Here is a 57,671-nt window from a genome sequence, read left to right as displayed (position 1 = left end):
CATCTGTACGGTAATAGCTTTGGAAATAAATTGTCGGGCATTGACACCCGCTGGAAGCATCCGGATACTCTCGCACCGTTACCGGTAACAATGATCGGTTGACCAATGATAAAACCAAGACCGGGCGGCAACCCAGGCTATCACCTGTGGCAGCGCCCCCTTTGGAGAAGGCAAAGTGCCCCGAGGCAAAAACGCGGGACAGGGTTTGCGTCACCCTGGTTTTTTAAGGAGAAACCGCGTGTTTTTTTTGATTTAGCTTAATCTCTAAATCGGGGACTTTTCATTTTTGGTAAGGATAATACTATGCAAAATAAAGCGTCATTGTCGCCGCTCGTCATCATAACGGCACTGTTCGCCGTGTTGAGCGGGCTCTATCTGCTGGCCGGGGGCATCTGGTTGGCTAAGCTCGGCGGTTCGTTGTACTACATCATCGCCGGGGTAGTATTGCTGGTCACGGCCTGGCTGCTGTTCCGCCGCCGCGCCACCGCGTTGTTGTTGTACGCCCTCTTCCTGCTCGGTACCACGGTCTGGGCGCTGTGGGAAGTCGGCCCGGATTTCTGGGCACTGACGCCGCGTCTGGACGTCACCTTCTTCTTTGGCCTGTGGCTGGTGTTGCCCTTTATCTATCGTCGGCTTATCGCCAACGGCAAGCTGGCGTACGGTGCTTTGAGCATCGCGCTGGTGATCACCGTGGGCGTTCTGGCCTACGCGGTGTTTAACGATCCGCAAGAGATCCACGGCACCCTTGAACCGGCGCAGGTCAAAGCCGAAACGGATGCGTCTGCCGCCGACTGGCCGGCTTATGGCCGCACTCAGGAAGGCACGCGCTATTCCCCGCTGAGCCAGATCAACGATAAAAACGTGGGCCAACTCAAGGAAGCCTGGACCTTCCAGACCGGCGACCTGAAGACCGCCAACGATCCGGGTGAAATCACCAACGAAGTCACCCCGATTAAAATCCGCGACACGCTTTATCTGTGTACGCCTCACCAGAAGCTGTTCGCGCTGGATGCCGCCACCGGTAAAGAGAAGTGGAAGTTCGACCCTCAGTTGAAATTCAACCCGACCTTCCAGCACATCACCTGCCGCGGCGTGTCTTACCATGAAACCACCGCAGCGGCCGGCACAACGGCAGAAACCTCTCCGGCACAGTGCGCACGCCGCATTATCCTGCCGGTGAATGACGGCCGTCTGTTTGCTCTGGATGCGGAAACCGGCAAGCCTTGTGCCGATTTCGCCAATAACGGCGAGTTGAATCTGCAAAGCAATATGCCGTATGCGACTCCAGGCCACTATGAGCCGACGTCGCCGCCGGTGATCACCGATAAGGTGATTGTCGTTGCCGGTGCGGTTACCGATAACTACTCCAACCGCGAGCCTTCGGGCGTAATCCGCGGGTTTGACGTCAACAGCGGCAAGCTGCTGTGGGCCTTTGATCCGGGTGCCAAAGATCCGAACGCCATCCCGGCGGACGAGCACCATTTCACGCCGAACTCGCCGAACTCCTGGGCGCCTGCCGCCTATGACGCCAAACTGGACATTGTCTATCTGCCGATGGGCGTGACCACCCCGGATATCTGGGGCGGCGACCGCACGCCGGAAATGGAGCGTTATGCCAGCGGCCTGCTGGCGCTGAATGCCTCCACCGGCAAGCTGGCCTGGTTCTATCAGACCGTGCACCATGACCTGTGGGATATGGACGTGCCGGCTCAGCCTACTCTGGCGGATATCACCGACAAGAGCGGCAACAAGGTGCCGGTGATTTACGTACCGACCAAAACCGGCAATATCTTCGTGCTGAACCGCACCAACGGCGAGTTGGTGGTGCCGGCGCCAGAAAAACCGGTCCCGCAAGGCCCGGCCAAAGGCGACCGCTTGTCACCGACCCAGCCGTTCTCCGAGCTGACTTTCCGTCCGGAGAAAAAACTGACCGGCGCGGATATGTGGGGCGCGACCATCTATGACCAACTGGTCTGCCGGGTGATGTTCCACAGCCTGCGTTACGAAGGCACCTTCACTCCGCCTTCCGAGCAGGGCACGCTGGTGTTCCCTGGCAACCTCGGTATGTTCGAATGGGGCGGCCTGTCTGTCGATACCGACCGTCAAATCGCCATCGCCAACCCGATCGCGCTGCCGTTCGTTTCCAAACTGATCCCGCGCGGCCCAGGCAACCCGATTGAACCGCCAGCCGACGACAAAGGCGGCAGCGGCACTGAAGCCGGCGTGCAGCCACAGTATGGCGTGCCGTTCGGCGTGACCCTGAACCCGTTCCTGTCGCCGTTTGGTCTGCCATGCAAACAGCCGGCATGGGGTTATATTTCCGCCGTAGACCTGAAAACCAACGACATCGTGTGGAAAAAACGCATCGGTACCGTGCGCGACAGCTCTCCGTTGCCGCTGCCGTTCAAGATGGGCATGCCGATGTTGGGCGGACCGGTCTCTACCGCCGGTAATGTGTTCTTCATTGGCGCAACCGCAGACAACTACCTGCGCGCCTTCAGCGTCACCAACGGTGACAAGCTGTGGGAAGCACGTCTGCCGGCCGGTGGCCAGGCAACGCCAATGACCTATGAGGTTAACGGTAAGCAGTACGTGGTGATTTCCGCAGGCGGACATGGCTCCTTCGGCACCAAGCTGGGCGACTACATCGTCGCTTACGCTCTGCCGGACGAGAAATAATCGCCCAAGCCCTACCCTGGAGCACGCCATCCGGCGTGCTCTATCCCCCACCCGCAGCGCCCCCGAACCTCAATACGCAATAAACTCACCCCGCAGACAGCAAACGGATGAACATCCGGTGCGCCAGGCCGTGCAAACCGCTGCCGACACATCGGCACTGTGCCATAATGCGCCGCCGAAGGGAGGGCGATAAATGGACATCATTCTACTGCGTCACGGTCAGCCGAACATCGATACCGACAAGCTTCAGCGCACCCACGAGATGCGCGCCTGGATCGATCACTACAATCTTGCGGGCATCGCCGATACGCCGCCCGAAAACGCCAGGTCGCTCGCTTCGCAACCCCGGTATGTCGTCGCCAGCACCCTGCCGAGAGCCTTGGCTTCACTTGCCTTGCTGGGCCTGCAGCCCCACGAGAGCGATGCCCTGTTCTGCGAAGCCGAGCTGCCGGTTTTCTCTGTACCGCTGTTACGTTTACGCCCCTTGCATTGGGTGGTGATTTTTCGCCTTCTGTGGCTATGCGGCTACGCGAAAAATGTCGAATCCTTGTCATCAGCCCAAAAACGCGCCGCGGCCGCCAGCGGCAAACTGGCCGATCTCGCGGCGGCTCAGGGGGCAGTACTGCTGTTGGGACATGGCGTAATGAACAGCCTGATTGCCAATAAATTGAAGAAGGCCGGCTGGAAGCTTCACAGCCAGTCAGGCAACAGCTACTGGAACGCCAGGGTGTATCGGCTTGCCGACCCCTTAACGACATCCGCCTGAATGACTGCCAACAAATACATAGCCCCTTCAGTCACAGCAGCTTTGGGGGACACAGGCACAACACCTGATGCAGTTTTCACTATCTCACCGCCAGCGGCAGCGTGCCTTCCCCCTTCAATACCCGCGCCTTGCCGGTCAAGGCAAAGGCCGAGATCAGGGTAAACAGCAACGCGATGCAGCCAAGGATCAGATAAGAGGTTTTGAAGCCGTAATTGACGTACATCATCCCCGCCGCATAGGACATGCCGATGGCCGACAGTTGTTTGAAGAAGCAAAAGCCCCACAGGTAGATCGACGCGGAAAGGTTAACGTTAAATTGGGTGGTGATGTATTTGAAGATGCCCACCAGCAGGAACGGCACCTCAAACATATGCAGGGTCTTGAGGACAATCACCGCCGTCACCGAGTCCGCCTGCGACGAACCTATGATCCGCACCGACATAATCACCCCGGCAATCAGCAGCGCATTCTTGCCGCCGATGCGGTTGATGATCAACGGCGCAAAGAACATGATAAAAGCGTTAAGAAACTCGCCCAGCGTGGTGACATAGCCAAATGCCTGGGTACCGGCATGCCGATCGCGGAAAAACGAGGTGAAGAAGTTGGCGAACTGCTGATCAAACACGTCGTACACGCAGGCCACCCCGACGATATACATCACCAGACACCAGAATTTGCGCATTTTCAACAGCCCCAGCGCCGCTTTGAGCTTGATGGGATTGTGGTTCAGCGCCAAGCCGTCCGCCACCGCCAGCGTGTTGTTCTCTTCCGGCTTGAACAGGTAAAGCAATCCCGCCAACACCAGCGCGAAGCTCGAGGCCAGCCAGAACGCGAATTGATTGTTAATGGTAAACATGTAGCCGACGATCGAGGCGCAGATCGCCCAGCCGATACAGCCAAACAGCCGGGCGCGACCATATTCGAACTGGCTGCGGCGGCTCACTTTTTCGATATAGGCTTCAATCGCCGGCGAACCGCCGCTACACACCAGGCCGAGATAAATGCCGCACAGCAATGCGCCCAGCAAAAAGTTGCTTTGCAGCAGCGGCGAGAACACATAGATAAACAGCGGCGCCAGAAACAGCAGCAGGAAGATGATCATCCACAGCAGGTGTTTCTTCAGGCCAAACTTGTCGGTGACGAAGCCAAAAATCGGCTGGAACACCAGGGCAAACAGCGCCATGCCGGCGAACACCAGCCCGGTTTGTTGCTGATCGAGATGATTGACGTCATGCAGCCAGATCGGAAAGAACGGCAGCACCGCGCCCATGATAAAGAAATAGAAAAAACAGAAGGCACCGAAGATCCAAAAGTTCTTGTTTTTCAAATAAAACATGGCTCACCATCCCATTTTTAACGGCGCGGGAAACCCCGCGCCTTGTGCGTTTTGAGGAGGTATCGGGGTAATGCGGCGATTAATGGTAGGCGGGAAGCCAGTTGCCGTGCGCTTCAATCAGTTCGTCGCACAGCTTGCGGATATCATCGATAGAAAGCTCGGCTGAGGTGTGCGGATCCAGCAGCGCCGCATGGTAGATCGCTTCGCGTTTGTGCGTGACCGCCGCTTCGATGGTCAACAGTTGGGTGTTGATATTGGTGCGGTTCAGCGCCGCCAGTTGCTGCGGCAAGTTGCCGACGTAGCAAGGCGTGATCCCCTGCCCATCCACCAGACAAGGCACTTCGACGCAGGCCTCCGCGGGCAGGTTGGTGATCAACCCGGTGTTGAGCACGTTGCCGCCAATCTTGTAGGGCCGATCGGTCTCCATCGCTTCGATGATGTAAGAAGCATATTCATGAGTGCGGCAATGAGTCAGGCTAGCGTCATGGGTCAGCGCCACTTTCTGTTGCTGCCATTGTTCAATTTGCTCAATACAGCGGCGTGGGTATTCATCCAGCGGAATATTGAAGCGCTCAATCAGTTCCGGATAATTGCGTTTGATCCAGTAAGGCATGTATTCGGCATTGTGTTCTGAAGATTCGGTCACGTAATAGCCGAAGGTTTTCATGATTTCATGACGCACCATGTCATCATGCTTGCCCTGCAAGGCATTGGCGCGGCGCTTGATTTCCGGGTACAGGTCTTCGCCGTGGCGGCGAACGTCCAGCAGCCAGGCCATATGGTTGATGCCCGCGATGTGGAATTGCACGTCGTCGGTCGGCATATCCACGCTTTTCAGCAGCGTCTCGGCGCAAACCTGAACGCTGTGGCACAACCCCACGGTTTTCACTTCGGTATGGCGCAGCATGGCGCCGGTTATTGCCGCCATCGGGTTGGTATAGTTCAGCAGCCAGGCGTCCGGGCAGACCGCTTCGATATCCCGGGCGAAATCAAACAACACCGGAATGGTGCGCAGCGCACGAAAGATACCGCCAATGCCCAGGGTATCGGCAATGGTCTGCTGCAGGCCGTATTTTCTGGCAATGGTGAAATCGGTAATGGTGCAAGGATCGTAGCCGCCGACCTGGATGGCATTCACCACGTAATTGGCGTTTTTCAATGCCGCGCGGCGGTTTTCTACGCCGAGGTAAGGGGTAATCTTCGCCCTGCCCGCATTGGTATTGCGGTTGATATTGCTCAGCATGGCGAAGGATTCGTTGAGACGGGCACTGTCGATGTCGTACAGCGCAATATCCACCTCTTTCAATGCCGGCGTCGCCATGATGTCGCCGAGTACGTTCTTGGCGAAGATGGTGCTGCCCGCGCCCATAAATGTCACTTTAATCATCGTATTTCTCCGCTGCTGCTGTTTTCGATAAGCTGAAATTACCCTGCAACCTCGGCATGAGATATGGATGAATGTGACCTTGTTATGGCGAAAAATGACGCACCGCAAAAAGTGTGAGCCAGGTCGGGATCTGGTCATATCCCGGCAGCTCCGCCGCAACTACGCTGATAGAGTGGAGGTAAAACGGAGGCCATGACGGATGCACAAGAGTTTCACCCTCAATCGCACCGACAATATTGAGCTGAACCTGTACCAGTATGGGGAGGAGAATTGTGATAAAGGCCACAGTTTTGGCCCTGCCGTGCGCCAGCACTATCTATTTCATTATGTGATAAGCGGGACCGGCGTGCTGCACAGCGAATACGGCTCTTTTCCCGTCGTGGCAGGCGAAGGTTTTCTGATCCACCCGCACGACGTAACCACCTACTGCGCCGACAAAAGGGATCCCTGGCATTATATGTGGCTGGAGGTCGACGGGCTTATCGCCGGCAAGATTTTCGAAGAATGCCACCTGAGCCGCCAATTCCCAATTTATCGGCCAAACCAACAGGACGATAACGCCGACGCCCTGGGCTACCTGCGACAGATCGTTGCCCAGGGCGATGAGCATCGGCTGAAGGTGCTCGGGCTGAGCTACCTGTTCTTTTCCGCGTTAATCGGCAATAGGCTGCAGGGCACGGCTGCACATCCCGATGACAAGGCGCAGCATCTGCGTAAAGCAGTCAAACAAATTGAAAACCGCTACCATGAACATTTGACGATTGAGAGCCTGGCCGCCTACTGCAATATCAACCGCAGCTACCTGTGCCGGCTGTTCAAAAACGCCTACGGCATCGGCCCCAAGGAGTATTTGCTTAATTTTCGCATGAGTATCGCCGTCAGCCTGCTGAGCAATGGCCCTACGGCGATCAAAGTGGTGGGTATTTCGGTCGGCTATGAAAACCAATTGCACTTTTCCAAAGCCTTCAAGCAGGTGCACGGCGTATCGCCGGCCAGATGGCGGCAGGAAAACCTTCAGGCACCACAGCCTGGCAGGTGACGTTCAGCCCCCCGTTCGTCTGGCGCGGGGGATTGCCTGTTCCGCAACCTCTTCTTGTTTTATACGCGGGTATTTCCACAACCAACGCCCGCTGACCATGCGCCAGTAGAAGAGCGCACCGCGCACCGCCCAATCCATAAACATGCCGAGCCAAACGCCGACCACGCCCATGCCCAACACAATGCCCAGCGTGTAACCCGCCACCACGCGGCAGCCCCACATGCCCAGCATCGACACCCACATGGCAAAGCGGGCGTCGCGCGCACCTTTCAACCCGGCGGGCAGCACCCAGGAGGCGGCCCAGATCGGCATAAAGGCGGCGTTGAGCCAGATAAGCACTTTCACCACCTCTTTAACATCGTCCTGCTGGCTATAAAACGAAGCGAGCACCCCGGCCAGCGGTGCCGTTCCCCAGGCGATAACCGTCAGTCCAATCGTCGCCAGCCAGAAAATGTGACGCAGTTGCCGCTCCGCCTGGGCTATCTGCCCTTTCCCCAAACGTTTTCCCACGATAATGGTCGACGCCGATCCCAGGGCGTTGCCCGGCAGGTTAATTAACGAGGCGATGGAAAAGGCGATGAAATTACCGGCAATGACGTTGGTCCCCATGCCGGCGACAAACATCTGGGTCAGCAATTTGCCGCCGTTGAACAACACCGATTCGATGCTGGCGGGGATGCCGATCCCCAGCACTTCCCAAAGGATGTTCAGTTTTAACGGCGTAAAGTAGCTTTTCAGCGTGATGTGCAGCGCCGGGTTAAACCCAATCATCAGCACGTAAATAATGGCGATGGCACCGATATAGCGGGAAATGGTCAGCCCCAGCCCGGCGCCGACAAAGCCCAGCCCATGCCAGCCCAGCATGCCGTAAATCAGAATGCTGCTGATGATGATGTTCAGGATATTCATGCCGCCGTTGATCAGCAGTGGGATCTTGGTATTGCCCGCCCCGCGCAGCGCACCGCTGCCGATCAGCGCAATGGCGGCGGCCGGGTAGCTCCACACCGTGGTTTGCAGATAAGAAAGCGCCAATGCCTTGACCTCCGGGGTGGCGGCACCGGCGATCACGTCAATAATCTGCTCGCCCGCCAGATGGATGCCCACCGCCAACACCAGGGCGACCAGAGTCATCAACACCAACGACTGGCGCGCCGCCGACCGCGCTCTTTTGCGATCCCGCTTGCCGAGGCTGAAGGCCACCACCACCGTGGTGCCCAGGTCCACTGCGGCAAAAAAGGCGATAATCACCATATTGAAGCTGTCCGCCAGCCCCACACCGGCCATGGCTTCCTTACCGATCCAGCTCACCAGGAAGGTGCTTAGCACCCCCATCAGCAAGACGCAGGCGTTCTCCATAAAGATCGGCACCGCCAGCGGCGTGATTTCACGCCAGAAGAGCACAGAGTAGCTTTTTCGTTTGGCATACCAGGGCGTTTTTTCCACGCGCTGACGCAGGGCGGCAAGTAAATTCAAGATGAACTCGGATAAAAGTGAAACAACATTTCAAAGGATGAATGACAGATCGTTATCCTGCAAAGAATTTTTTGTAAGAGAGGTTCTGAAAAATACGCGGCGGATGAGAGGGGTTTTATCGCTGCAGTAACCGTCGTATCATGATGGCCGAAAGCCAGGCAGGCTCAATGAAAGTGGTTAATCTTCTACGGGGCGCGCCGCATCTGACCTTAAGCCTGAGACGGGTTGTCCTGCCGGGTAAAACTGCGGTTAACACATCGAGACCATCAAACCCATGCCAAGCCCCACCTTAATGCGGTACTTTCTGGCCCTGTGCTTAATCGTCGCGACCCTCAATCATATTATCGCCGACGTGAAGTTTGGTTTTCTCTGGGATTATGGCTACGGTGAGCAGGCTTTCCTGGCCAGCCGCCTTTTTTGGGGCAGCCTGACACTTTTGGATCCGCTGGTGGCCTATTTTCTGATCGTCAACCCAAGGATTGGCCTGCCGGCCACATTAGCCCTCATCACCGTTGACGTCATCCACAACGGCTATTACGTTTATCTCAATAACCAATGGCTTGCCCCCTTTTTTCTGTTCCAGTGCGCCTTCCTTGCCATCGCCTGGGCATTTTCATTCAGGATAAAAAAAGGTTGCCCGATCCAGGCAAAATAAGGTCATAACGCGCAAAGCCGCTAAGTCGCCGGAGCATGCGCCCCGACCAGCGATTTATTGCCGCCGGTTGGGTTGAAATCGGCTTGAGATTCCATCGCCGTTTAATTCGATACCGCGTCATTTTTTCTTGATTAATATGCGTTTACTACCTAATTTGCCTATTGATCATTGTGTCAAACAGGACAATTGGGAAGAAAAATGCCGGATATGTCGCGTGAGGTGGCAGAACGTTTGATCTGTGAAAGAGGCTGGTTGTCTCATATGCCCGAGCCATTCAGGATCCGATTGCTGCAAAATGCATTGCTTTTGAAATTTGAAGCTGGGCAAGTGATCTTTAGAAGAGGCGAGCCGGCTGGTGGGATCTACGGGTTGGTCACAGGCACAGTGATTGTCAATTCGGCGCCCCCTGATTCCGCTCCAAGGTTGATTCACATCGCTCGTCCCGGAGGCTGGACGGGCGAAGACAGTTTTATGACAGGCCAACCGCGACGGATTGAATTGGTCACGCAGAGCGATACCTGGGTCATGCACGTCCCTCTTAAGACAATGGAACAAATGGTGGCGTTAAACCCCAATGATATTCGCGCTTTTGGTACGATCTCTATTCTGGCATCGGATTCACTGCTCAGGATTGTGCATGATCTACAGAAAAAAGATGTCAGCGCCAGGATCGCCTCCGCATTACACCGCATGTCATGGGCGACAGATTCCCCGGTTACTGTTTCTCAGGAAAACCTCAGTATCATCACCAATACCTCCCGCAAACAGGTTAACAGCGTTATTCAACGTTTTGTCGAAGAGGGGTGGGTGGAGACGAGTTATCGCGCCATCACGGTCACCAACCCTGCGGCTTTACGGCAATACTCGGAAAAAAGGTAACGGAATAATTTATAGCGAGCAGGACAATAGCCGAAATCTCGTTTACCGCTAGCGAACATGAAGCAAGATAAGTTCATACAGGGCACCTTGGGGATAAATCATGGTACAGATGTCGCGAAAAAACGCAGAAAGCATAATGAGTCAACGAGGCTGGTTGTCTCACATGCCCGAATCCTTCAGGCACAGACTTTTTCAGCATGCCTTGTTGGTGAAATGCGCCCCCGGGCAAGTCATCTTCAGCCCGGGCGATCCTGCGGAGGGGATCTACGGTTTCATCAAAGGAATGGTGATCATCAAGACGGCCCCTCGCGACTCAACGCCGCGGCTGATTGACCTTGCCGTGCCAGGCGACTGGACGGGTGACGACGGCTTTATGACCGGACAGCCGCGGAGGTTTCAACTTGTTGCGCAGAGTGGGTCCTGGATGATGCACGTTCCCCTGGTTGCAATGGAACAGATGGCCGCGCAAAACCCCAATGACATGCGTGCCTTCGGCGTGATTTCTATTCTGGGGTCAGACTCACTGCTCAGAGTCGTGAATGATTTGCAGAAAAAAGATGTCAGCGCCAGGGTGGCATCGGTGCTGCACCGCATGTCCTGGGCGACAAACTCCCCGGTTACCCTTTCTCAGGAAAATATCAGCATTATTGCCAATACCTCCCGCAAACAGGTCAACAACATTATTCAACGCTTCGTGGAGGAAGGGTGGATTGGGGCGGGTTACCGTTCCATCACCGTCACCAACCCTGTGGCGTTACGGCAACATGCAGAGCAGGACATCGATAACTGAAAGGGGCTGCACGGGCGCTCGTTTGACCGACTCCATTCGCATTGCCATACGCCGGGCAAAACACCTCTCAATAGCCGCTGTCGTGGAAGAGCGGGCTGCCTGGCTATGCGCCCTCACCCGCAACTTGTCACTCCGGCAACTATCTGCGACACGACTTATACCTGCGGAAACCTGCTGCAGAACGATCAAATCTTCGGGTTTAGTTCACAAAATGAATAACTTAATTGCAAAATACTATCCGATAGTGCTGCCGGGGTTATAATGCGAGAGGAGAGAGAGTCGTCCCGAGGTAAGCTGATTCAAACTCAAGCAAGCCTGAACATGATGGCATGTCGAATAACATGCCGGAAAAGTGAATATCATAATAATCACTTTTAAATCAAAAAATTGAAATAATTAAGTGGCGGAGAGAGGGGGATTTGAACCCCCGGTAGAGTTGCCCCTACTCCAGTTTTCGAGACTGGTCCGTTCAGCCGCTCCGGCATCTCTCCTGATAGTGCTTGTCATCATGCCCCTTTTTGCGGCATTTTTACAGAGTTAGCCTCCAGCCGAATGTTCAAGTGACTACTTTACGAGCAACGCGATGATTAAATGGCCGTGGAAAACGCATCAACCGCAGGCGGAAACGCTTGCTCAGTGGCAGGACGCGCTGGCGATCCCCCTGCTCTCTCCGCTGGACGAGCAGGAACAACAACGCCTGATCGTCGTTGCCGGGCAGATTTTGCAGCAAAAGCGCATCGTGCCGCTGCAGGGGCTTGAGCTGACGTCGCAAATGCAGGCGCGCATCGCCCTGCTGTTCGCCCTGCCGGTGCTGGAACTGGGGGCGGAATACCTGGACGGCTTCAATGAGATCCTGCTCTACCCTTCGCCGTTCGTGGTGGAGGATGAATGGCAGGACGACATCGGCCTGGTCCATTCCGGGCCGGTGGTGCAGTCCGGGCAGAGCTGGGAACAAGGGCCGATTGTGCTCAACTGGCAGGACGTGCAGGACTCTTTCGATCTCTCCGGCTTTAACCTGGTGATCCACGAGGCGGTACACAAGCTGGATATGCGCAATGGCGGCAGCGCCACCGGGATACCGCCGATCCCGCTGCGCGATATTGCCGCCTGGGAGCATGATCTGCACGCCGCGATGGAAAACCTGCAAGACGAGATCGACATGGTCGGCGAAGAGGCCGCCAGCATGGACGCCTACGCCGCCACCGATCCGGCCGAGTGCTTTGCCGTGCTGTCGGAGTACTTTTTCAGCGCGCCCGAACTGCTGGCCCAGCGTTTTCCGCTGTTGTATCAGCATTTTTGCCGTTTCTATAAACAAGATACCTTGGCGCGCTTGCAGCGTTGGCAAGCCGAAAGCGGCGCAGAAACGCCATAAGCGACCGCGCATTGCTCGCATACTGAGCAGTCGCGCCGAATCGGCGAATTTAGCGTTGACACACTCTGGGTGGCTGGATATGATGCGCCCCGTTCACACGATTCCTCTGTAGTTCAGTCGGTAGAACGGCGGACTGTTAATCCGTATGTCACTGGTTCGAGTCCAGTCAGAGGAGCCAAATTAGAAAAGCCCGCTTAAGGAAACTTAAGCGGGCTTTTTGCTGTTGTGGCGCCAATCGCTCAGTCTGGGTGCATGAGGTACCGCACGCAAGAACATCGCCCAGGGCATTGCCAGGTTCTTAACGCTTATACCCCACCACAGACTGGCACCCTGATTGTTAACTGAAAAGGATTACTCCTGCATCTTGACGACAACTTTTCCCTTCGCATGCCCTTGGTCAAGGTAGGCAAGCGCATCCTTTGTGTCTACAAAGGAGAAAACCTTGTCGATCACGGGTTTGATTTTTTCAGTTTCCAGCAGTTTGCCGATTTGGCTGAGTTGATCGCCCTCTGGGCGGACAAACAGAAATGAATAGCTGATACCTCGCTTTTTCGAAAGCCGCATAATCTTGCGGCTCATCAACCCGAAGACAAAAGTCAGAAAGAAGTTTAGCCGTCGAACCCGTGCAAACGCGGCATCTAACGGCCCGATGAGAGAAACGATCCTTCCCCCGGGCTTAAGAACTTTGGTGGATTTCTCAATCGCATCGCCTCTGATAGTGCCGAGTACGATATCGTAGCCACTCAGCACGTTTTCGAATTCCTGCTTTTTATAGTCAACCACTTCGTCTGCGCCAAGGTGACTGACCCATTCGACGTTGCCCGTACTCGTGGTCGTTCCTACCTTTGCGCCAAGGTACTTCGCCAGTTGAATCGCAAAGGTACCAATCCCCCCTGATCCTGCAGGGATGAAAACCTTCTGGCCAGGCCGAAGCCCGGCACGCTCTTTCAGCGCTTGCCAGGACGTGAGGCTCACCATCGGCAGAGACGCCGCCTGCACGAAATCCAGGTTCGCGGGTTTCATTGCAGCAGCGTTCTCAGGCACCACGGCAAATTCGGCAAGCGATCCCCTTCCCATATCGAAAATGCTGGCGAAGATGGCATCGCCGGGCTTGAAACGGGTCACGCGACTGCCCACCGCGGTGACTACGCCAGACAGGTCGCTGCCAAGGGTGGCAGGTAACTGAAAATTGAGAACCGGCTTAAATATTCCCGTTGGGATCATATTGTCGATAGGGTTCAGACCCACAGCGTAAACCTTTACAAGGATTTCATTAGCGTTGAGTGTAGGAAAATCCACATCATCGAAACCTAAGTCAGGCGACTTGCCATAGCGTTTGAAAGTGAAGGCTTTCATCGTCTTCTTGTTCATTTGTTGTTTACCCTATCGTGTTTGTCGATAAAACGTTCATTTAGCCGCCCTATTGGCCCGTAAAAAAGCCACGCCCAGGAGACCCTCGATAGATACGGCAAACAGGATCTGCCCGTTAAAAAACAAAGTAGACGTCAGAATCGCCAATCGAGAAAATTTCGTTGTTTTTATTCTTTGGTATCAAGCTGAAGATTGTTGCGTACCACCTTATCCAGGAGCTTTGCCGGCGCAAATCTGAGCAAAAAATTCAATCTGCCTGCCAATTTTCCCGCCGTGTAGCGCAACTTTGGCTGTAAAGTCTGAGCCGCTTTAACGACCACATCCGCCACCACTTCCGGGCTTTCCGCTTCAGCCATCGCCTTGCTCACCACTTTCGCCAGCTTGGCCCGAATAATCTCATACTCTTCCAGCTTGGCATCCGGCTCTATATTATTGGCTTCAAACTGCGTTTTTATGTAGGCAGGTTCGATAACAGAGACTCTGATGCCCTGCGTGCGCAGTTCATGATCCAGCGATCCCGAATACCCTTCAATCGCATGCTTACTGGCAGCATAAAGTGCCACATACGGCAACGGAACGATGCCCAGTATCGAACCGATGTTGATGATACGGCCGCTGCCCTGACGGCGCATGTGAGGCACTACCGCCCGGGTTAACCGGACTACTCCGAGAAAATTCGTGTCGAAAATGTCCTTGGCCTGTTTGATGGAGCTCTCTTCCGCTGCCGCCGGAGCAACGCCAAAGCCGGCATTATTCACCAGGATATCGATCCGCCCCTCCAACCTCAGCAACTCATCAATGGCGGCCTGAACAGAAGCGTCGTCCGTCACATCAAGCGCCAACAACGGAAAGGGATGTTTACCCGCCAGGGAGCCACGGCGGCTTGTGCCGTAGACCGTAAATCCTGCGGCCAAGAGTTTGTTGGCCGATGCCTCGCCAATCCCTGATGAGGCACCCGTCACGAGCGCTACACGTTTATTTGTCATGCTGAAATAAGACCTTCATAAGCGGTTTGGGGGTTATCACCCGTGGTGCGATGACAAGCGATACGGAATATATTTTGGCTTTAACGCTCTGCAGGAGGGGTCGAAAGATCGTTATCCGTGTCCTGCAGAGCGTCACTCATCGATTAAACGTTTTTATATCGCTCTGCGGCTTCGGCTTGTTTAATGTCCGAAAGCAGAGCCTGCCGCGCGGTATCCAGAGTGTCCCAGCGTGCCGCATTATGCAGTGGCGGAATGGTGACGAGTTCACGGCGATCAAAGCCAACCAGAGCCGCATCAACCAGTTCGCCCACTTCCATCATTTTGGACGAGTTGCTGATGTCGATACCTGCGCGCTCCCAAATTTCCGTGTAAGTTCCGGCAGGAAGTACCGCCTGGACGTAAATGCCCTTGGGCGACAGCTCCAAACTCATTCCCTGAGACAGGAAAAGGACAAAGGCTTTGGTTGCGCCATAAACCGACATGGCAAATTCAGGGGCCAGACCAACGATGGAGCTGATGTTGACGATCGATCCTTCACCCGCTTGTACGAATCGGGGGGTCACCGCACTGGCAAGGCGCGTCAGGGCAGTGACGTTAAGCGCAATGAGTCGCTCAATCGAATCAGGCGTCTGCTCAACGAAGCTGCCCGACTGCGCGATCCCCGCGTTATTAATAAGAACGCCTATCCGCAAGTCGTCGCGAAGGCGCGCTTCGACAGTGGCCAAATCACTCGATTGCGTGAGATCCGCCGGCAGAACATCGACAGAAATAGCATTTTCTTGCCGCAGACGTTCTGCAAGGAGATCAAGTTTTGTCTTGTCGCGAGCGACCAGCACAAGGTCGTGGCCCCGGCGCGCGAACCGCTCGGCGTAAACCGCGCCAATACCTGTAGAAGCGCCTGTAATGAGGACTGAAGATTTGGTCATGGGTTGATTGCCTTTATTAATGAGTCAATAGAATCCGCAATGTGCGATGTATAGAGAAGCGAGCCGCCCGCAGAGCTACTTGCCGCTCGCGGAAAGCGGCGGGTAATCGGTGTACCCTTCTGCGCCGCCGCCATAAAGCGTTTCAGGAACCAGCGTGGCCAGAGGCGCTTGCGTTTTCAGTCTTTCGACCAGATCGGGGTTGGCGATGAACGGACGTCCGAAAGCGAACAGGTCCGCTTTACCTTCAGCAAGTTGGCCGGAGGCTAACGCCAGGTCATAGCCGTTGTTGCCAATATAGGTATTTTTAAAGCGCCGGCGCAGAGAGCCATAATCGAACGGCGATACGTCACGGGGGCCCCCCGTAGCGCCTTCCACAACATGAAGGTAGACGATGCCTAATGCGTCGAGTTGTTCAACGAGATAGTCATATTGCGGCTGTGGATCACTGATCGAAATCGCATTAGCGGGAGAAACCGGTGAAATGCGGACGCCAGTGCGCTCAGCCCCGATCTCATCTTTAACGGCAGCCACGACCTCTAACAGCAGCCGTGCGCGATTCTCGATAGAACCGCCGTATTCGTCGGTACGCTGATTGGCGCCATCTTTGAGGAACTGTTCCAGCAGATAGCCATTCGCGCCATGAATCTCAACACCATCAAATCCAGCGGCAATGGCGTTGGCGGATGCCTTTCTGAAATCCTCGATAATGTCCTTTATTTCGTCCAGCTCGAGCGCGCGAGGCTCAGAGACGTCAGCAAAACCGTTGTTCACAAAGGTTTTCGTCTCGGCACGGATGGCCGAAGGGGCAACGGGCGCTGCGCCACCAGGCTGCAAGTCGACGTGGGATATGCGTCCTACATGCCACAACTGCACAAAGATATGCCCGCCTTTTGCATGCACTGCGTCAGTCACTTTGCGCCAGCCATCAATCTGCGCTGGAGTATAGATCCCCGGGGTATCCTGGTAGCCCTGTGCTTGCGCCGAGATCTGCGTGGCTTCGGTAATCAACAGCCCCGCAGTGGCACGCTGCGCGTAATAGGTCGCCGCCAGTTCACTGGGTACCAGACCCGCTCCGGCGCGATTACGCGTTAACGGCGCCATCACAATATGGTTGGTGAGCGAAATTGGCCCAAGATTATAGGGTTGAAATAAAGGTTGGTTCGCCATGTTTGTACCCCTGCTAAGTGATGTGTGAAGCGACGAATTCAATGATGATGATCGTAATCTAAAAAGTCAAACGGTTTGATTATGATCATCATCAATGTATACTTGCGGCATGCATTTTTAAGAGAGGATCCGGAAACGATGAAAGTTTCAAAAGAGCAGGTTCGCGAAAATCGCATGCGCATTGTCGAAACTGCCTCAGTGCTGTTTCGTGAGCGGGGCTATGACGGCGTGGGTATCGCTGAGCTCATGTCAGCCGCAGGGTTAACGCATGGCGGGTTTTACAAGCACTTCGGTTCCAAGGCGGATTTGATGTCGGAGGCAATGAGCTGCGGTTTTTCGCACTCTGTAGAGAGTACCCTGGGTATGGATATGGCTGGTTTTGTAGAGCAATATCTCTCACGCAAGCACCGTAATGCCAGGGGAAATGGCTGCGTGATGTCGGCATTGGGTGTCGATGCCGCGCGCCAGTCGGCGTCAATTAAAGAAAGCTTTGCGGCTGGCATTGAACGTCAGCTGACCACATTAGAGAATGAGAATGGATCGGGAGACGAAGCACGCGCCGAAAGAATCAGCACCATTGCACATCTTGTCGGCGCCCTGGTGCTATCGCGTGCCTGTCCAGATGACTCTGCCCTTGCCGATGAGATTCTGGAGGTTTGCCGCTCCCGCATTCTCGGTCAGGAAGTCCATGAGAATTGAATGTCCGGGTACAATCGCAATAGGATGGCGGCGGTAACCTCTCTGCAAACATGCCCGTTTTAACTTACCGCGTTTTCGGGGCAGGCCTGAGGAACCCCATGTTCCTGGGAGGATGCCCATTCGATTCGGTTCCTGCCCCAGGACTTTGCCTGATAGAGCGCGATGTCCACACGCTTGAGCAAGCTTTCCTGGCTTTCATTTTCTCTTTTATTTCCGGCACCCATGCTGACAGTGAGGCGAACCTCATCATTAACCACCAATTCTCTGGCGCGGGTTAATATTTTCTCTGCCGTTGACTGTGCCTCTTCAAATACCGACGTTTGCACTATTACGGCAAATTCTTCACCACCGATTCTGGCGGCAATGACATTATTTTCAGACAGCTCGCCCAGCATCTGCCCAAAAGCTCTGAGGACTTCATCGCCAATATCGTGCCCGTATTTGTCATTTATCTTCTTGAACAAGTCGATATCAATAAAAAACACATAATAATTCACGCTCTGCAAATCCAGCAGGACACGTCGAAAATAACGCCGGTTGGGCAAATTCGTCAGTTCGTCACGATAAGAGTCGATGCTGGCATCGGCATATTTATCATTAACATAGTGCACGATTAAATACACGCCAACGGCGACGCAGAGCATCCCTATGAGCCTGGTGAGGTCCTCGATGTAATAGCCTAACCACTGGGGCTGGCGGATGATTTCGTCCATAAAATCACACGCCGCGGAGAGGATCCAGACAAGCAGGCCGACATTAATCCACCGGCGCTGGCTGGCTTTTACCGTTAGCCGGTTAAAACTCCATAAGATAAAATTAAGTATTAACAACTGGAATAAATCAAATAACCAGCCTGAATTTTGTATCCAGGAATGCCCGATTTCTTTTGCCGGGAAGTACGCCAGATGAATGATCATCACCAGAATACACAGCGCCCCGGATAATACCAGCGGCATATACAGGGTTTTTCGCGATTCGTTTTTGGTAAAAAGCCCGTTCTCATTTTTCACGAATGGCATATGAGCCCTCTGACACATACTGAAATAAAAATCATTCTCATGTAGATTTGTTGGTCTACCCCTCTCTTAATTTACACGCCTGCGGCGGCGCCGGAAAGAAATCCAATGCGTCTGGCTGAAAACGTTATTTCGGGTGGAGCCACGCTGCGGGCATGGCTAGAGAAAGTCCACACGGCGTTTGTGATGGCGCAGATTCGTGGGCTGACTTACGCGGAGATCGCTACCTGACTATGAGCATGAGCAAACCGAAGACGATTTGTTTGGATGAACCGGCGAACCCTCTGGCGAATGTTCGCCGCCATTCACAAGCCGGCAATGCAGGCGCCCCCCCAGGAGCCTGCATTACCGGACGAAACAACCGCATCACGCCGACCAGCGCCTGATGCTGTGGGGAGGATTCGCGGCCTCAGAACCTGCCGTTCATCCCCAATATCGGCCCCTGCTGCACCACGTCATACACAAAGCCGTTATGCCGATAATCGCCCCCCATGGCCCGGTATCCCGCCACGGCAGAAAAACCGGGGGTAAACTCCCAACTCAGCAGCGCCGCCGCATCCCAGTCCAATCGGGACTGCCCGCCACCGGCCAATCCCCAGGCCGAAAGCCTGACGGTTGGCGTCAGAGCATACTGGCCGCGCAGCCCCGCAACGCCATCCACCCAGGTGGCACGGTCACTGCCCGACGCCCCATCGATAATCCCTCCCTGAAAATGCAAGCTGGTGCTGCTGTACCACACCCGAACGCCACCGGTGGCATCAAGGCGAGCACCGCCCTCCTCCAGCAAGGTATATCCGCCACCGAGGAACCCGGATACTGTCCGGCTATCCACTTTCAGGCGCGATGCCGGTGCCCCATCCGGCAAACCGTTCCGCGTCGTGGTGTCGATGAACATCAGGTCCATCAGCAGGCTGTAAGGTCCTTTACGGGCCTCCCCCATCCCCATCACCGCCACATCAAGGTCACGGGCAATGGCGGAGAAATCCGTTTTCATAAATTGCGTGCCCGTTGACCGATGGCCGACATCTCCGCGAATGCCTGCCGCCCAGAGATAAGGAGAGACGGTGAACTGCCACTCCTCCGCCGGCTGATAGACCGGTGGCGCCACTTGAGCCGCCGCAGCCGGGAGACTCAAAACGCCCGACGCTAAAAGCGCCGCAGGCAGAACCCGCCAGGCGAGCCTGTTTTGCAGATTGTCACAATTCATCATCGCCATGATCTTCTCAGTGCATACTCAGGGAGAGAGCAACACGTTCAGCCGCGCAGTCCTCGGTGGGTTTCAGGTTCGCTTTGGTGGCGTCCTGCACTTCACGCTTGGCGGCGGCCAAATCTGCCAGGAAAGCCGGGTTGTCATGCAGCACGGCTACCGTAGCGGCCCCCATGATGCGCCCTGCATCCACGTCGCTTTGCCAATGCGCATTGCAGACGACACGGCTCTGACCAAACGCCAGACCGCGCGCCAGCAGCTCGGTCGCCCGTGTCGGCTGCACTTCGGCCAACACCAAGCCCCAGGCCCAGCCAGCCGCCGAGTGGCCGGACGGCCAGGAACCGTCGGTACGCAGCACCGGCTCCATGTCTTTGCGACAGGTTCCCTCGTCATGCTGCACAAACGGGCGAGTACGGTTATACGCGTTCTTTCCTGCGTAGGTTGAGCCACCTGCATCCGTCAATACGTGCTGCATCATGGCGTAAAGGTGCGGCGTCTTTTTCTCGTTGATATCGGTGCCCAGCGCGCACGAGAACGATTTTGCCGGCGCCGGAAAGGTCAACTCGGCGTCCGTTGCAGCCAGTTTTTCACGGGCAGACCCACGTAACGCCAATGCCGCCCGCCGTGCCTCTTCATCGCGAGCGAATGCCGCAGAGTCCGGTTTTGGCGGCCCTCCGAGCAGGGCCAAGCGCACCGGCAGGCTGGCCGGTTCAAGGTAACCCGGTGCCAGCTTAAAATGCGGGTCCGTTACCGTCGGCCCGGTATCGCTCGCCGCCACCAGGCCGGAACACAACAGGCCGGCCAACGGCGCTATCAGGTACAAAGGGACGCATGACTTTTTCATTTATGATGATCTCCAGAGTCGGTCGATGCCGCAGAGGGCAGCGCTATCAAGGCACTCAGAATTGGTACACCGCATTCAGGTAGAAGCCCGCCCCCACCGTTTTATCCGTCAACGGGCTGCGACGCGCATCCGCCGTCAAGGCGTACAGCTTCATCCCACCCTGCAGGGCAATATGAGGCTGTAACTGGACGGTCAGGCCGGTTTTTAACGTCACATTCCGCATGCCGCCGCCGGCATGATATTCGCTGAAGCCGCTACGATCGGCCTGCTCCCCCGTCACACCGAAACGCGCCATCATGTCGTCTTTGTCGCTCCAGGTCCCGTACAGCGCGGAATCCAGCGTCAGCGAGGAAGACAGCGGCAGCGAGTAGTCGGCACCGGCTTCAAGGTATGCGGTGTGCCCCAGATCCTCACCGCCATATTCGCGGCTGCGGGTAGCCTGCCAGCCACGGACGAACAGCCGGCCGGCCGGTAGACGCCAATAGGCTTCCGCACCGATCATCGCGCTGCCGTCCAGATCGCCCATGCCCTTCAGGTGGTTATTGCTGCCTCCCAGGGTACGGATTTTTTCCTTGCGGCCCATGTCATATCCGGCCAGCAGCGCCAGCCCCACGGAAGAAGCCCCCGGCAAGTCCCAGCGCAAACCCTCAGGAAAGCCTGCCGTGAAGGTTCCCCAGCTCTGCGTCGGCATCACCGCCTTCGCCACCAGAGAAGGGAAGGCTTCATAACGCGAGGAGCCTTCATACAGCGGGGTCACCGCCACCCCACCGCCCAGCGTTATACTCTGGCCCGTATCGGAGGCGGCCTGAACGGACAACGGCAGCGCCACCATCAACGCAAAGGCAGGAAGCCCGAACGATTTATGAATCCCGTTTTTCTTGCTTGTCATATCCTTGTTCCTTTCTCTATTTTCTTTTCGTTTTTATTCTGATTCATCGGCATGTTTAACCTCTATCCGGGATATATTCCCGTCATCCATTCCCTTGACCGGAAATAGGTTTTGGCTAATTACTTTTTATTTTTTCAGTCATGGCATAGCCAACTCTATGCCTGCGGATAACCCTCCTGCCCGGAAAAGGGCGCAAAAAACCCCGGTGCGCGAGGGGCTGCTTAAAAGCACCTGCACAGCTGGAAAAAGCATTATGTCTTTGCACCGCTTGCCGAAAAGTGCAATTCGACAGGCTAAAAGGGGTGATTGAAACAAAGAGAGAGTGAAAACACGCCCTCGCTTCCCGCGCCCATCATTACCGAACGTCATGTCCAAAGACGGCGTTATCCCTGTCGTCCATCCCTGTTTCTCCCTGACATATTTTTAATACAGATTTTTCTTATCCCTAATTGTGTCAAACGGCACAATCAAGGGAGAAAAAGTAAAAAAACATGTTCAGGAAAATACCGGGCGGATCACTGCGGCTCCGGGAAATGCCATTGACCATTCAGGATTTCGTCGTCAGGCTGATAAAGCCTGACCGTGTAGTTCCAACCGGGCATGGTCGGCAGACAATTCGCAATTTTGCCGTCGCAACCACCAAATTGGATCACAATCGAACCATCATCGCTTTTTTGGGCGGTGAGGTTATTTAGCGAATAGGCGTCATACGGGTTTTTCTCGAAGTACCCCTTGGCGTTATAAACGCTCACGGACCAAAAACTCTTCACCGGTACATGCCCGACCTTGAGCCGATAAACGGTTTTCCCGTCATTCTTCGGCATCACGCCGCCGAGATAAATCGCATCCTTGCTCGGATTTCCTCCCCATCCGGACGCCGTCGCGATCAAATGCTGAATAGGATCGACGGTGCTCTTGGTGCCAAATGCCTGGTTGTAGTTGGGGAGCGTATCCCCGAGAACCAGCAGGGCATCGCGCATCTTTTTCTGACTCGCCGGATCCCATTTCGGCACCACGAACTCCCCTACCTGAGCCTGGCTAACCTTGATGGCATCTTGTAGCGCATGCACCTGCTCAACGTCTTTGCGATCGTCAGGATCGACGAGCGTACGGATAGCGACAAAGACATAACGCGTGCCGACCTCCTCCTTCGTCAAGGTATGGTGGCCGGCGCCATAAAAGACGGCGGGAACGTAGTGGTCTTCGTTGACCACCTGCATCGACATGAATCGCTTACCGGCCTCCGGCAAAGTGATCGTAACCGGGCCGGCATCGAGATCGAACACCGCACTCGAGTAGAGCGTGTCCCGATTCATGCGGATGACGCTCTGAGCGTCAATGGCAATCGGTTCGCGGCTATGCACAAACCGTCCCAATCCGCCGTCCGCCACCATATTGCCCATGTAAAGATCGGACTCGGCACGGACAAAATTATCGACACCAACCGATATCGTCTCACCGGAAGATGATTGCGCACTGGCGCCCCCCAAGGTTGCCAACGTCAGTGCGACGATGCGGGCCGTAGATGAATATGACATGTAACCCCCTGATCTTATGAAAATGAATCCCGCTCCCCAGCGTCACACTTTTCTTGTGCGAATCGCTTCCTTGCACCGCCAGCGGGCTTTTGGCATTGCCTTTGCAGACGGCAACCGTGATGGCAAACCAACCTGTCGACCTTACGTCCACAGACGGCTTTATCCCTGTTATCCATCGCTATTTTTCCTGAGCCACTTTCAATACAGATTTTTCTTATATGAAATTGTGTCAAATCGCACTATTGGGTGAGAAAAAGTGACACGTATGCCCCGAGCAAACCCCGGACATAGCTTCTTTCAACTCGGCTGGCTGGGTTGACAGAGGCTATCGCGCCATCACCGCCGCCGGCCCTTGCGCAGTGCGACAATTTGCCGGGCAGGACTGACCGGCGTTTCATTGCCCCTGCATTTATTGACGGCCATTAATGACCGAAGCAGAATGTTGCCTGGGTGCCCGTTGGCCCCCGCCCATTGAGGTGGCTATCAATGACAAGGATGAAATGTCTATGTTGAAACTACGAAATTTATTATTTCTTATCCCCTTTTCTTCCGGTGTTTTCCTTTCCATACCGCAATCCAGTCAGGCCAGAACCCCGGTCGCCATTCAGCTCTCCGCCTGCGAAAGCCAAAACGGTCAAAACGGCCAAAGCAACTCCCCTAACGGCCAGAACGGTAAAAACGGCGTCCTTGGCTCGGGCTGTCAGGATGGTGGAAAAGGAGGCGACGGTGCCTCCGGCGACGGCATTGGTGGTGGCATGGGTGGCATTGGCGGCAACGATGCAAATGGTGGAAACGGAGGAAATGGTGGCAACGGAGGAGATGGCGGCAATGGCGGCAACGGCGGCAACGGAGGAGATGGCGGCAACGGCGGCAACGGCGGCAACGGCGGCAACGGCGGCAACGGCGGCAACGGCGGCAACGGCGGCAATGGTATTGGAGCGGTTCCCGGCTCGCATCACAAACACCACAAACACATGAACACCGGCACCGACGGGGATAAAACGGTTCACCAGGTATAAGCGCCCTGTTACACCCGTATCTGTTACAGGTGTCTCATCACACACCTGTAACGGGTAACGCCTTTAACAGAAACAAAACAACTCACTGAAATAACATCACTTTTCCCTGTATCGTCACATTGGCACGTTTTTCGCTATCTCCTGCGTTGAGTCTCTGCCTCGGCCACCGACGTATTGGCCGCCGAGGCAGGTTTACGGTTAATTTCAAGGGGAAGATGATGAAAGCAGCTCGTTGGTATCAGGCGCGCGACATCCGTATTGATGATATTGAAGAACCTCAGGTTTCCGCCGGTAAGGTGAAAATCAAGGTAGCCTGGACCGGAATTTGCGGCAGCGACCTGCACGAATACCTCGCCGGACCGATTTTTGTCCCGGTAGGCAAACCTCACAAGCTAAGCCATGACATCGCACCCATAGTCATGGGCCATGAGTTTTCCGGTGAAGTGGTGGACGTAGGTCGCGGCGTGACGAAATTCAAAGCCGGTGACCGCGTGGTCGTAGAGCCTATCCTGGCTTGTCGGCAGTGCGAAGCCTGCCGCGAAGGCAAATATAACCTGTGCGCCGATCTGGGTTTCCACGGTCTGTCCGGCGGTGGCGGCGGCTTCTCCTCCTTTACCATGGTGGACGAGCATATGGTACACCGCATGCCCGATGCGCTGAGCTATGAGCAAGGCGCGTTGGTAGAGCCTGCGGCGGTGGCCCTTCATGCGGTGCGGATGAGCAAATTGAAAGCCGGGGATAAAGCGGCCGTCTTCGGTGCCGGCCCCATCGGCCTGCTGGTGATTGAAGCACTGCGCGCGGCCGGTGCGGCAGAAATTTATGTGGTCGAGCTGTCACCTCAGCGGGCAGAAAAAGCGCGTGAACTGGGAGCGAAAGTGGTTATCGACCCCAGCAAAGACGATGCCGTCGCCACAATACGCGAGCTGAGCTCGGGTGGCGTTGACGTGGCGTTTGAAGTGACCGGCGTGCCGGTGGTGCTAAAGCAGTGTATCGACAGCACTCGCTACGAAGGCGAGACGATTATCGTCTCCATCTGGGAAGGGGAAGCGGCATTCCATCCGAACAAAGTGGTGCTCAGCGAACGTTCAGTCAAAGGGATTATCGCTTATCGCCATATTTTCCCGGCGGTGATGGATCTGATGACCCAGGGCTACTTCCAGGCCGACAAGCTGGTGACCAAGCGTATCGAACTGGCTGACTTGGTGGAGCAGGGTTTTGAAGCGCTGGTGAAAGAAAAACAACAGGTTAAAATCCTGGTGCGTCCACCGCAGTAAAAAGTATCGCAGGTATGACGAGAGGGCGGCCCCTCGGTCCGCCCTCTAAGATCAAGATGCAATTCCGAGCGCCCCGCAAGGTTACAACGGTGCCGGGGAACGCAGGATCGCCGCCCGCAGCGCATCGACTATCTCGTCGCGTAGATCGTGGGTAGCGTCCGGTGCCATTTGCGCCACGCTAACGGTTTTCTCCGCTTGATAATGCCGCCCACTGCCCAATGCCGCCTCAAACTGATTGGCATAACGGTGCGCCGCCGCCAAATCACAATCCACCAACAGCACCGCATGGGCCAGCACCACATGCCGCCGCGCCTCGTCGGCAGGTTGACTCGCCACCGGTCGCCAATATTGGGCAGTACCGGCGATTTTACGCGCCGCCTCCCCGTCGCCGCAGGCAAGATTGAAGCGCCCGTCGCAGAAGGATCCTTCCACCGCCTGCCAGTGGGCCACCACGCCCCGTGCGGCCAGCGCACTGCGGAGAATAGCACACAGATGCTCATACACCTCTTCTGCCGCTTCACCCAGAGTGCGCGCTATCGGATATGCCAGGCTGACATTCACGATGCCGGGCCCCTGTGGCACCAGCCCGCCGCCGGACTTACGCAAAAACACCGGGCACCCGTCTGCGGCAAACTGTTGGCGCGCCGATTCCAGCGCGGCAAAACGCTTATAGCTGCCCGGAACCACCAGCGACAGCGGCGAGTGCCACAGCTGTGCCACCGCCTCTCCGGCGGCAGCGCGGGCAAACAGGCCGGCTTCGGCCTGCGTAGGGTCCGGAAAAAACATCAGCCGCGATGGCTGCAGTGAAAACCGCCCACCGTTAACGGCGGCAGCCTGAGAAACATCCTTCATCATCTCCCCTTGTCCACCACTCATATAAGGCGGGGTTAGTCATGCACCGGCGACTGAATGCCGAAGCGCTGCATGCGGCGATAGAGCGTCATTCGGCTGATGCCCATTTGCCGTGCGACGGCGCTGTGGTTCCAGCGGGCGGCACGCAGATATTGGATCAACAACTGAGCCTCCGGCGGCAGTGCTGCATCGGCTTCGGAGTGAACCACCGGCAGCGGGCTGGCGGGGATCGCCGCCGTCAACCCTTCCGGCAGATCGGTGGCCTCGATGCAGCCCCCATCGCAGAGTGCGGCGGCGTAATCCAGCGCATTGCTCAGTTCACGCAGGTTGCCCGGCCAACGGTGCTGATGCAGGCGGCGACGCGCAGCGGCGGAGAGCTGCACCTTACCGGCCAGCAATTTATCCACCAGCCAGTCGAGGTCACTACGCTGGCGTAACGCAGGCAGCGAGATACGCGCCCCCTGCAAACGGTAGAACAGATCGGCACGAAAACGCCCTTCCTGCACAAGTTGATCCAGCGCGTGGTGCGACGCGGAGATCACGCGGATATCCACCGATACCGGACGCGAGGCCCCCACCGGCAGCACCTCCTGCTCCGCCAACACCCGCAGCAACCGGGTCTGCATCTCCAGCGGCATGTCGCCTATCTCATCAAGGAACAGCGTGCCGCCGTCGGCTTCCTGGATCAGCCCGCGCCGCCCTTTGCTGCCTGCGCCGGAGAAACTGCCGGGCAGATGGCCGAACAGTTCGCTCTCAATCAGCGCCGCCGGGATCGCCGCGCAGTTCACCGCCACAAACGCCCGATGGCGGCGGTTGCTTGCCTGGTGAAAGGCTTTGGCAAAAAACTCTTTCCCGCAGCCGGTTTCACCGTGAACCATCAGGTGCAGCGGTGCCTCCAGCAGCCGGGCGGCACGCTGGAGCTGGAGCTGCAACGCCGTGTCGCCGCCGTTCAGTGCGGCCAGCGCAGGAGGTAACGCGCCGTGGCTGGCTGCGGCCTTACGTGGCGCACGCCGAACAGGCTGCACGGCGGTAACGTAGAGTTTCTCCCCGCTGCGGGCGCGTTCGAGGGTACCCTGCTGCCCGCTGGCGCTGGCCAGCCAATCGGGAAGACTGTCGATGGACGTATTAAACAGTTGTTCAATCGGCCGGCCGAGCAGCGTGCTGCGGCAGTGTACCGGTGGCGCGGCGATGCCCAGTTCGTTTTCCAGCATGCGCTGGGCGCGGTGGTTATGCCCCACCACTTTGCCGGCGGCATCAAAGGCGATCAGGAAATCCGGGCTGACCTCAACAAACGACGATGCCGGGCTGAGTTTCAGCACCCAATCGCCGCGATGCCGATGCTCAAACCAGGCATTTTCAATCTGATGCGCATAAATTTTAGCGAGCTGTAACGCCAATTGCTGGCTGGATTTTGGTTGCGGCGAGCTGAGCGCGGAAATATCAAGAATGGCGTTTAGCTGACCCTGCGGATCGAACAGGGGAACGGCGGTGCAGGTCAGCGGGATATGGGTGGCGTCGAAATGATCGGCCTGATGCACGGTCAGCGCTTTGCCGGTGGCCAGCGCGGTGCCCACGGCGCAGGTGCCTGCGCAGGCTTCTGTCCACTGCGCCCCGAGGAACAGCCCGGCACGACGCAGGCTGATTTCCGCATTGGCGTCCCCCAGGTAATCCACGGTGATACCGCGCGCATCGGTCAACAGCACCACGTAGCCGGCGGCGGCAATCTGCTGATACAACACCGTCAGGCCGTGGTGGGCAATGTGGCGAAATTCTTCCATTTCCTGGCGGTGTTCCCGCAGTTCATGCCACGGCAAGATGCGCGCTTCCTGCATGCGGCTGGGATCAAGGCCATGATGTTCCACGCAGCGCTGCCAGGAGTCGCGAATAGTCTGTTCGTGGAGACGCGGGGCCAGCAAATGCGCCTTGTTGCTGAGGCTGGCCATTACCGTGGCAATGTGTTCGCGCTGGCTCTGATTCACGGGTCGTTCTCCTGTGGCGGCACGGTGGGAATAACCGTTGCTGATGCGGGCCCTCATCATACACTGGGTTGGCTGCCCGGTGCAGGGGCATGGCCGGCAGGTTTCAGCGCACCGGTTATCAACGGCGGGTTATATCAGACTAAATACCGGGGAGAACTTTTCACCGCGTCCGGGTGCAATCTGTGATCGGCCACACGGCGCGGGCGCATTATTTGACGAAAAAGAAACGTGTGTGGGGAGAAGGCTGAACCGCCCCGCTCTCAGCCGCCGCGAATGGTGCTGCGCCAAATGAAGTCGGCATGGTACATCCGCGTTTCGCCCGGCATTTCCTGCCCCAGTGCCGGTGCCATGTTCTCTTCGTTCTCCTCTTCCGCCACCAGCCATCCCACCGCTTCCCGAGCGAACTGCTCCACCGGTTGAGTGAATGTGGTGAGGTTGTAGGATGACCAGCCCGCCTGCGGGATATCATCGAACCCGGCCACGCAAAGATCTTCCGGAATACGCAACGCAAAGCGATGGCGCGCCTCATCCATAAAACCGCAGGCCAGCAGATCGGTGACGCAGAACACCGCATCAGGCCGCTCCCGACGGGTTAACAGCCGGTGCGCCAGAATTTGCCCGCTCTCATACGACGTGGTGCCAAAGCGCTCGACGCTCACCGCCAGCCCCGCCGCTTCCGCCGCCTGGAGAAAACCGCGTTCACGGGCCATCAGGCTTGGCGTGCCCGCCAGCGAGTTGGCAAAGGCGATCCGCCGGCAACCGGCGCGGACAAACGCCATCATCACCGTGCCGGCCGCTTCTTCGTTATCCAGGTTGATGCTGAGCGAACCCGGTAGCGCATCATTGCGGTTAATCAGCACCAGCCGCTGACCGTGCCGGTGACACAGGCGGGCGATGGCACTGTCCGGCATGCCGGAGAGGACAAAAGACGCATCGGCGCGGAAGTTAATCGCCTGCTGCAACGCCTGGGACACGCTGTCGTCGGAACGATCGGTGTTAATCAACATGGCGACCTTTCCCGCCGCCTGCAAATGCTGGGTCAGCAATCGCACCAGGCTGGCCCGGTAAGGGGTCGCCAGTTCGGAAACGATCAGGCAGACAATGCCGCTGCGATTGCGCACCAATCCGCGCGCCAAATGATTAACGTGGTAACCCAGTTGTTCCGCCGCCCACATCACCCTTTCGCGGGTTGCCGCCGAGACGCTGGCGCCGGGCGTATAGGTGCGCGACACCGCCGATCGGGACACGCCGGCCAGCTCCGCTACGTCTTTGGCACTGATCATTGCCTTGTCTACCGCCATGGTTACATCCATCCGTTACCCGTTCCGATAAAGTTTGCCGCACTTTGCAAAGCTGTGCAAATTTTTCGCAGAAAATTTGTTTCATTTTTGTGACGAATAGGTTGAATTGTTCTATATCGCAATTGACAGCACAATTTTTATCCTCTAGTTATTTGCACACACGTGCAAAAAAAATGGCGACAACGTATCGCCACCCTACACAAACCAGGAGAACACCATGCATCGAGTCACCCTGATGGCGGTCATCGCCGCCGGCTCCGCGCTCTCGGCCCTGCCGGCTCACGCCGCCGGAAAACTGAATATGATATGCTCCGCCGATGTCGTGGTCTGCGAGCAAATGACCACGCTCTTCGAGAAACAGCACCCGGATGTCAAGGTCAGCATGGTGCGTCTGTCCGCCGGAGAAGCCTATGCACGCATCCGAACCGAAGCGCGTAACCCGCGCACCGATATTTGGTGGGCTGGCACTGGCGATCCCCATATGCAGGCCGCCAACGAAGGCTTAACCCAGCCCTATAAATCGCCGCTGCTTGACCAACAACACGACTGGGCGCGCAAGCAGGCGGAGAGTGCCGACTACCGCACCGTGGGCGTTTACGCCGGTGCGCTGGGCTGGGGCTACAACACCAGGCTGCTGGCAGAGAAAAAACTCAAGGTCCCCGCCTGCTGGGCCGATCTGCTGGATCCGTCCTACAAGGGCGAGATCCAGATGGCCAACCCGAACTCCTCCGGCACCGCCTACAACACCCTCGCCACGCTGGTGCAGATCATGGGGGAAGACAAGGCCTTCGATTACCTGAAAAAACTCAACGCCAATATTTCGCAGTACACCAAATCGGGTTCCGCACCGGTTAAAGCGGCGGCCCGCGGCGAAACGACGGTAGGCATCGTCTTTATGCACGATGCGGTGGCGATGCAGGTCGATGGTTTCCCGGTGAAGGCCATCGCGCCCTGCGAGGGGACCGGGTTTGAAATTGGCTCCATGTCGATTGTCAAAGGCGCGCGTAACCTTGCCAATGCCAAGCTGTGGTACGACTGGGCGCTCGGTGCCGAAGCACAATCGCACATGAAAGACGCCAAATCCTTCCAATTGCCGTCAAACCGCGAAGCGGCGATCTCCGAGTATGCGCCGCGCTTCGAGAACATCAAACTGATCGACTACGACTTTAAAACCTACGGCGCCACGGAAAAACGCAAAGAGCTGCTCAGCCGCTGGGATAAAGAGATCGGCTCCGGCGCGCAGTAATTCCCGTCCATTCCCTCTCGCACTTTCTGTCGTTGCCGATGAACCGGGCGTGGCACGCCGCGCCTGCACGGCTAGCAGAAAAGGAATAATGAACGATCGAGGTTACGATGAATGCTCAAAACCGCCGCGTAGACGTGGCTCTTGTGCTGGGCGCGCTCGCATTGCTGCTGCTGCCCTGGTACAGCCAGGAAGCCGGATTCTTCGACTTCAGCTGGTTGAATACGCTGTGGCAGGATCGGGAAAGCGCTCCCGCGCTGTGGCAAATCCTGGTTTTTCAACGCCCGTGGCTGGCTATTGCGCTGCTGTTGCTGCTGGTTTGCTCGCTGGGCCGCCTGCTGCAGGTAGGCCGGTTGCGCTCGCAGCTACTGATGTCTGCCGCCGCCGCCGGCATCCTCTTCCTGCTGTTTGAAGGCCACGCCATCGGTTACAGCGGCTGGAACTGGCAATGGAGCGAGCAGCTGTTTGGTGCGCTCGGCGACGGCCAACCCGCCTTTGGCGCCGGCGCTATTGCGTTGCTCACCGCGTTTTTGCTGCTGTTCTCTTTTGGGTTGGCCGAGCGTGGCGTGCTGAAGGGGGATGCCTTTGTGGTGTCCTCGATCGTGCTGCTGGTCGCGTTGGTCAGCACCTTCGTGCTTTATCCGGTACTGAGCATGTTTGTCGCTTCGGTGCAGGACGCAGACGGCGCATTTAAACCGGACGGCCTGATCGCCAATATGCAGGATCCGGCGATCTGGAGCCTCGGTTGCCTGAACGGCGGCAGTTGCGGCACCGCCTGGCGCACCCTGTGGCTGGCGCTGATGACCGCTGGCGGATCGACGCTGCTCGGCCTGGCCTTTGCGCTGGCCGCTACCCGTACACCGCTGCCGTTCAAGAAAGGGCTGCGCCTGCTCAGCGTGCTGCCGATCATCACGCCGCCGTTCGTCATTGGCCTGGCGCTGATGCTGCTGTTTGGCCGTTCCGGCATCGTCACCGAGCTGCTTTCCACCCTGTTCGGCATCGAGCCGGGGCGTTGGCTGTACGGCCTGACCGGGATCTGGATTGCCCAGGTGCTTTCTTTCACCCCGATCGCTTTTTTGGTGCTGATTGGCGTGGTGGAAGGCGTCAGCCCTTCGCTGGAAGAAGCCTCGCAAACGCTGCGCGCCAACCGCTGGCGCACCTTCCGTTACGTTTCGCTGCCGCTGATGGCGCCCGGCCTGGCCAATGCTTTCCTGATCAGTTTTATCGAAAGCATGGCGGATTTCGGTAACCCTATGGTGCTGGGCGGCAGCCACGGCGTGCTCTCGACCGAGATCTTCTTCTCGGTGGTGGGGGCGCAAAACGATCCGAGCCGCGCGGCGGTGCTGGCGATCATCCTGCTGTGCTTTACCCTCAGCGCCTTTGTGTTGCAGCGTCTGTGGCTGGCAGGCAAAAGCTTCGCCACCGTGACCGGCAAAGGCGATTCCGGCATGCACTGCGGCCTGCCGCGCGGGCTGCGCTATGGCGTTTACGGGCTGGTGATCCCCTGGGGCCTGTTCACGCTGGTGGTGTACGGCATGATTTTAATCGGCGGTTTCGTTCAGTCGTGGGGGTTGGACAACAGCCTGACCCTGGCGCATTACACCCGTGCATTCGGCTTCCAGTGGAGCGACGGGCAGATCCTCTGGACCGGCGTCGCCTGGAACTCGTTCTGGACCACCCTGGAAATCGCGCTGATCGCCGCGCCGCTCACGGCCATCGTCGGCCTGCTCACCGCCTGGCTTATCGTGCGGCAGAAGTTTGCCGGCCGCCAGACCTTCGAGTTTATGTTGATGCTCAGCTTTGCCATCCCCGGCACGGTGATCGGCGTCAGTTACATCATGGCTTATAACCTGCCGCCGCTGGAAATCACCGGCACCGCCCTGATCCTGGTTGCCTGCTTTGTGTTCCGCAACATGCCGGTTGGCGTGCGCGGTGGCATCGCGGCCATGAGCCAACTGGACCGCAGCCTGGATGAAGCGTCGCTGACGCTGCGGGCCGGCAGCTTCCGCACCCTGCGCAAGGTGATTTTACCGCTGTTGAAACCCGCCATCAGCGCAGCCCTGGTCTATGCCTTCGTGCGGGCGATTACCTCCATCAGCGCGGTGATTTTTCTGGTCAGCGCCCAGTACAACATGGCCACCTCCTACATCGTCGGGTTGGTCGAAAACGGGGAATACGGCGTGGCTATCGCCTACTCCTCCGTGCTTATCGTGGTGATGCTGGCGGTGATCCTCACTTTCCAGCTGCTGGTCGGCGAACGTCGCCTGCGCCGCGTATCCCGTATCGCCACACCGCCGGTGGCATCACCGCCGGCCTTACAACAGGAGACTGCCGTATGACTGCCATTCGTTCCGGCTCGGTGGTGTTTGAAAACGTCACCAAACAGTTTGCCGATTTCACCGCCCTGCCCGGCCTCTCGCTCACCGTTGAGCCCGGCACGCTGGTGACGCTGCTCGGCCCCTCGGGCTGCGGTAAAACCACCACCCTGCGCCTGCTGGCCGGCCTGGAGCACCCGACCGCCGGGCGCATCCTGATTGGCGGCAAAGAGGTGACCCATTTGCCCGCCAACGAGCGCGACGTGGCGATGGTGTTTCAATCCTACGCGCTGTTCCCGCATATGAACGCGCTGGAGAACGTCATGTACGGCCTGCTCGCCAGCAAGCTGTCGCGCAAAGAGGCGCAGGATCGGGCGCACGAAGGGCTGAAGCTGGTCGGGCTGGAAAACATGGGCAAGCGCTTGCCCGCCGAGCTGTCCGGCGGCCAGCAGCAACGCATCGCCGTGGCGCGCGCGCTGGTGCTGGAGCCGCAGGTGTTGCTGCTCGATGAGCCCTTATCCAATCTTGACGAGCGGCTGCGGCGCCGCGTGCGCACCGAGATCCGCGATTTGCAACAGCGTCTCGGGTTCACTGCGGTGTACGTGACCCACGATCAGGAAGAAGCGCTGGCGGTGTCCGATAAGATTATCGTCATGAAAGAAGGGCATATTGCCCAGCAGGGTGCGCCGCAGGAGCTTTATCATTCGCCCGCGTCGGTGTTTATCGCCGATTTCATGGGCGAGGCCAATATCCTGCCCTGTGACATTGAACGGGTGGACGGTGGCGAAGCGCTGATCAGCCTGGGTAGCCGTCAGTATCGGGTGCCGGGAGCCAAAGCGCGCCCCGGCGCCGCGCAACTGTCCGTACGGCCGCAGTTTATTACTCTGCATGCGGAGCAGTCGGGCGCATTGAACGGCGAGGTGACCCACAGCACCTGGCTCGGAGACCATATCGAGTATGAAGTGAAGACCGACCTCGGCGCTCTGTTTATCGTCGATGTGCAGATGGAACGCCAACTGGCGCCGGCCACGCGCGTGGCTATTGATTTCAAACCTCAGGGGCTGGCGCTGATTGCCCAGTGACGGCCCGCAACTTTAAGGATCTGCTATGAACGAACAAATCTCCCGGCGCCTGGCGCTGGCCGAACGGGTGGCGCGCGAGGCGGGAGCCAAGGCGCTGGACTATTTCAACCGTCGCGAAAGCCTGGTGATCGAAACCAAACGCGATGCGCAGGACGTGGTGTCGATCGCCGATCGTGAGGTCGAGCTGCTGATCCGCGGCCAGATCGCCCAGGCGTTCCCGGACGACGGTTTTCTCGGTGAAGAGTTCGGCCTGCAACCCGGGAATTCAGGCTATCACTGGGTGGTCGATCCGATTGACGGCACCAGCCCCTTCGTCAACGGCATGCCGAACTGGTGCGTGTCCATTGCCGTCATTTATCAGGGCGAGCCGGTGATCGGCGTGATCATGGCACCCTGCCAACAGGAATGCTTCGTCGCCGCGCAAGGCGCGGGGGCCACGCTCAATGGCAAACCGCTGCATGTGGATCCGGCGCGCACCTTGCAAAACCACATCACCGGGTTTGGCGCCAACAGCTATGTGGCGCCTGAACGCGTAGGTGAAATCGCCGCCGAGATCACGGCGGTCGGCGGCAATTTCTTCCGCAACGGTTCCGGTGCCATGATGTTGGCATGGGTCGCCGCCGGGCGGCTGGTCGGCTATTACGAACCTTATATGCACGCCTGGGACTGTCTGGCGGGTTATTGCCTGGTGAACGAGGCCGGCGGCTGGACGCATCCGTTTAACGCTCAAGGGGAACAGCTGTTGCGCGGCGCGCCGGTGCTGGCGGTGGCCCCTGGGGCCAAAGACGAGTTAATGCGTATCGCGCGGTTATGATACTGCACTGAAAAAAATCGTCCCCTGAAGGGACGATTTCTGGCGTCTGACATGGCGGGCGCAGCATGCTGCGCCCCTGCTCGGGTAACCGACTACAATCCGCGTTTTTCCATCAGCAACGCGAGATCGACCAACCGGTTAGAGAAACCCCATTCGTTGTCGTACCAGGCGAGGATCTTGACCAGTTTACCGCCGATGACCAAGGTAGACAGCCCGTCGATAATGGACGAACGCGGATCGCCTTTATAATCGCTCGACACCAAAGGTTCGTCGCTGTAGCCAAGGATCCCCTTGAGCGGCCCCGACTCCGCCGCCTGGCGGAAGGCGGCGTTGATCTCCTCGCTCGTCGCTTCGCGTTTCAACGTGACCGTTAAATCAACGATAGACACCACCGGGACCGGCACCCGCAGCGAGTAGCCTGTCAGGCGGCCATCCAGCTCCGGGATCACCTTGCCGAGCGCTTTGGCCGCGCCGCTGGAGTAAGGCACAATCGACTGAGCGGCGGCGCGCGCGCCACGTAAATCTTTTTCCGGCTGATCGTGCAGCGCCTGGCTATTGGTGTAGGCGTGGGTGGTGTTCATCAGGCCGTATTCAATGCCGAAGGTGTGATGCAACACCTGCGCGGCAGGCGCCAACCCGTTGGTGGTACAACTGCCGTTACTGACCACCCGATGCCTGGCCGGATCGTAATCCTGATGGTTAACGCCCATCACAATGGTGATGTCGTCGTTCTTGGCCGGCGCCGAGATGATAACGCGCTTGGCTCCGCCTTTCGTGATGTGCACTTCGGCCTGGCTTTTGTCGGTAAAAAAGCCCGTAGCTTCGATCACGATGTCGACGCCGACGCTGTTCCACGGGATTGCGCCCGGATCTCTTTCAGAGAAAACATGAATCGGCCTGCCATCCAGCAGCAGCTGGTTTTCACCGGCCTCGACGCTGGCGGCCAAGGTGCCTGACAGCGAGTCGTATTTCAGCAGATGCGCCAGGGTTTTGCTGTCGGTCAAATCGTTGATCGCGACAACCTGAAAGTCACTGCGCCCTAACGCCGCGCGTAAAACATTGCGCCCGATTCTGCCGAAACCGTTAATGCCTACTTTGACCATGATCTACCCCTTCGTTATTGTCTCTGCCTGCCAATCTAGCCGGGAGAGACACATGGCGTAAATGACGTTTATAGATCAATTTACGCCAAATTGCGGGAGTGAAAACGATCGCGGTACTCGGTCGGCGTCAGTTGCAGGTTTCTTTCGAACACGCGCCGCAGGTTGAGGCCATTGCCGAAGCCGGTGGTCACGGCGATATGCTCGATGCCTTCCGCACTCTGCTCCAGGCGCTGCCGGGCGGTATGCAAGCGCCCTTCTTCAACGAATTTAGCGGGGGAGATGCCGGTCTCGCGGGTGAACACGCGCGTAAAGTTTCGTGGGCTCATGGCGACCCTTTCTGCCAGTTTCTCAACGGAAAGATCGCCGTCCAGATTTTCCAGGATCCAGGACTGGAGATCGCGGATCGGGCCAGGCGTTTTGGCCTGATTCAACGGATAGCGGCTGAACTGCAACTGCCCGCCGGGGCGGCGAAGAAACATCACCAGATCTTGCGCCACTTCACGCGCCTGAATAAAACCGTAATCGTCTTCCACCAGCGCCAGAGTGAGATCGAAACCGGAGCTGACGCCGCCGGAGGTCCAGACGGGCCCGTCCTGAACGTAGATCGGCCCGTTTTCGACCTTCACCTTCGGGTAACGAGATTGCAGGGTATCCAGCAAACGCCAGTGCGTCGTCGCCCGGCGCCCTTCGAGCAAACCGGCCTCGGCAAGCAGCAGGGCCCCGCCGCAAACGGAAGCGATACGGCGTGCGTTGGGCGCGGCACGGCGGAGCCAGCCTGCGACAAACGCGCCTTCCTCCTCGGTCGCCCCCTTTCCGGTGACAATGACAGTGTCACGTTCCTGTTCAGGGTCAAGATCGGAAAGGCGATGATCGGCCAGCAAATTCAATCCGGATGACCCATGCACCACCCGATGAGCTTGCGTGGTGGCGACCTCAATCCGATAGAGCGGAGCGTCGTTGGGCCTCAAGCGGTTGGCCTGCATCAGGATGTCGGCGACACCCGCCGACTCAAACAGCATGCCCCCTTCGGGGACGATAATCAGGAATGTATGCATGGCTTTAAAATACAATTTGAGCAAAATAAGTCAACGGCACTCTTCAATATCATTCCCCTACTTGCCTTTCGATAGCGTTATCTGCGAACTGGACTGCGCAAAAATCAACCGATACAATCCAGCTTCACTATTAAACAAAAGGATTTTGTTGATGCCAGATAACACTTCGCAGGTAAAAGAAGGAACATTGCGTCTGATGACCCAAGGTGAGATAGCTATGGCTCGTCGAGTGTACGGAGATTCGATTGTATATAGTCGAGTCTGGGTACATTGTAATAGTTATCTCCCTTTCAAGCTGCAAAAGCCAAACTTCGCAATGAGCCCGAATGGTGAAATATGGTTCAGAAAAGAAGGATACGCGCCTGATTTCTCATCCCTGTCTGTCAAAGTTGAAAGTAAATATGTGTTTATCCATGAACTTGGCCATGTTTGGCAACACCAAAGCGGGCAATGAGTTAGGCTGCGTGGATCACTGAGTTGGGCGGCTAATTATACATACCGATTGGATAAAGAGAGATTGGTAGATTATTCTCTTGAACAGCAAGCATCTATACTTGCAGACTACTGGTTGCTATTGACCTACGGGATTGACACATGGCGATTTTATCAACATCCAAACAGGATAGGAAAATATCGCGGTATAAATGACATGCGGGACATCCCATCCCTTTACAAAAAAATAATTACAAGCCATAGATAAATATTTATGAAAAAAATCACAACATTAATAATCACATTCCTTTTGACTGGCTGCCCTGCACATCAAGACCCTATGGTCGTTGAGTATCCTGCACAAGTAACCATAAAAGGTAGTAATGTTTGCATTTCAACGACACAAAAAGACTGGAAATATATCACATCGGTGCAACTCTATAGTGAATCAGGGCAAAGCTTGCTTAAGACATTTTCTGATCCAGTGACGAGACCCATTGCCGTACAAGGAGAATGCCTACCTATATTCGGATTTAAATTCGAACCTGAAAACACCTACACTGCGTATTATAGCCTTCAAAAGAGTGATGCGAATAATGAGCGAACTTTCGCTGCACGTTTTTCGTTATCACAGGATAAAAACAACAACCTAAAAATCAACAAAAAATAAAAAAAGGGCTATCACTCTTCAAATCAGTGATAGCCATTCTGACTAATTCAATGAAAAATGCTCAACGGTGATCTTATGGAACTCACCCTGATAGCAGGAGATATCGGTGAACTCAGAACCCGCAAGATAAGTTTTATCTAAACGACTCCGCTTCAGAATCCCTAAACAGACTTTTGCTATGCATCATTTACCATCGACATTTTCCTGGCCTCGCGTCATCTTGCGTTCTGTCAACGCCAGCCCAGCGCCGGGGCGACATGGGTGAGGATCGACTCAATCACGTGTGCGTTGTAATCGACGCCCAACTGGTTAGGCACGGTTAACAGCAAGGTGTCCGCCTCGGCAATGGCTTCGTCCTGCGCCAGCTGTTTGATCAGCGCTTCCGGCTCGGCGGCGTAGCTGCGGCCGAAAATCGCCCGGGTTTGCTGGTCGATATACCCGACCTGATCGCCTTCCTTGCCGCTGCCGCCGAAGTAGCTGCGGTCCTGCTGGTTCATCAGCGCAAAGATGCTGCGGCTGACCGACACGCGCGGTTCACGCGTGTGGCCCGCTTCTTTCCATGCGGCGCGGTAAGCGCGGATCTGCTTGGCTTGCTGAATGTGGAAGGGTTCGCCGGTTTCGTCGTTTTTCAGCGTTGAGCTTTGCAGGTTCATCCCCAGTTTTGCCGCCCACACCGCCGTGGCGTTGGAGCTGGCCCCCCACCAGATGCGATCGCGCAAGCCGGCGGAGAAAGGTTCGATGCGCAGCAGCCCCGGCGGATTAGGGAACATCGGCTGTGGGTTCGGCTCGGCAAAGCCCTCACCGCGCAGCGCATCGAGCAGCACCTCGGTGTGGCGACGGGCCATATCGGCCTCGGTCTCGCCTTCTGCGGGCGTATAGCCAAAATAGCGCCAGCCTTCGATAACCTGCTCGGGCGAGCCGCGGCTGATGCCGAGTTGCAGCCGCCCGCCTGAAATCAGATCGGCGGCTCCGGCGTCTTCCACCATATAAAGCGGGTTTTCATAGCGCATATCAATCACGCCGGTGCCGATCTCAATGCGCTGGGTTTTGGCGCCGACGGCAGCCAACAGCGGGAACGGGGAACTGAGCTGGCGGGCGAAGTGATGCACGCGGAAATAGGCACCATCCGCCCCGAGCTCCTCTGCAGCGACCGCAAGATCGATGGATTGCAGCAGCGCATCCGCCGCCGAACGGGTGCCGGACTGTGCCGAAGGCGTCCAGTGACCAAAAGAGAGAAAGCCGATCTTCTTCATGGAGAGTATTCCTCAGAGTCAACATTACCGGATTACAGTGCAAAAATGCCGCCGCCGGTGCCAGAGAAATCGTCGCGAACCGCACTAAACGAACCGATTGCCGCCCCCGCCCGAGCATTGTAATCAAAAAGCAAATATCGTATAACAGGCTCCTCCGAGGGGTGTCCTGTTACGGGCTGAGATGGCGCAAGCCGAACCCTTTGAACCTGATCTGGGTCATGCCAGCGAAGGGACGGGTCGGCAATCACTCTCTCGGTCATTGCCTGTTCATACCTCAGCGCGCCCGGATCTCCACTCACTTTTGGAGGTCCCATGTTTACTCCCCTTTTCGATAACGGTCTTTACGGACGGCTGCGCCAACAGGCAGGCACGGACTGGCAGGACTACGTTGCTCACCCTTTTATTCGGCAACTGGCCGCCGGCACGCTGCCTGAATCCGCGTTCCGCCGCTATCTGACCCAGGATTATCTGTTCCTGATCCACTTCGCACGCGCCTACGCCCTGCTGGTGAGCAAGCTGCGCACGCTGCCGGAGATGCGCGCGGCCACCGCTTCGCTCAATGCCATCGTCGCCGAGCTGCCTTTGCATCTGGCTTACTGCGCCGATTGGGGGCTGGGCGAACCCGAGATTGCCGCCGAACCCGAGGCGGCGGAAACCCTGAACTACACCCGCTATGTGCTCGATATCGGCCACTCCGGCGATGCGCTGGATCTGCTGGCCGCACTGATGCCCTGCGTCGCAGGCTATGCCGAGATTGGCCTGCGCCTGCTTGAGGACCCGGAGACGGTGATGGAGGGCAATCCTTACGCCTCGTGGATCCGCAACTATGGCGATAAAAACTATCTGGCCGGCGTGCAGGCGGCCCTAGATCTGCTGGAGAGCGTGGGCCACCAGCGTGGCGCAGAAAGCCGCTTTGCCGAGCTTGCAGAGATTTTCACCACCGCCACCCGGCTGGAGTCCGCCTTCTGGCAGATGGGGTTGAACGCCTCATGAGTGACCGCATCGCGCCGCCCGGCATTCAGGTGCGGGATCTCAGCCTGCGCTTTGGCCGGCAGGTGATTTTCGATCGGCTGAGTTTTGATATCGCCGGCGGCAGCGTTGTCGCCCTGCTCGGCGCCAGCGGCGCGGGCAAAACCAGCCTGCTGAAGATTATCGCCGGGCTGATGCGGCCCACCGCCGGCGAAGTGACCGGCAGCGATGGCCTGCCGATAGCCGGCCGCATCGCCTATATGGGGCAAAAGGACCTGCTCTATCCGTGGCTGACCGTCGCCGAAAATATCAGCCTCGGTGCGCGGCTGCGCGGTGAAAAAACCGACCGGGAATGGGCCGGGCATCTGCTCGAGCGCGTGGGGCTGAGCGGTTACGCCAAAGCCCTGCCCTCGGCCTTATCCGGCGGCATGCGCCAGCGCGCCGCCATCGCGCGCACGCTGTATGAACGCCAGCCGATTGTGCTGATGGACGAACCCTTCTCGGCGCTGGACGCCATTACCCGCGCCATGATCCAAACCCTGGCGGCCGAGCTGTTGGCGCAGCATACCGTGCTGCTGATTACCCATGATCCGATGGAAGCCTGCCGCCTGAGCCATCGCCTGCTGGTGCTCTCCCGCTACCCCGCCGGCATTGACGATACACATGTCATCAGCGGCCTGCCGCCGCGCACGCCGGACGATCCCCATCTGCTGAAAAGCCAGGGCGAGCTGTTGCAGCAACTGATGAGGGCCGCCGAATGAAGCCGCTCATTGAAAACCGCCTGTCACGGGTGCGCCGCAGCCTGACGGTGTTCGCCGGTTTACTGCTGCTGTGGTGGCTCATCACGTTGGGCGATATTCCCGCCTTTTTGCTGCCTTCGCCTTCTGCGGTAGCGCAGGCGCTGTGGAGCGGGCGCGCCTATCTCGCTTATCACACGCTGATCACCGCCTCGGAAATTGCCTGCGGGCTGGGGATTGGGGTGCTGCTCGGCGCCGCGCTGGCGCTGTGCATGATCTATTCGCCCCGGCTGCAACGCTGGCTGATGCCGCTGGTGCTGACCAGCCAGGCGATACCGGTGTTTGCGCTGGCGCCGCTGCTGGTGCTGTGGTTCGGCTTCGGCATGAGTGCCAAAGTGGCGATGGCGGTGCTGGTGATCTTCTTCCCGGTCACCTCCGCGTTTTTTGATGGGCTGCGCCGGGTCAATAACGATTATCTCGATCTGGCCCGCACCATGGGCGCGTCCCCCTGGGCGCAACTGCGCCATGTGCGGCTGATGGCGGCGCTGCCGGCCTTTGGTTCCGGGTTGCGCATGGCCGCCGCCGTCGCGCCCATCGGCGCGATTATCGGCGAATGGGTCGGCTCGGCGGAAGGGTTGGGCTACGTGATGCTGAACGCCAACGCGCGCATGCAGACCGACGTCTGCTTTGCCGCGCTGTTTATTCTGGTGCTGATGACCGTCTTGCTGTGGATGACGGTGGATGCGCTGCTGCTGCGCCTGATCGACTGGGCGCCGGAAAACGACTGATAACTTTTTAACGACTGGGGTAAGAAATGATCAAGCAAACCTTCTGCGGGCTGATGCTCAGCGCCGCTCTGGCCGGCAACGCTGCCGCCGCCGAAAAACTGACGCTGGTGCTCGACTGGTATATCAATCCCGACCACGCGCCCATCATGGTGGCCGAGCAAATTGGCGCCTTCAAGGCTGAAGGCCTCGAGGTCAAGATTGTGCCCCCTTCCGATCCGGCGCTGCCGCCGCGCCTGGTGGCGGCAAAACAGGCCGACCTCGCCATCACCTATCAGCCGCAATTGCACTTCTTCGCCGATCAGGGCCTGCCGTTGGTGCGCGTGGGCACCCTGATTGACTCGCCGCTCAATACCCTGATGACGCTGGATAAAAGCATCACTTCGCCGGCGGATCTCAAGGGCAAAAAAATCGGCTATTCCGTCAGCGGCATCGAGCAGGCCACGCTGTCAACCATGGCCAAACATGCGCATATCGACCCGAACGACATGAAACTGATTAACGTCAATTTCCAACTGACCAGCGCCCTGCTGGCGGGCCAGGTCGATGCGGTGATCGGCGGTTATCGCAACATTGAAGCGCTGGAGCTGAAACTGCAGGGGAAAAATCCGGTGGTGTTCAACGTCGAAGACTACGGCGTGCCGGCTTATGACGAACTGATCATCGTCGCCAACCGCGACGCGGTAGCCGAGCCGAAGATCAAGAAATTCCTCGCCGCGCTGAAAAAAGGCAACGATTACCTGCAGGCTCACCCGCAGGAAACCTGGCTGGCCTTCGCCAAAACCCATCCGGAGCTGAACACCGAACTGAACAAGCAGGCATGGCAGGCGAGCTTGCCGCTGTTCGCCACCGATCCGGCCAGGCTGGACAGCGCGCGCTACCAGGCTTACGAACAATTCCTGTTCGACAATAAGCTGATCAAGAAAATCACCCCGGTGGAACAATACGCCGTGGAACTGCATTAAAGATTATTCGCGGGGCGCTCTATGCAGCGCCCCTACCCTTGAACCACAAAAGCCCGTTGCCAACCGCCTCACGCCGCAGGGGCCACCGTTACCTCGCCCTGGCCGCTGCGTTTCAGTGCCTGCTGCACCAACCCGCTGGCCTTGCATCTTTCCACAAAACAGCGCACATACGCCGCCCCCTGCTCTTTACCGCGCGGCACCGCCATCGCCTGGTGAATCGCGGTAAAATGCCCGTCCAGCACCCGGTAGCCCGGGTTCGCCGCAGCGGCGGCAAGCAGCGGTTGACGCACGCCCGCAGCGGCGTCCAATCCCTGTTCGAAGAATAAGGTGATCGCGGCAGGCGAAGTCTCTGCCCGCACCAGTTCCGCCTGCTTTAAAGTACGCGACAGATACAGGTCATAGGCCGCGCCCTGACCCACCGCAATGCGTATGCCAGGCCTGTCGAGCTCGGCAACCTGCCGATAAAGCGCCTCCTGCGCCACCAGATAGGTGCCCTCAATAATGACGTAAGGCGCACTGAAGGCGATTTGCTCCGCCCGCACCGGCTCGATGGCCATAAAGGCGACATCCCAGGCGGCGGTTTCCAGCGCGGCGAAAACCTTGCCCGCCGCATCATAGGTCACCAGTTCCAGCGCCACGCCCAGCTCATGCGCCAGCGCGCCGGCCAGCGTGACCGACACGCCTTGCGGTTCCCCATCCGGCCCCCATTGCGCCAGCACCGGATTACCTAAATTGATCGCCGCGCGCAGCACGCCCTGCGGCGCCAAATCATCCAGTACGGTGGTGGAAATGCTCTGCATGTTTTCTCCTGAACAGGTTAATGCGCCTCGCCGGTCTGCAATCAGCGCCATTCATTAATGGTAGAGCCAAATGCCCGGTGAGCAATATTTCAGCGACCCACGCCTCTCAGTAGTGACTAGGGTCACAATATTGTCACAAAATTGTTCATTCGCGCCTGGCGGCCACCCCGCTGTGCAAACGCGCATTGACCCTGGCGCGTTCAATGCGCTATACCCTTCCTCTTTCGCGCTGCGACAGGATCGGCAGCCTTTGCCAGGGCAGTTAAGATTTTCTTTTTAATCAGACAGGGTACGGTGGATGGTTTCAGCATTAGTCTCGTTTGCACTTTTTTTAGCCTCAATTTTGATCTACCGGAACAAGGCCGCCGCCAACCGCTGGTGGCTTTCCATTTTGCTGATCCTGCTGGGCAGCTATCTGATCCTCAACGTTATTCTGATCGCCAGTAACTATTTTACCGGCGACGGCATCACCGACGCGGTGATCTACACCCTCACCAGCAGCCTGAAAGGGGCCGGCGTCAGCAAGTACGTGCTGCCGTTTATCGGCCTGCTGGCGGTGCTGGCGCTGATTTTCGCCGTGCTGGCCTGGAGCCTGGTGCGGCACAAAGCGAAAAGCAGCAGCGTGGTTTACAGCGTGCTCGCCGTGCTGCTGGCGCTGTTTTCCGTCGGCACCACTCCGGCTTTTCAGGATATTTCGCTGCTGCTCAGAAGCCAGATTACCGGCGACACCGCCGATTTTTACACCTACTACAAAGCGCCGAAAAAGAGCCTGCAAGGTAAAGCGCCGAACCTGGTGTACATCTATGCCGAAAGCCTTGAGCGTACCTATTTCGACCCGGAAATCTTTCCCGATCTCGCCGACGAGCTGAATCAGCACCGTGAGAACGGCATCGACTTCAGCAATACCCAACAGTTGCCGGGCACCGGCTATACCATTGCCGGCATGGTGGCTTCGCAGTGCGGCATTCCGCTGTTCGCCCCGTTCGACGGCAACGCCTCCAGCGCCGTTTCCACCTTCTACCCGGAAAACGTCTGCCTGGGCGACGTGCTGAAAGCCGCCGGCTACGACAATTATTTCTATCAGGGCGCCGAACTGGCCTTCGCCGGCAAAGACACTTTCCTGAAATCGCACGGCTTTGACCATGCCTACGGCTACAAGGAGTTGCGCGAGCAGGTCCGCGATCCGGGCTACAAGAATGACTGGGGCTGGTACGACGATACCGTGCTGGACGTGGTTTTCGACAAGTTCGTCGAGCTGTCGCAGCAGAACAAAAAGTTCTCGCTGTTTGCGCTGACCGTGGACACCCACCACCCGGACGGGTTCATCTCCGCGAGCTGCAGTAAAAAATCCTACAGCCGGCAGAACAAAGAGAACCGTTCGCTGAGCGCGGTGGCCTGTAGCCAGCAGCATATCGCGGCCCTGATCGACAAAATCAAAGGGTCGGAGTATTTCAAAAACACCGTGATCGTAGTGTCTTCGGATCATCTGGCGATGAACAACACCGCCTACGACATTCTGACCAAACAAAAACGTCGCAACCTGTTCTTTATTATCGACGGCAGGCAGCCGCAAAGCGCGCAGCATAACGAAAAACGCAGCACGCTGGACAACGGCGCCACTGTGCTGGACGTGATGGGCGGCGACAACTATATCGGCCTCGGCCGCAGCAGCCTGTCCAGCCCCACGCTGGCGACCGTCTTCTTGAATATCGAAGAAAAAATCAACGGCTGGAAACCGGCGGTGGTGAAGCAATGGGGCTTCCCGAACAGCATTTCCGACTATCAGCTGGATACCCAGCGCAACAGTTTCACCTTCTCCGGCATCAGCTTTAAGGTGCCGTTTATCCTCAAGGTGACGGACAATAAAATCGAACCCATGTTTAACGTCTATCTTTCCACACCGCTGAAAAAGCAGCTCGCCGGCCTGGGGGCGGGTGAAAAGTTTGTCTGGGTGGATAAATGCTATGAGATTGGCCGGGTGTGGGCGCCCGAACTGGCGCTGAGCACCGACACCTGCGTGGCCTCCGGCAATCTGGCCGCCCCGCCGCGCATCGTGCAGGCCAAGGGCGGCAACTACCGCGGCAAAGTCAGCTTTACCGAGCCCGCAGCGGACAGCGTTGCCGCCTACCGGAACGCCGTCGACAAACTGAAGGTGGACGACGCCGCCGTTAAATATCAGGCGGACGCCATCGCCTTTATGCTGCCGGGCATGCCGCAACAGGTGAAGGCCATTACCGGCGTATCCAGCGTCGAGGACTGGGGCCGCTGGTCGGACGCCAACCTCGCGCCGGCGGTCAACATCGACTATGTCGCCCCGCTGCCGCCGACCTTCGATCTGGTGCTGCACGCCCGAGCCTACGGCAAAAACGTCGGTGCGCCAATCTCGGTGCGCGTGGGCGACGAAGAGCAGTTCGTGTCGCTCGGCGAGCAGGACACCACCGTCACCCTGCGCTTCAACAACCCCGGCGGCGCGCAAAACATCAGCATCACGCCACCGGCCCCGACCGAACCGCAGGAAGGCGCCAGCGGCGGCTTTACCCCGAAAAAACGCGGCATCGGTCTGGTTTCGCTGAAGGTGGAACAGGCAGAGCCGGCCTCCTGATCTCAACGCCGCAGCGGCAGCCCTGCCGCTGCGCTTTACGTCTTCCCCGGTTCCATTTCGGCAAAGCTTTTGCGCCCAGCTTCAGCTAACCTGTTGTGATAAATTGCTATAACCAAATGAGTTGGCGTTACCTCAAGGCAGCAAGAGCTTACTCAAGCCAGTGACTGGGGTGAGTGCTTGCCGCTAACGCAGAGGTAACGTCAAAGATGAAGGGTATATCGGCATGCCTCCCACCGCAGGGACGGGAGAACCAAGGAGAGAGAATGAGTAGTCACCAATCCGGCACCGGCCTTACCCCCGCTCAGGCGATCGACCAGTTGGAAGCGCTGTATGACGCCTCGGTTACCGCGCTGCGCCAGGCGGTGGGCGATTTTATCAGCCACGGCAGCGTGCCTGACGTACAAACCCGCGCCGCTGGGCTGTTCGTTTATCCAGAGCTGCGCGTAAGCTGGGACGGGCAAAAATCCGGCCAGAGCAAAACCCGCGCCTTCGGCCGTTTTACCCATACCGGCCGCTACACCACCACCATTACCCGCCCGCAGCTGTTTCGCAGCTATTTGGCCGAGCAACTGGCGATGCTGGCGCACGACTACGACGCCCATATCGAAGTGGCGCCTTCACAGCAGGAGATCCCTTTTCCTTATGTGATTGACGGCTCGAACCTGATGCTGGATCGCTCGATGAGCGCCAGCCTCGCGCAGCATTTCCCCACCACCGAGCTGGCGCAAATCGGCGATGAAACCGCCGACGGCCTGTTCAATGCCACCAGCACCTTCCCGCTGTCGCACTTCGACGCGCTGCGGGCCGATTTCTCGCTGGCGCGGTTGCGGCACTATACCGGCACCCCGGTGGAACATTTCCAGCCCTTCGTGCTGTTCACCAACTACACCCGCTATGTGGATGAATTTGTCCGCTGGGCCTGCGCCGAGATAGCCAACCCGGACAGCCCTTATATTGCGCTGTCCAGCGCCGGCGGCATCTACATCACGCCGGAAACCACCGCGCCGGAACAGGCGGTGTCCGATCTGGCCTGGAAAAACCACCAGATGCCGGCCTACCACCTGATTTCGCGCAACGGCCAGGGCATTACGCTGATCAACATCGGCGTCGGCCCGTCCAACGCCAAAACCATTTGCGACCATCTGGCGGTGCTGCGCCCCAGCGCCTGGCTGATGATTGGCCACTGCGGCGGGCTGCGCGAAAGCCAGTCGATCGGCGACTACGTGCTGGCCCACGCCTACCTGCGTGACGATCACGTGCTGGACGCGGTGCTGCCGCCGGATATCCCGATCCCGAGCATCGCCGAAGTGCAGCGCGCGCTGTATGACGCCACCAAAATGGTCAGCGGCATGCCGGGCGAAGAGGTGAAACAGCGCCTGCGCACCGGCACGGTGGTGACCACGGACGATCGCAACTGGGAGCTGCGCTACTCCGCCTCGGCGCTGCGCTTTAACCTCAGCCGCGCGGTGGCGGTGGATATGGAAAGCGCCACCATCGCGGCGCAGGGTTACCGCTTCCGGGTGCCTTACGGCACGCTGCTGTGCGTTTCCGACAAGCCGCTGCACGGTGAGATCAAGCTGCCGGGCCAGGCCAACCGCTTCTATGAGGGGGCGATCTCGGAACACCTGCAGATCGGCATTTGCGCCATCGATCTATTGCGCGCCGAAGGCGACAAGCTGCATTCGCGCAAGCTGCGCACCTTCAACGAGCCACCGTTCCGCTAACCTGCCCTTCAGGCCCACCGCGTGTGGGCCTTTTTAAATCCCTATTGCACCAGCGCCAGCGTGCGTTTTTCCTGGCTGCGGCCAGCGGCAATCGACAGCAAAATATCCTTCACCACCAACGCCGGGGCGGAAAGCGATTGCTGGCTGGAAATGCACAGTGAAAGCGGCACGCTCAGCGCCGGGGCGGCGATACGCGCCATCCACGCCTTGGCCGGGCCAATCATCGCCCGCGCAACGGATTCCGGCAGAATGGTCGCCCCCAGGCCGCTGGCGATAGCCGCGCTCAGCGTACTTGGGGATTCGATTTCGCCAATCACGTTGGCGGCCAGCTTGCGCAGCGCCATCGCTTCGTCGACCTGCGTGCGCACCACATCGCCTTCGCGCGGCAGGAACAGATTCAGTCGCGCCACGTCCAACAGATCGACGCTGCTACCGGGGCTTGGCACCGCACGCGTCGCCACCAGATACAGATCTTCCTTCATCAATGCTGTGGCTTGCAGGCCATCGGGCATTTTTGCGCCATAGATCACCGCCATATCCAGGCTCTGGCTCGCCACCTGCCCGGCCAGCATCGAACCGATGTTCTCGTTCAGGCTGAGTAAAATCCCCGGGTGACGATCGCGCACCGCCTGCAACAACGGCAGCGCCAGTTGCGCGGCCATGCTGCCCGGCGCCAGCCCAACGGAAACCTGCCCGCTCACCGCCTGGCCTGCGCCGATGACCGCGCTCTGCGCCTGTTCGCACTGGCGCAGAATGGTTTGGGCGTGGGCATAAAGAATATTGCCGGCTTCGGTGGGCTGCACGCCGCGCTTGGTGCGGATCAGCAATTGTTGCTTCAGCTCCCCTTCCAGCGTCGCCAACTGTTGGCTGAGTGCGGGCTGCGCGATATGCAGCACCTCCGCCGCCTGGGTCAGGCTGCCGATATCGACGATTTTCACGAAATATTTTAGACGTCTGAGATTCATATTGCCTCCGTCGAGCCGCTGAACTGCGTATGGCAAAGCCATGTTGACAACAGAATTGCAAAATCCGGGCCAGCGTAACGGAATAAGAGAAAGTGCTAACTAATCGACGGAAAAATAAGAAAAAATGATATTTGCGCGACCAGACACCAGCGCGCAAGCGGCGGCCGGTGACGCAGGCTTGCACCACCATAAGGCATCTCGCGGCCCGCCGTGGGCCGTTGTGCAGCACTGCGCCAATAAAAGCGATAAAAAGCAGCAGGTTGAATAATCTTGCAGCAAACGGAACGGCGAGACGTTTTCACGCTTTACAAGCCCGGGCCGCACCGCTATTATTCGCCCCGTTCACACGATTCCTCTGTAGTTCAGTCGGTAGAACGGCGGACTGTTAATCCGTATGTCACTGGTTCGAGTCCAGTCAGAGGAGCCAAATTAGAGAAGCCCGCTCAGGGAAACCTGAGCGGGCTTTTTGCTTTGGTGTGATTGGTGAATCTCTAACAGACTCAGATTTTATCCAGCAAATAACGATGCGCTTTGGATGCCGCGCTGGCGGCCTTGAAAATATAGCACTTGTCGTTCTTCAGTGCTTTCAGCCAGGAAGCGATACCGAAAATCACAATGTTTTTAACCCCATTTCATACTCCTTTTCATATAAATTTACTTAAAAATAAAAGTTTAGCTCTGTACTCATTTTTTTCAGTGTAGAAATCGTCATTGCCTGATGAAGGTCAAATAGTTGCGAAGTGGCCTGTAGTCTCCATCCACGCCATCCCCTCTCCTGGCTTTTGGCGTTGGAGAGCGTGGGCGTGTCCCATCGCCGTCATCACCGCGCGATCATTTGCGCCTGTGGTTTTTTCGCTCCAGGGATCGGCAAGACGGCATCCGCTTCCTCAGCTGACACCTCATCCTCTTTTGACGCCTTCGGCCTGAGCACCACCACTTTGGTCTCCGACTCCAGCCCCTCGACGCTGCCGGTTTTGAGCTGTTCAATCAGCGATGCCAGCTCACACTCACCCTCAGGGTCGCTACCGTCGGTCTGTCCGGGCGCTGTCACCCGAATATTAACGTAAGGCGGCTTCGTCCCGCGAGCCACCTCAAAATCGAAGCTCCTTTGCTTCATCTTTGTATTGACTTCTGGCGGATAACCTTTTTCAAGATGCAGCACATAGTTTTTTTCAACGCTAAACGGTGTCCCCTCAGGAAACAGCACTTCTTTCTCGCCCGGAGCATTACTGATCCCTTCAACCAACGATCCGCTGACCTCCCCGGGTTTAACCACAATCAGCGCCCCTTTCGCCATATAACTCTTGGCTACCGCCGGATCGTAAGTGGTACTCATAAACCCCGGGAACCGGGCATCGTTGCCCTGCTCAAGCAACGCCTCAGCCACGGCGACATGGCTGCCGTGCCAGAGCGTGCCGGAATACCGTTCAAACATCGGCGACTCAAGCGCCCTATGGAGCAGTTCAACCGTTTGGCGATACTCACTTTTTGCCTGTGAGCGCTGTCCGGAAGAGAGGTATTGATTTCTCTTCAGCAGAGCTTGCAGCCTACTCTCCATCTCCCCCGCATTTTTCGGCGGCGCGAACCCGCCGTAACCCGGGTTGATCACATTGGCCCCGTTGGCGGTGTAGAAGCGGGTGACGGCCAGCAGCATCCCTTTAAGTAAAATATCCTGATTCTGTTTGCTGTCGCCGATAACATCAAGCAGGCAACTGGCACGTGCCTGCGGCGTCTTTTCTGTTGCCACGCGTTCCAGCAAATTCACAAACGGACCTTCTCTGTGATAAAGCGGATCCAGCTTCAGTTGACCGGCCAGCATATGCGTCCCCGGCGGTGTCAGGAACACCTCCCAGATATCGTTGCGGTTGCCGTAATTGAACACATGACCCAGGGAATCTTTTTGCGTGGACTCAGCCAGGAGCGAGGCCGCACTCTTGAGCATACTCGCGCGTTTAGCCTCAGGTAAAGCGTCAAGCCAGGCCGTGACCACCGCGTCTTTTTCCGCATCCAGAAAAGGTGTGCGGGCGGAGCCCTGCGCAGGACGCGGCGGTAGCACTCGCTCTTGCACATTATAGAGTTTGAGATCTTCCATGTTTTGCGGTGCATACAGGATCCGTTCTGACGCCAGCCCGGACATATCTTCTGCTTCCCCCCCACCGGCAGCCGCCTCACCTATTTTCAACAAGTAGTCATCTGAAGTATATTGCGCCGGATATCCCCTGCCAGCGGTAATGAACTGGTCAAACTCACCCCGACTGATGTGAACGGCGCCCTGCGCCGGCAAGTGGATCGCTTGCCCCTCGAGAATAAGGGTTTTGGCTTCCAGCTCGGGCAGGTCAATATCCTCAGTCACCAAATCTTCATAGGCGCGCAGCCAGTCGCCGTTTTGTCTGGCTCCCCAGACCATTTTCGCATCGCTGGGTACGGACGTGGGCCCCTGCTCATCAAACTCCATGGCATAAGCATCCAGCGCCCCCATAATCTCGGTAAAACTGTGATCGCGCGCCTGGATCATCCAGCCCAACAAAAGCAGCCTGAATGCCTGTGCTTCAGCAGTAGGCAGATTCAGCAAACGGGCAATTTCATACATATAGGACGTGGTGCTGGATGGGCCGGAAAACATCGGCAGTTTTTTATTCATATTCTGCTGACGCCAGTTCACCACCAACGGTTTTTCTGCCCCTATAGAGGTCATCGACTTATCGTTGATAACGAAGCCGCCGTACCCCGATTCATGTTCGTCGCGTTCCCTGAGGGAGAATGAATGGCGTCGATACGGCGGTGGCTTTATCGCCTGCAACATGCCCTTAAACTTGAAGCCCGTCCCTTTATGCGGATCGCTGCTTTGCCGGCCGCCAATTAAATCCGGGGACGTTTTGTTGCCCAATGCTTCTGCAGCGTTCCAGTCAACGTATTTTAGCCACGGCCAGCCGTGAGGCTGAGTGGTGATCGGCTTCGACATGACCGGCGGCGCCCCCGCCGTTGAGCTGGCAAAAATATCCAAACGCGGGTTGGCTTCTTTGCTGTTCAGCAAAGGCTCATTAGCTTCCCCCCCAAGCTTGCGCAATGTCTGTGGGTTGCGAAAAGGGCGGATATAGCTGTATGCCAGGCTGGTCAACACGCGGGCATTAACCTTGCTTTCATTCAGCAATGCGTTCATTTGCTTTGCCCATTCCGCGTTATCGCTGCTCCACCCGTCCAGGAAACCAATCCCGGCATCCGGATTGTTTTTTGCTATGGAAAATGCGGGATCGCGCGCCTGAACAATAGCCATCTTTTCCAGCGTTCGCCGTAAAAAAGAGCGTGCGATATATTCCACCGCGGGGAACTCAAGCAGATCGTTACCCAGATGATTAAACTCAAATGCCTGGTTTGCCTCAGCTATTTTTTCTACCGCCTGGGCAACTACATTCTCTTTTAGAGATTTACCTGCCGCGGGGAAAAGTCTGTCAACCTTATCCCGAATAATATTTTCAATATTTCCTTCATACTCTGCCGCGCGGATAATGGCTTTATTAAACTCGTCGATCGCCGGCTGTAATTGTGGATTTTCTGTTGGCATCGATATATCTCCTCTAGGTGAAAAATGTGTATAGGAGTGGCCGCCACTGATTGATATAAAAAGGTAAGGGAAATGTTCTTGATAAAAAACCGAGTTGACAGTTAACCTTATCTGCTAAGGTCTAAATTGGTTTATTATCAAGTTCCAAAAAACCTGACAATGTTATGGTTCAGCATAGCCCCATCCATTTACTGCTGTTCTCGCTAGTAATTACGTCACTGCTTAGCCGAAAATTAATCCATGAGTCATTCTACATGCCAGCCTTAATTCAGCTTAATTTCTTCCTCACTCATAACTCATCCAACCATTTATAACAACCCCCTTAAATCAACTCCGTTTCTCTTTACGCCGCCATGCAATATCACATGACGATGTCTTAACGCGAAAAACCTATTCAATATCCTCCAGACTGAAAGTTGAGTAGCATTCTTTGTGTATCTTTTTTCCTGTTTTCCATATGCGCCACAGAATTTGATATACCTTCGCCACTTACTTTTTCACGCTTGATAGTGTTAAGCACACCCTCTCTTCTTATTTTCTCTTTACCAAGAAATTCGAAACGATTCTGTACGTCATCATCCCCCTCCATGGTTATAATAGACTCAATCACTTCAAATATTTTTTCAATTTTCTTGATTTTTTAATTCCTATTTCACCATCGCACAGCTCTTTTGCCTGAAGGGCAAAGTTTGCGAGATCCCCGACAGGTAACGACAACCCCGTCGCTTCATCTATCGCCTTTTTAACCCCCATAACGGCAAGATTCTTCTTGGTGCTATTGTTGTTGCTCAAATAAGAATTTTGACCGTAAATAAACCTGACCGGAGAATGGAGTCGTGAGTATGTTCAATTCCCTGTTGGGATATTGATGTTTGCAATCGTTTGTTTTTTCAGAGGCGTCTTCTCAAGAACTCTTTTGGTTAATTCTTTGCTTGCGATCCCTGCACTTAGGCCACCGACTGCGGCCCCAACAGCAGTGCCGCCACCAGGAAAAATCAATGTCCCTACTACTGCTCCGAGCGTTGATCCTGCCAGGCCAGAGAACGCTGACGTAGTATGAGTGATCAGAATGTTAGAGCCATTCTTGGCAAGGGCTCGCACTGCTCGAGAGAGATTAATCGTATTGTCGACACTGTCGTGAATGCTGTTTACAACTTTGGTTATAACATCCAGACTATCGGCATATACGATTTTTATCCTCATCATGCATCTCGTCCTCAAACGCCTTGAAGGACTCGTCCTCTTTAGCAAGCGGAGCTTGCATCGGTTTCGATTTCTTTTGGGTAAAGGTTATTGGTTACGCATAAAATGCCCTCGTTATTTTCAAGTTTTTTCGTAATGGTAATGCCAGAATAAAATGTATTTAAATCCCCGTCAGGCCGGTTTTATCAACTTCATTGATATAAATACGATAGCCATCGGGCGTGACCGTCGCAACCTCACCCTTTTCCCATTCATCAAAAACCCTGTTCATCGGCGCAAGATAATCTGTCCGCGTCATACCTGAAACCCGCAACGACACCCTGATATCAGCAGTACTCCCGCTCTGAGTGGTAAGCGGCAATACATCCAGAATGACGTGCGTCACGGCAAGATGGGCATCATAATCACCTCCTATCGCCACAACCAGCCTTTCCCGCAGGACATCGGAAATGGCCTGTGGAGAAACGGGCGCTTTTGGCTCAACGGTGGTAGACAAGGATTTAACCGGGGTCACCTCCTCGCCTTTATCACTCAGGCTAATCGGTACGGTGACACAATAGTTGAGTGAAAGGCGCGGACGATTGCCCAACGATTGCCAGAAGTTACCCAGGCTGTTCAGGTTTTCTTTGGGCGGCATAACCTGCGTATAAGCCCCGGGGATATCCGCTAACTGGCGGTTGTTAATCAACGCCGCCAAAACCTGGGACATCACCTGGATGGCCTGGTTGTCGGGCTGGCTGTCCGGGTTGCCGGCATCCGTGGCGGGGCCGGTTGATTCCCAATAGGTAATGAGATAGTTGCACTTCACGTTGACCCAACCGGGTGATAACCGACCCGCGGCGGCATTAAATCCGCGGGATTCTGCAGTACGCAGCTGCAGATCTTCGTGGATATCATAAAGAAACACACTTATCGCGGCATCGGACTGCGCAGCATCCACATCCGGTAAATCAAAGCGGATCGCCACCGCCTCATTCACATAGGCGCGCAGCATCTTGTTCATCGCGTTATTCACGTCGACCAGCGTTTGATAATTAGACATACTCGTTCCTCTGCATTAATAGTCAATCATCACTGTCCATGATGAGTTATTGACACGGGGTATTCAGTCAGCAGGTTAAATAGCCAGCCGCCCTGTTTTGGCCAGCTCACGGGTTAGCGCCGCGTCGATATGACGGTGACTGACTTCCTGATTATCACTTTCTTCGGCAAAGAAAGAGGCTAGTAGGGCAATATTCCTGATATTGGCGCCGGTGATATTTGCTCGCTGCGCTAATTTTTCAAAATCAACGTCCGGTGATATTTTGATATTCTTCGGCCATATTTTTTGCCACATTTTATGCCGCAGCGTTTCATCCGGATAAGCAAAGCGGGTAATAAAGGTAAAGCGCCGATTAAATGCACTGTCGAGATGGCTGCGGTTATTGGTGGATAAAACAACCAACCCAGGAAAATTCTCTAGCCGTTGTAACAGATAAGACACCTCAATATTGGCATGCCGGTCATGGGCATCCTTGGTTTCACTGCGCTTGCCAAATAAGGCGTCGGCCTCATCAAAAAACAAGATACCGGCGTCCTGCTCTGCCAAATCAAAGATACGGGAGAGGTTTTTCTCGGTTTCACCAATGTATTTATTAATTACCGTGGAGAGGTCAACCTTGATTAAATCTACCCCCAAGGTATGGGCGAGCACTTCCGCCGCCATGGTTTTCCCGGTTCCCGAGTCGCCGTAGAACAGCGCGCTAATCCCGACGCCATAGCCCACCTTATCTTTAAAACCGCCGGCCAGGACTTTTTCCCGATATCGGATGGCCGTCAACATCTCCTGGAGTTGCTGTAAGAGACTCTCTGACACCAACAGGTCGCTTAATGTCCGTCTCGGCGTAATTCTTTGCGCTAACGAGCCAAAGTTCTGCTGGGTGCGTAAATTGAGCGCCTGACGAATATCACACTGTTGCAGAATATCCGCCGGGTCGCGTTGCTGCCGATACAGTTCGGCCTCTTGCACAATCAGCGGCAGGCTTTCCGGGGTAAAGGTGTAGCGCTGGCTGAGACTGATAAGGTCCATATCCGCCGCACGTCGTTCCGGCAGGCAATCCCTGAGCAGGTGCGTTTTTTCCTCATGCGTCAACACCGGCATCTCTGTCTGCAATATGGGCGTCTTTTTCAGCCATAAAGGCGGGGCATAGGGTTCGACCAGGCACACCACCCTTAATCCCGGCTGGTTCAGGTGCTCAGATAACCTCTCCGGCAGTGACGTGCTCTTTTCCATCCGTGCCTGCAGGTTGCGGATCACCATACCCGCGCCGCGCATACGGGCTTCGCGCATCAGACAGGTTAAATGCAGTAGCAGCGCATCGTCATCACTCTCGGTGCACTTATCGATATCAACCTGCAGCGTCTGCCGGTTTTCAGAGGCAAAAATGCTCGACACCGCATGGGCTCTGGCGCTACCCGGCATACCACGCAGCAACACCACGGGGCGCGGCTCAATATCGTCAGTCAGTAACACGCCTGCCAGCGCGTGTTTTAAGCCGGCAGGATAAAACGGCAACGCTGGAGGGGGTGACCATTCAGCCCACGACGCTAACGCCGGAGCCAAATAATGATGCCCGAGTAAAAAATGGTACACACTGCTGTCGGTCATAAAGCGGGTTTGGCTCCATGCCGGATTTTTTTATTCTCCTCAATCGTTAATAGCTGACAGCTCATTAACGGCGCCTGATGCAGAAAACTGGCTTGCTGTGCCCGCTTTTCCCTGTCTGAAGGGCAAAATAGCGTTAGGGCCAATGAAAAACTGGGCAGTTGACTTTGCTTTCCCTCCTGGATCCAGGAAAACAGCTCATAATAATGGCTGTCAAAATGGAGCAGCAATCCCAGTAACACCGTGTCTCGTTCAAAGTCAGTGAGTTCGAAGCGATTAATCAGGTCAGTTAAGCCTTCGGTTAACAATGGTTGCCCGTTTCCCGCCCGGTATACCGGTTGTGTGACGCTGGCCCAATGAGGCCTGCCGACGGGGTGTTGCATTCGCGCCTCAACCTCCTCTTCGCTGAGCAGAAACGCGTTAAAACCCTCGTGACGCGGTGAATGGCAATAATAATAATGCTGTAATAGCAGATCGATACGTTCCAGCTCGCTAAACAATAGCGATAGCTGGCAATCACCCTGCGGAATAAACACGGGCTGAAAGGCGGAAGAAAGCGTCATGTTGATATCCGATAAGAATAGAAAATAGCGGCTGTTTATCCTGTGAAATCGGTTAGCGGCCAGACGATAGTCAGTGGCTGTTCAGTCCAGGGGAAAGACGCCAGCGTCATTGGCCACGGCCAATCTCTGAGTAAGAAATCATAGGGTTCCGGCCACACACTGATTTGAGGGACTGCCCCTTGCGTGCTGATCTTACCTGCCCGTTGCAAGAACAATTGCCGAATGTCTGTCAGACTCAATTTTTGCCAACCGGGAAGTTGTTGGCCGATAGAGGCCAGCCAGTCGTCAATCTGTTGCTGTTGCAACAGACTCAGTGGGGCGGGCGGCGGTACGGAGGCTGAGCAGGACACCCCACATAACACCTGATTCAACGTCAACCGTTCCTCCGTCGGGCTAACTTCGCCCCAGACCAGTCGGTCAAGACCGTACACGGCCTGCCACCGCGCAGCATCGCTGACAAACTGCTCTTCCTCCCACAGACTCAACTGAGAAAACAGTTGAGGCAAAAGCGGCCACAGCAGGAGCAAACCGGCGTTACTGATACCCTGACTCGACGAGCGCGGTGCATTCGGCGATATGGCGTTATCTCGCGGTAGCGCAACCTGCCCGGCGTCGGACTGCATCCCTTTTCCCTCCCGCATGGCATCATCCTCCTGGCGTTGTAAACAGCGACTCAGGTAAGCATCAAGGTGCTGCACGCCCCGCCCGCCTTTTAGTCGATGAATCGCCTGGCGCACGGCG

Annotated in this window: 50 protein-coding genes, 3 tRNA genes, 2 pseudogenes and 1 riboswitch (2 of these 56 running past the window's edge); of the genes and pseudogenes, 24 read left to right on the top strand and 31 right to left on the bottom strand. The window is 56.7% G+C overall.

The annotated features are described in order from the left end of the window. A protein-coding gene (locus tag SPL01S_RS25105) for a hypothetical protein (RefSeq protein WP_147424909.1) crosses the window boundary here: on the bottom strand, positions 1–214 show its 5' portion. The gene continues 119 nt to the left of window position 1, outside the view; 214 of the gene's 333 nt are visible here — the first part of the coding sequence; its start codon is at positions 212–214; its stop codon lies beyond the left edge, outside the window. Between the two features lie 89 nt (positions 215–303). Between SPL01S_RS25105 and SPL01S_RS01225 the strand changes: the two genes are divergently transcribed. After that, positions 304–2,679 (top strand): glucose/quinate/shikimate family membrane-bound PQQ-dependent dehydrogenase, encoded by a 2,376-nt coding sequence (locus tag SPL01S_RS01225; protein ID WP_063197090.1) that lies wholly within the window; start codon positions 304–306, stop codon positions 2,677–2,679. Between the two features lie 193 nt (positions 2,680–2,872). Beyond that, positions 2,873–3,445 (top strand): hypothetical protein, encoded by a 573-nt coding sequence (locus tag SPL01S_RS01220; protein ID WP_063197088.1) that lies wholly within the window; start codon positions 2,873–2,875, stop codon positions 3,443–3,445. Positions 3,446–3,524: 79 nt separating this feature from the next. Here the strand turns inward: SPL01S_RS01220 and SPL01S_RS01215 are convergent, their stop codons facing one another. Next, positions 3,525–4,781 carry an MFS transporter gene (locus SPL01S_RS01215; protein ID WP_063197086.1) on the bottom strand — a complete coding sequence of 419 codons (1,257 nt, stop codon included), beginning with the start codon at positions 4,779–4,781 and terminating at the stop codon, positions 3,525–3,527. Between the two features lie 79 nt (positions 4,782–4,860). Next, on the bottom strand, positions 4,861–6,168 hold the full coding sequence (locus tag SPL01S_RS01210; protein ID WP_063197084.1) for an alpha-glucosidase/alpha-galactosidase: 1,308 nt from the start codon (positions 6,166–6,168) through the stop codon (positions 4,861–4,863). A gap of 199 nt (positions 6,169–6,367) precedes the next feature. Between SPL01S_RS01210 and SPL01S_RS01205 the strand changes: the two genes are divergently transcribed. Then, positions 6,368–7,207, top strand: a complete 840-nt coding sequence (locus tag SPL01S_RS01205) for an AraC family transcriptional regulator (protein ID WP_062871279.1) — start codon at positions 6,368–6,370, stop codon at positions 7,205–7,207. A gap of 3 nt (positions 7,208–7,210) precedes the next feature. Here SPL01S_RS01205 and SPL01S_RS01200 read toward each other — a convergent pair whose 3' ends face one another. After that, positions 7,211–8,680: an EmmdR/YeeO family multidrug/toxin efflux MATE transporter gene (locus SPL01S_RS01200; RefSeq protein WP_063197082.1), complete on the bottom strand. Its 1,470-nt coding sequence runs from the start codon at positions 8,678–8,680 to the stop codon at positions 7,211–7,213. 292 nt (positions 8,681–8,972) lie between these two features. Here SPL01S_RS01200 and SPL01S_RS01195 point away from each other — a divergent pair, with 292 nt between their 5' ends. The 3 genes from SPL01S_RS01195 (at position 8,973) to SPL01S_RS01185 (ending at position 11,004) form a co-directional block, all read left to right on the top strand. Beyond that, entirely contained in the window at positions 8,973–9,335 is a 363-nt protein-coding gene (locus SPL01S_RS01195) for a hypothetical protein (protein WP_232245993.1), read from the top strand. A gap of 198 nt (positions 9,336–9,533) precedes the next feature. Further along, positions 9,534–10,214, top strand: coding sequence for a Crp/Fnr family transcriptional regulator (locus SPL01S_RS01190; RefSeq protein WP_020453884.1), 681 nt, complete (start codon positions 9,534–9,536; stop codon positions 10,212–10,214). Positions 10,215–10,350: 136 nt separating this feature from the next. After that, the gene (locus tag SPL01S_RS01185) at positions 10,351–11,004 is read left to right on the top strand and encodes a Crp/Fnr family transcriptional regulator (protein WP_232245992.1); all 654 of its coding nucleotides are present in this window, start codon (positions 10,351–10,353) and stop codon (positions 11,002–11,004) included. A 401-nt stretch (positions 11,005–11,405) separates the two neighbouring features. Here the strand turns inward: SPL01S_RS01185 and SPL01S_RS01180 are convergent. After that, positions 11,406–11,495: transfer RNA gene (locus SPL01S_RS01180), tRNA-Ser, on the bottom strand. Positions 11,496–11,587: 92 nt separating this feature from the next. Here SPL01S_RS01180 and mtfA point away from each other — a divergent pair. After that, positions 11,588–12,376, top strand: coding sequence for a DgsA anti-repressor MtfA (gene mtfA, locus SPL01S_RS01175; RefSeq protein ID WP_006326322.1), 789 nt, complete (start codon positions 11,588–11,590; stop codon positions 12,374–12,376). A 102-nt stretch (positions 12,377–12,478) separates the two neighbouring features. Continuing rightward, positions 12,479–12,554 (top strand) — tRNA-Asn (locus SPL01S_RS01170). A 173-nt stretch (positions 12,555–12,727) separates the two neighbouring features. Here SPL01S_RS01170 and SPL01S_RS01165 read toward each other — a convergent pair. The 4 genes from SPL01S_RS01165 to SPL01S_RS01150 all read right to left on the bottom strand — a co-directional run bounded on the left by SPL01S_RS01165 (position 12,728) and on the right by SPL01S_RS01150 (position 16,826). Continuing rightward, complete coding sequence (locus SPL01S_RS01165) at positions 12,728–13,747, bottom strand: NADP-dependent oxidoreductase (RefSeq protein WP_063197078.1); 1,020 nt, start codon at positions 13,745–13,747, stop codon at positions 12,728–12,730. A gap of 167 nt (positions 13,748–13,914) precedes the next feature. After that, on the bottom strand, positions 13,915–14,733 hold the full coding sequence (locus tag SPL01S_RS01160; RefSeq protein WP_063197076.1) for an oxidoreductase: 819 nt from the start codon (positions 14,731–14,733) through the stop codon (positions 13,915–13,917). A gap of 143 nt (positions 14,734–14,876) precedes the next feature. Beyond that, on the bottom strand, positions 14,877–15,659 hold the full coding sequence (locus tag SPL01S_RS01155; protein ID WP_063197075.1) for an SDR family NAD(P)-dependent oxidoreductase: 783 nt from the start codon (positions 15,657–15,659) through the stop codon (positions 14,877–14,879). 75 nt (positions 15,660–15,734) lie between these two features. Continuing rightward, the gene (locus tag SPL01S_RS01150) at positions 15,735–16,826 is read right to left on the bottom strand and encodes an alkene reductase (RefSeq protein WP_063197073.1); all 1,092 of its coding nucleotides are present in this window, start codon (positions 16,824–16,826) and stop codon (positions 15,735–15,737) included. A gap of 138 nt (positions 16,827–16,964) precedes the next feature. On the opposite strand from SPL01S_RS01150, the gene SPL01S_RS01145 reads away from it, so the two are divergent. Then, positions 16,965–17,525 carry a TetR/AcrR family transcriptional regulator gene (locus SPL01S_RS01145; RefSeq protein ID WP_063197233.1) on the top strand — a complete coding sequence of 187 codons (561 nt, stop codon included), beginning with the start codon at positions 16,965–16,967 and terminating at the stop codon, positions 17,523–17,525. A gap of 59 nt (positions 17,526–17,584) precedes the next feature. Here SPL01S_RS01145 and SPL01S_RS01140 read toward each other — a convergent pair whose 3' ends face one another. The 5 genes from SPL01S_RS01140 to SPL01S_RS01120 all read right to left on the bottom strand — a co-directional run bounded on the left by SPL01S_RS01140 (position 17,585) and on the right by SPL01S_RS01120 (position 23,019). Beyond that, the gene (locus SPL01S_RS01140; protein WP_062867849.1) at positions 17,585–18,544 is read right to left on the bottom strand and encodes a GGDEF domain-containing protein; all 960 of its coding nucleotides are present in this window, start codon (positions 18,542–18,544) and stop codon (positions 17,585–17,587) included. 406 nt (positions 18,545–18,950) lie between these two features. Continuing rightward, positions 18,951–19,757: a hypothetical protein gene (locus tag SPL01S_RS01135; protein ID WP_081113131.1), complete on the bottom strand. Its 807-nt coding sequence runs from the start codon at positions 19,755–19,757 to the stop codon at positions 18,951–18,953. 7 nt (positions 19,758–19,764) lie between these two features. Further along, complete coding sequence (locus SPL01S_RS01130) at positions 19,765–20,592, bottom strand: acid phosphatase (protein ID WP_063197071.1); 828 nt, start codon at positions 20,590–20,592, stop codon at positions 19,765–19,767. A gap of 55 nt (positions 20,593–20,647) precedes the next feature. After that, on the bottom strand, positions 20,648–21,481 hold the full coding sequence (locus SPL01S_RS01125; protein ID WP_063197069.1) for a MipA/OmpV family protein: 834 nt from the start codon (positions 21,479–21,481) through the stop codon (positions 20,648–20,650). Between the two features lie 515 nt (positions 21,482–21,996). Continuing rightward, positions 21,997–23,019, bottom strand: coding sequence for a DUF1254 domain-containing protein (locus SPL01S_RS01120; RefSeq protein WP_063197067.1), 1,023 nt, complete (start codon positions 23,017–23,019; stop codon positions 21,997–21,999). A gap of 506 nt (positions 23,020–23,525) precedes the next feature. On the opposite strand from SPL01S_RS01120, the gene SPL01S_RS01115 reads away from it, so the two are divergent. Both SPL01S_RS01115 and SPL01S_RS01110 read left to right on the top strand, forming a co-directional pair. Next, the gene (locus tag SPL01S_RS01115; RefSeq protein WP_232245991.1) at positions 23,526–24,038 is read left to right on the top strand and encodes a hypothetical protein; all 513 of its coding nucleotides are present in this window, start codon (positions 23,526–23,528) and stop codon (positions 24,036–24,038) included. 218 nt (positions 24,039–24,256) lie between these two features. Further along, a complete protein-coding gene (locus tag SPL01S_RS01110) occupies positions 24,257–25,312 on the top strand; it encodes a 2,3-butanediol dehydrogenase (protein ID WP_062867853.1) in 1,056 nt (351 codons plus the stop codon). 81 nt (positions 25,313–25,393) lie between these two features. Here SPL01S_RS01110 and SPL01S_RS01105 read toward each other — a convergent pair whose 3' ends face one another. The 3 genes from SPL01S_RS01105 to SPL01S_RS01095 all read right to left on the bottom strand — a co-directional run bounded on the left by SPL01S_RS01105 (position 25,394) and on the right by SPL01S_RS01095 (position 29,444). Beyond that, entirely contained in the window at positions 25,394–26,167 is a 774-nt protein-coding gene (locus SPL01S_RS01105) for a lipoyl protein ligase domain-containing protein (protein WP_174523936.1), read from the bottom strand. A gap of 32 nt (positions 26,168–26,199) precedes the next feature. Beyond that, positions 26,200–28,143 (bottom strand): sigma-54-dependent Fis family transcriptional regulator, encoded by a 1,944-nt coding sequence (locus SPL01S_RS01100; protein WP_063197064.1) that lies wholly within the window; start codon positions 28,141–28,143, stop codon positions 26,200–26,202. Positions 28,144–28,403: 260 nt separating this feature from the next. Then, positions 28,404–29,444: a LacI family DNA-binding transcriptional regulator gene (locus tag SPL01S_RS01095; protein ID WP_063197062.1), complete on the bottom strand. Its 1,041-nt coding sequence runs from the start codon at positions 29,442–29,444 to the stop codon at positions 28,404–28,406. Between the two features lie 217 nt (positions 29,445–29,661). Between SPL01S_RS01095 and SPL01S_RS01090 the strand changes: the two genes are divergently transcribed. The 4 genes from SPL01S_RS01090 (at position 29,662) to SPL01S_RS01075 (ending at position 34,898) form a co-directional block, all read left to right on the top strand. After that, positions 29,662–30,690, top strand: coding sequence for an ABC transporter substrate-binding protein (locus SPL01S_RS01090; protein ID WP_063197061.1), 1,029 nt, complete (start codon positions 29,662–29,664; stop codon positions 30,688–30,690). 107 nt (positions 30,691–30,797) lie between these two features. Continuing rightward, entirely contained in the window at positions 30,798–33,026 is a 2,229-nt protein-coding gene (locus tag SPL01S_RS01085; RefSeq protein ID WP_062867858.1) for an ABC transporter permease, read from the top strand. Beyond that, positions 33,023–34,084: an ABC transporter ATP-binding protein gene (locus SPL01S_RS01080; protein ID WP_063197059.1), complete on the top strand. Its 1,062-nt coding sequence runs from the start codon at positions 33,023–33,025 to the stop codon at positions 34,082–34,084. Before SPL01S_RS01085 ends, SPL01S_RS01080 begins: the two co-directional genes overlap by 4 nt. Before the next feature lie 25 nt (positions 34,085–34,109). Then, complete coding sequence (locus SPL01S_RS01075) at positions 34,110–34,898, top strand: inositol monophosphatase family protein (protein WP_063197057.1); 789 nt, start codon at positions 34,110–34,112, stop codon at positions 34,896–34,898. 92 nt (positions 34,899–34,990) lie between these two features. Here SPL01S_RS01075 and gap read toward each other — a convergent pair whose 3' ends face one another. Continuing rightward, complete coding sequence (gene gap, locus SPL01S_RS01070; protein WP_062792240.1) at positions 34,991–36,001, bottom strand: type I glyceraldehyde-3-phosphate dehydrogenase; 1,011 nt, start codon at positions 35,999–36,001, stop codon at positions 34,991–34,993. 80 nt (positions 36,002–36,081) lie between these two features. Next, on the bottom strand, positions 36,082–37,056 hold the full coding sequence (locus tag SPL01S_RS01065) for a GlxA family transcriptional regulator (protein ID WP_063197229.1): 975 nt from the start codon (positions 37,054–37,056) through the stop codon (positions 36,082–36,084). Positions 37,057–37,252: 196 nt separating this feature from the next. Here SPL01S_RS01065 and SPL01S_RS25810 point away from each other — a divergent pair. Together SPL01S_RS25810 and SPL01S_RS25100 are read left to right on the top strand one after the other, a co-directional pair. Then, a pseudogene (locus tag SPL01S_RS25810) lies at positions 37,253–37,756 on the top strand (type IV secretion protein Rhs). A gap of 6 nt (positions 37,757–37,762) precedes the next feature. Beyond that, positions 37,763–38,158, top strand: coding sequence for a putative T6SS immunity periplasmic lipoprotein (locus SPL01S_RS25100; RefSeq protein WP_073972001.1), 396 nt, complete (start codon positions 37,763–37,765; stop codon positions 38,156–38,158). A 230-nt stretch (positions 38,159–38,388) separates the two neighbouring features. Here SPL01S_RS25100 and SPL01S_RS01060 read toward each other — a convergent pair whose 3' ends face one another. Next, positions 38,389–39,411 carry an LLM class flavin-dependent oxidoreductase gene (locus tag SPL01S_RS01060; protein ID WP_063197055.1) on the bottom strand — a complete coding sequence of 341 codons (1,023 nt, stop codon included), beginning with the start codon at positions 39,409–39,411 and terminating at the stop codon, positions 38,389–38,391. A 147-nt stretch (positions 39,412–39,558) separates the two neighbouring features. Continuing rightward, positions 39,559–39,661, top strand: a riboswitch (TPP riboswitch). A 62-nt stretch (positions 39,662–39,723) separates the two neighbouring features. On the opposite strand from SPL01S_RS01060, the gene SPL01S_RS01055 reads away from it, so the two are divergent. Genes SPL01S_RS01055 through SPL01S_RS01040 form a run of 4 tightly spaced genes read left to right on the top strand, consistent with a single transcriptional unit; the run spans position 39,724 to position 42,867 of the window. Continuing rightward, complete coding sequence (locus SPL01S_RS01055) at positions 39,724–40,404, top strand: TenA family protein (RefSeq protein ID WP_063197053.1); 681 nt, start codon at positions 39,724–39,726, stop codon at positions 40,402–40,404. Then, a complete protein-coding gene (locus SPL01S_RS01050; RefSeq protein ID WP_063197051.1) occupies positions 40,401–41,141 on the top strand; it encodes an ABC transporter ATP-binding protein in 741 nt (246 codons plus the stop codon). Before SPL01S_RS01055 ends, SPL01S_RS01050 begins: the two co-directional genes overlap by 4 nt. After that, positions 41,138–41,905 carry an ABC transporter permease gene (locus SPL01S_RS01045; protein ID WP_063197049.1) on the top strand — a complete coding sequence of 256 codons (768 nt, stop codon included), beginning with the start codon at positions 41,138–41,140 and terminating at the stop codon, positions 41,903–41,905. The genes SPL01S_RS01050 and SPL01S_RS01045 overlap by 4 nt, the downstream gene beginning before the upstream one ends. A 26-nt stretch (positions 41,906–41,931) precedes the next feature. After that, a complete protein-coding gene (locus SPL01S_RS01040; protein WP_063197046.1) occupies positions 41,932–42,867 on the top strand; it encodes an ABC transporter substrate-binding protein in 936 nt (311 codons plus the stop codon). A gap of 68 nt (positions 42,868–42,935) precedes the next feature. Here SPL01S_RS01040 and SPL01S_RS01035 read toward each other — a convergent pair whose 3' ends face one another. Beyond that, positions 42,936–43,667, bottom strand: coding sequence for an ABC transporter substrate-binding protein (locus SPL01S_RS01035; protein ID WP_063197044.1), 732 nt, complete (start codon positions 43,665–43,667; stop codon positions 42,936–42,938). Positions 43,668–43,965: 298 nt separating this feature from the next. Between SPL01S_RS01035 and opgB the strand changes: the two genes are divergently transcribed. Together opgB and SPL01S_RS01025 are read left to right on the top strand one after the other, a co-directional pair. After that, complete coding sequence (gene opgB / locus SPL01S_RS01030) at positions 43,966–46,269, top strand: phosphatidylglycerol--membrane-oligosaccharide glycerophosphotransferase (protein ID WP_063197043.1); 2,304 nt, start codon at positions 43,966–43,968, stop codon at positions 46,267–46,269. A gap of 263 nt (positions 46,270–46,532) precedes the next feature. Beyond that, positions 46,533–47,993 (top strand): AMP nucleosidase, encoded by a 1,461-nt coding sequence (locus SPL01S_RS01025; RefSeq protein ID WP_063197041.1) that lies wholly within the window; start codon positions 46,533–46,535, stop codon positions 47,991–47,993. Positions 47,994–48,034: 41 nt separating this feature from the next. Here SPL01S_RS01025 and nac read toward each other — a convergent pair whose 3' ends face one another. Beyond that, entirely contained in the window at positions 48,035–48,958 is a 924-nt protein-coding gene (gene nac / locus SPL01S_RS01020; protein WP_004946527.1) for a nitrogen assimilation transcriptional regulator NAC, read from the bottom strand. Positions 48,959–49,309: 351 nt separating this feature from the next. Here nac and SPL01S_RS01015 point away from each other — a divergent pair. Continuing rightward, positions 49,310–49,385, top strand: a tRNA-Asn gene (locus SPL01S_RS01015). Positions 49,386–49,458: 73 nt separating this feature from the next. Here SPL01S_RS01015 and SPL01S_RS25095 read toward each other — a convergent pair. The 9 genes and pseudogenes from SPL01S_RS25095 to SPL01S_RS00985 all read right to left on the bottom strand — a co-directional run. Then, positions 49,459–49,560: pseudogene (locus tag SPL01S_RS25095) on the bottom strand (DNA primase); the annotation flags it as partial. Positions 49,561–49,778: 218 nt separating this feature from the next. After that, positions 49,779–52,520, bottom strand: a complete 2,742-nt coding sequence (locus tag SPL01S_RS01010; RefSeq protein ID WP_063197039.1) for an ADP-ribosyltransferase — start codon at positions 52,518–52,520, stop codon at positions 49,779–49,781. Positions 52,521–52,914: 394 nt separating this feature from the next. Beyond that, complete coding sequence (locus SPL01S_RS01005; RefSeq protein ID WP_063197037.1) at positions 52,915–53,130, bottom strand: hypothetical protein; 216 nt, start codon at positions 53,128–53,130, stop codon at positions 52,915–52,917. Then, positions 53,127–53,312, bottom strand: a complete 186-nt coding sequence (locus tag SPL01S_RS25090) for a hypothetical protein (RefSeq protein WP_111738486.1) — start codon at positions 53,310–53,312, stop codon at positions 53,127–53,129. The genes SPL01S_RS01005 and SPL01S_RS25090 overlap by 4 nt, the downstream gene beginning before the upstream one ends. Positions 53,313–53,366: 54 nt before the next feature. After that, entirely contained in the window at positions 53,367–53,726 is a 360-nt protein-coding gene (locus SPL01S_RS01000; RefSeq protein ID WP_063197035.1) for a DUF1269 domain-containing protein, read from the bottom strand. A gap of 157 nt (positions 53,727–53,883) precedes the next feature. Then, positions 53,884–54,765: a Pvc16 family protein gene (locus tag SPL01S_RS00995; protein WP_063197033.1), complete on the bottom strand. Its 882-nt coding sequence runs from the start codon at positions 54,763–54,765 to the stop codon at positions 53,884–53,886. Positions 54,766–54,840: 75 nt separating this feature from the next. Further along, on the bottom strand, positions 54,841–56,370 hold the full coding sequence (locus tag SPL01S_RS00990) for an ATP-binding protein (RefSeq protein WP_306303366.1): 1,530 nt from the start codon (positions 56,368–56,370) through the stop codon (positions 54,841–54,843). After that, the gene (locus SPL01S_RS25775; RefSeq protein WP_306303364.1) at positions 56,367–56,930 is read right to left on the bottom strand and encodes a hypothetical protein; all 564 of its coding nucleotides are present in this window, start codon (positions 56,928–56,930) and stop codon (positions 56,367–56,369) included. Before SPL01S_RS25775 ends, SPL01S_RS00990 begins: the two co-directional genes overlap by 4 nt. A 35-nt stretch (positions 56,931–56,965) precedes the next feature. After that, positions 56,966–57,671 carry the 3' portion of a contractile injection system tape measure protein gene (locus SPL01S_RS00985; protein ID WP_147424910.1) on the bottom strand. 779 nt of this gene lie beyond the right edge of the window, so 706 of the gene's 1,485 nt are visible here — the last part of the coding sequence; its start codon lies off the right edge, out of view; the stop codon is at positions 56,966–56,968.

Origin of the sequence: Serratia plymuthica NBRC 102599 (genome assembly GCF_001590925.1) — a bacterium.
Taxonomy (GTDB): Bacteria; Pseudomonadota; Gammaproteobacteria; order Enterobacterales; family Enterobacteriaceae; genus Serratia; species Serratia plymuthica.
This window is presented reverse-complemented; position numbering and strand designations above follow the sequence as displayed.

Coding starts and splice junctions, on each gene's coding strand:
- SPL01S_RS01225 (WP_063197090.1), top strand. CDS start 304: ATGCAAAATAAAGCGTCATTGTCGCCGCTCGTCATCATAACGGCACTG.
- SPL01S_RS01220 (WP_063197088.1), top strand. CDS start 2,873: ATGGACATCATTCTACTGCGTCACGGTCAGCCGAACATCGATACCGAC.
- SPL01S_RS01215 (WP_063197086.1), bottom strand. CDS start 4,781: ATGTTTTATTTGAAAAACAAGAACTTTTGGATCTTCGGTGCCTTCTGT.
- SPL01S_RS01210 (WP_063197084.1), bottom strand. CDS start 6,168: ATGATTAAAGTGACATTTATGGGCGCGGGCAGCACCATCTTCGCCAAG.
- SPL01S_RS01205 (WP_062871279.1), top strand. CDS start 6,368: ATGCACAAGAGTTTCACCCTCAATCGCACCGACAATATTGAGCTGAAC.
- SPL01S_RS01195 (WP_232245993.1), top strand. CDS start 8,973: ATGCGGTACTTTCTGGCCCTGTGCTTAATCGTCGCGACCCTCAATCAT.
- SPL01S_RS01190 (WP_020453884.1), top strand. CDS start 9,534: ATGCCGGATATGTCGCGTGAGGTGGCAGAACGTTTGATCTGTGAAAGA.
- SPL01S_RS01185 (WP_232245992.1), top strand. CDS start 10,351: ATGAGTCAACGAGGCTGGTTGTCTCACATGCCCGAATCCTTCAGGCAC.
- mtfA (WP_006326322.1), top strand. CDS start 11,588: ATGATTAAATGGCCGTGGAAAACGCATCAACCGCAGGCGGAAACGCTT.
- SPL01S_RS01165 (WP_063197078.1), bottom strand. CDS start 13,747: ATGAACAAGAAGACGATGAAAGCCTTCACTTTCAAACGCTATGGCAAG.
- SPL01S_RS01160 (WP_063197076.1), bottom strand. CDS start 14,733: ATGACAAATAAACGTGTAGCGCTCGTGACGGGTGCCTCATCAGGGATT.
- SPL01S_RS01155 (WP_063197075.1), bottom strand. CDS start 15,659: ATGACCAAATCTTCAGTCCTCATTACAGGCGCTTCTACAGGTATTGGC.
- SPL01S_RS01150 (WP_063197073.1), bottom strand. CDS start 16,826: ATGGCGAACCAACCTTTATTTCAACCCTATAATCTTGGGCCAATTTCG.
- SPL01S_RS01145 (WP_063197233.1), top strand. CDS start 16,965: ATGAAAGTTTCAAAAGAGCAGGTTCGCGAAAATCGCATGCGCATTGTC.
- SPL01S_RS01140 (WP_062867849.1), bottom strand. CDS start 18,544: ATGCCATTCGTGAAAAATGAGAACGGGCTTTTTACCAAAAACGAATCG.
- SPL01S_RS01135 (WP_081113131.1), bottom strand. CDS start 19,757: ATGGCGATGATGAATTGTGACAATCTGCAAAACAGGCTCGCCTGGCGG.
- SPL01S_RS01130 (WP_063197071.1), bottom strand. CDS start 20,592: ATGAAAAAGTCATGCGTCCCTTTGTACCTGATAGCGCCGTTGGCCGGC.
- SPL01S_RS01125 (WP_063197069.1), bottom strand. CDS start 21,481: ATGACAAGCAAGAAAAACGGGATTCATAAATCGTTCGGGCTTCCTGCC.
- SPL01S_RS01120 (WP_063197067.1), bottom strand. CDS start 23,019: ATGTCATATTCATCTACGGCCCGCATCGTCGCACTGACGTTGGCAACC.
- SPL01S_RS01115 (WP_232245991.1), top strand. CDS start 23,526: ATGTTGAAACTACGAAATTTATTATTTCTTATCCCCTTTTCTTCCGGT.
- SPL01S_RS01110 (WP_062867853.1), top strand. CDS start 24,257: ATGAAAGCAGCTCGTTGGTATCAGGCGCGCGACATCCGTATTGATGAT.
- SPL01S_RS01105 (WP_174523936.1), bottom strand. CDS start 26,167: ATGATGAAGGATGTTTCTCAGGCTGCCGCCGTTAACGGTGGGCGGTTT.
- SPL01S_RS01095 (WP_063197062.1), bottom strand. CDS start 29,444: ATGGCGGTAGACAAGGCAATGATCAGTGCCAAAGACGTAGCGGAGCTG.
- SPL01S_RS01090 (WP_063197061.1), top strand. CDS start 29,662: ATGCATCGAGTCACCCTGATGGCGGTCATCGCCGCCGGCTCCGCGCTC.
- SPL01S_RS01085 (WP_062867858.1), top strand. CDS start 30,798: ATGAATGCTCAAAACCGCCGCGTAGACGTGGCTCTTGTGCTGGGCGCG.
- SPL01S_RS01080 (WP_063197059.1), top strand. CDS start 33,023: ATGACTGCCATTCGTTCCGGCTCGGTGGTGTTTGAAAACGTCACCAAA.
- SPL01S_RS01075 (WP_063197057.1), top strand. CDS start 34,110: ATGAACGAACAAATCTCCCGGCGCCTGGCGCTGGCCGAACGGGTGGCG.
- gap (WP_062792240.1), bottom strand. CDS start 36,001: ATGGTCAAAGTAGGCATTAACGGTTTCGGCAGAATCGGGCGCAATGTT.
- SPL01S_RS01065 (WP_063197229.1), bottom strand. CDS start 37,056: ATGCATACATTCCTGATTATCGTCCCCGAAGGGGGCATGCTGTTTGAG.
- SPL01S_RS25100 (WP_073972001.1), top strand. CDS start 37,763: ATGAAAAAAATCACAACATTAATAATCACATTCCTTTTGACTGGCTGC.
- SPL01S_RS01060 (WP_063197055.1), bottom strand. CDS start 39,411: ATGAAGAAGATCGGCTTTCTCTCTTTTGGTCACTGGACGCCTTCGGCA.
- SPL01S_RS01055 (WP_063197053.1), top strand. CDS start 39,724: ATGTTTACTCCCCTTTTCGATAACGGTCTTTACGGACGGCTGCGCCAA.
- SPL01S_RS01050 (WP_063197051.1), top strand. CDS start 40,401: ATGAGTGACCGCATCGCGCCGCCCGGCATTCAGGTGCGGGATCTCAGC.
- SPL01S_RS01045 (WP_063197049.1), top strand. CDS start 41,138: ATGAAGCCGCTCATTGAAAACCGCCTGTCACGGGTGCGCCGCAGCCTG.
- SPL01S_RS01040 (WP_063197046.1), top strand. CDS start 41,932: ATGATCAAGCAAACCTTCTGCGGGCTGATGCTCAGCGCCGCTCTGGCC.
- SPL01S_RS01035 (WP_063197044.1), bottom strand. CDS start 43,667: ATGCAGAGCATTTCCACCACCGTACTGGATGATTTGGCGCCGCAGGGC.
- opgB (WP_063197043.1), top strand. CDS start 43,966: ATGGTTTCAGCATTAGTCTCGTTTGCACTTTTTTTAGCCTCAATTTTG.
- SPL01S_RS01025 (WP_063197041.1), top strand. CDS start 46,533: ATGAGTAGTCACCAATCCGGCACCGGCCTTACCCCCGCTCAGGCGATC.
- nac (WP_004946527.1), bottom strand. CDS start 48,958: ATGAATCTCAGACGTCTAAAATATTTCGTGAAAATCGTCGATATCGGC.
- SPL01S_RS01010 (WP_063197039.1), bottom strand. CDS start 52,520: ATGCCAACAGAAAATCCACAATTACAGCCGGCGATCGACGAGTTTAAT.
- SPL01S_RS01000 (WP_063197035.1), bottom strand. CDS start 53,726: ATGATGAGGATAAAAATCGTATATGCCGATAGTCTGGATGTTATAACC.
- SPL01S_RS00995 (WP_063197033.1), bottom strand. CDS start 54,765: ATGTCTAATTATCAAACGCTGGTCGACGTGAATAACGCGATGAACAAG.
- SPL01S_RS00990 (WP_306303366.1), bottom strand. CDS start 56,370: ATGACCGACAGCAGTGTGTACCATTTTTTACTCGGGCATCATTATTTG.
- SPL01S_RS25775 (WP_306303364.1), bottom strand. CDS start 56,930: ATGACGCTTTCTTCCGCCTTTCAGCCCGTGTTTATTCCGCAGGGTGAT.